Raw genomic sequence first — 57671 nt, forward strand, 5'->3', positions numbered from 1 at the left:
GTCGGCCGCCCCCCTAGGGGGGCATCTTGATTCTGATGGGGAATTTTCAACTGATTATTTTGAGGAATTTTCATTTGGTGTTGACATGGACTGGGGAGAGTCCTGTTGCAGTTGCTGCTTGAGCAACTGCTCGGGCATCCGTAACTGTTAATGAATAGGTGTCCATTCCGACTGAGGCTCTAAATGCAGCCGTTGTATAAGGTATAGGTTCTAGGACAAACACGCCTCCACCCCACCCATTATTAGGTGCTGCTGAAAAGTGTTTATAGTTATTTGGGTATGCAATTACTCTGGTTGCTGACAAAGATTTAGTGGATGATATCCTATATGTTTGCCCTTCATATACACCAATATTATTAGCAATCGCAGTTTCGGCAGATAAATAACTATAAACAAACCCACCTACCATAACAGCTCCACTAACTAGTGCAATAAAATCTCCAACAGGTAATGGTCCATCAACAGTTGCGACTAAACCTAAAGCTGCCAATCGAGTTGCTAGTCCACTTTCAGTAAAGGCTAACCCCATTCCTTTTAAAACAGTTACTGATGAAGCAAGACTCGCGGTTTGCATGCTTTCCTGAGGATAATAACCATGTTCTTGATGGTAATCATAGTAATATTGTGCTAGTCGATCAACCCTTTGGAGTTGTTCTTCATCTTCTTGTGTATAGCTAACTCGTGTAATTGATTCATTCTTTTCGAGTCTTGAATTCATATGATTCGTATAAGACTCTCTTTCATGTAATTGTGAATTAAGTGCAGTAAAACTTATGTCTTTTGAGTCATTAACAATTTCTTTCATATCTACTAATACATCAAGAAGATAGGGATTATCTGTAAGTTCTTGATCTGTTAATGAAGCAGCCATCTCTTCAATTAGAGTTGGGGTTACTGTGAAATCTTCTTTGATGTTTTTTGAAGAGCTAGTAGCAAAAGCGGAGTTAAAGCTAGAAATCAAAATCACAAATGAAAGCATTAACGATAATGAAACTTTTTTTGTAATTCCAGCAAGCATATTTCCTTTGATTTTCAAATCAATTGCTCCTTCAACCATTAAATTTACCTCATCTCAAATTTCTATCCATCCAGTATTTATATAGAATAGAAAAAAAGGTTAGGTATGTTAAAAACAATATCATTTATATAACTTACAAGTAATAGCCACAAAGTACGCAAATTAAATATTGATTATATCGAAATGTGTCGATTTATCGAGTTTATTTATCGGTAAATTCATTGGGATTAGTACATTTGAATCGAGAGATCTTAAGACTGGGGACAAAAAAATGGTAAGGAAGCATACGCTTCCTCTTGAATTAAGCTTGGTTGAAAAGGTGGGAAGGCCTTACGTAGTTGCGTAATCCGGTAAACGTTGTACGATCAGGCAAGGTTTCTGACTTTGCAATCTTGAATAAATAACAGTACAGCATCGTTCCAATCCGAGTTTAATATAAGGCTTTCCTTGTTTGGCACTTCGAATTTCCTCCTATGGAGTTTTGCGTACCAAAGCAGATATGCGAAGGAAGGGGACGGGATTCGTATAACAATCAGTTATACACTTTCGTATGACTTGCACGAAAAACCGGGTTATTTGAAGGATATTCGCGTTCCTCTAAAATCGCCGGAATACATAGGGGTTTTTAAGTATATTGGAGGTCAGAAAATTTTGCCGAGTGGCTCGTATAATACCATATTACCGTTTCATCAAATAAATCGAAAATGACTTCGTTTTGTCCACAACGTCAAAAAGTTCGACAATACCGGCGAAGATTTGGAGGATTTAATTAGTATCGGCACAATCGGGCTTATCAAAGCGATCGAAAGCTTCCAAACCGAAGACACAAAGCTTGACCTTGAAAAAGGTGGCGCTTCTTTTATGGAATAAAACGAATGCGTTTTTCGTAAATTATATATTGAATATATTGATTGAAGTGTGGTGATTCGAATGAACGCATCGGAAAGAATACCTATGTATCAGATGGTTCAAAAGTACTTACGCGACTTGATAACGTCGCAAGTATTGAAGGTTGGAGATCGTATACCTTCGGAAAAGGAGCTCATGGAGCGTTTCGGAGTAAGCAAGATTACAGTCGTTAATGCCCTGTCAGGTTTGGTTAACGAAAGAATTATAACTAGGGTGCCTGGGAAGGGGACTTTTGTATGCGATCCTGAATATGAAGTTCCGACGACATCTCCTAAACGTGCCGTAAAGCCTGTCAATAAAACTAGCGGTGATAGGCGGACGCGGATGATAGGCCTAATTATACCCAGCATTTATGATTATTTTACCATTAGACTTATACATGGTATTCAGCAAGCACTAAATGAGAACGATTACCGTTGCGTTATCTATTTATCGGAGGGCAACATCGATAAGGAAAAAGAGGCTATCAAGACATGTAGTAAAATCGGAGCGGAAGGGTTACTGATATTCCCGGTTGACGAGGAATTATTCAACGAAGAAATATTAAGCATGAAATTTGCGGGTTATCCGTTCGTTCTCATCGACCGTTATCTACCAGGGGTTGAAACTCATTATATCGCATCAGACGGCAGGCTTGGCGTTAACATGGCTGTAAATTACCTGTGGGAGCTGGGGCATCGTGAAATCGCCATATGCTCGGATTCGCCCATACAAACCGTTACCGTTCAAGAGCGGATCGATGGATATATGAATGCTTTCAAGGAAAAGGGATCGCTAATTAACCCTGCCCACATCGTAACCGGTTTTGAAATCGGAAGTCTTGAGCAAGCTGAAACACATCCTTTGTACCGCTATATCCAAAATCGAATGGCAACGGCCTATATTACGCTAAATGGAAGTCTTGGAGTGAAAATCTATCAAATTGCGCGTCAAGCAGGATTGAAGGTGCCTGAGGATATATCCATCATCAGTTTTGACGATCCGACTTCAATAATCGAAGGATACAACACTTTCACACATGTTAAACAGTTTGAACAAGACATGGGCTACCGCGCGGCTTACACGCTGCTTGAGGTCATTAACAGCGATGACGGGCAACACGGAAAATTTTTTAAAACCCTAGTGGAGCCGGAATTGGTGATTGGCGAGACGACGGGAAAAAACGTTTTCTCCCCTTCATGATATCAACACTCGCATCTCCCTATATATAAACCTAATAACGAGTCAGACTCGCTTTCTGCTCGAACCTGACACCCCAATCTTTTTAAACAATTCCATTTGAATATATTGAATATGTACACTTATTAAGGAATAAAACACACCATATTGAATATATTTAAGCCAAAGAATGTAACCGATTGCAATTAGAGAGGGGGAAGCTGCGGGTGGTTTCGTTTTACAGGTAAAGTGCCCAAGGAAGCGACAGGCAAGAAAGTCGTGTTGGGTTCTCGCTCCTATGCCGCCAGAAGATAGCTATATAATCCCCCAGCCGCACCTCGAAACGGCTAAGCTGCCGGAGGACGGCGAAGATATCATCATTTACCGACGATGATGTAGGAGGTGTTCGGAGAAATGGTACCAAAGGGTGTGGTTATCCCTGGACTTGAGCGATTAAAAAAGAACAAGAAACTAACGAAGATTTGGTATTTCAGGCATGTCTATTTATTTTTGCTTCCTGCCATCATATGGTTTCTGGTTTTTGCTTACTATCCGATGTACGGCATTATAATAGCGTTCAAAGATTTCAAATTCAATTTGGGGATATTGGGGAGTCCTTGGGCTGGCTTTACATATTTCGAACAGTTTTTAAACGATTCCAGTTTTTACGATGTACTCCGAAATACGTTATCCATTAGTGTTCTTAAACTTATTATCGGATTTCCAGCTCCATTGATTCTAGCCTTAATGCTCAATGCAGTCATGCACAAAAAAATCAAAAGAGTGTTTCAAACGATCTCCTATCTGCCGCACTTCGTTTCGTGGGTCGTTGTCGTTACCTTGCTTCAAAAAATCTTGTCTCCGAACGTAGGGCTAATCAATGACATTCGGTATCAAATGGGTTTGGATCCTATCTTTTTTATGGGAAAGCCGGAATTGTTCTATCCATTGGTACTCATTTCCGACATTTGGAAAGGTATAGGCTGGGGTTCGATCATTTATTTAGCCGCGTTAACGAATATCGATCCGCACTTGTATGAAGCTGCGGAAATCGACGGGGCAGGTCGATGGAGCAAGCTATTTAAGATCACGCTTCCATGCCTTATTCCAACGATAGGCATATTGCTGATCTTCTCCCTCAGCGGAATACTGAACGCCGGTTTTGATCAAATTTGGCTGATGCAGTCCCCGGCAACATTAAGCGTCTCGGAAATTTTGGACACTTATGTCTTAAAAACAGGCCTCCAGCAGGGGCAATTAGCCTATTCCACGGCAATTGGTTTATTCAAGTCCGCGATCTCGCTGATTCTCATCGTTGCCGTAAATCATATATCCAGACGCGTGAGCGATGTATCGTTATGGTAATAAGCGAGCACGGAAGATGAGGAGGTGTATGTATGGGTGCGAGAAGGCTGACGCCGGCAGATAAAATGTACATGACGCTTAACTATTCGGTGCTCTTTTTATTCTGCGCGACGGCACTCTATCCATTTATCTACTTTCTTGCCCTATCCTTCAATGACGGTTACGATGCGATGAAGGGCGGAATCTATTATTTTCCTAGAGTGTTTACATTAGAAAACTATGCCAAAGCTTTTAGCAACCATTTGATCCTGAATTCGTTTTATATTTCCATTGCCCGAACCTTTGTGGTAACGGTTGCCTCCGTAATATTGACGGCCTTATTAGCTTACGCGCTTTCGCGGAAAGGCTTGCCCGGAAGAAAATATATTGTCTTCTTTTTTTTCTTTACCACGTTGTTCAGCGGAGGACTTATTCCGACGTTTATTCTGTACCGGCAATTACATATCCTGGATACGTTTTGGGTGTTGGTGTTACCGTCCCTATATAGTTTTTTCAATGCGATTATCATGAAAACTTTCTTTGACGGGATCCCAGACGGTCTGTCGGAATCGGCCCGAATAGACGGTGCAAGCGAGTTGTCGGTATTTGCAAGAATCATACTGCCCCTTTCGATGCCGGTGCTTGCTACCATTGCTTTGTTTGTCGGGGTGGGGGTGTGGAATGACTGGTTTACAGGTCAGTTTTTCATTCAGAATGAAAATCTGCAGCCTGCAGCTACGTTCCTTAACAAGATGATCAGCGAAGCGTCTTTCCAGTCGATGACGTCGTCGTCGGGAAATAGCGGATCTGCTATTCAGAACATGACCGAGACTCAAATGGAGCTCCGAGGCGTAACACCGGAAGCCTTGAGGATGACTTTCGTCATTATAATAACGACCCCGATCATCTGCGTGTATCCATTTCTTCAGAAATATTTCGTAAAAGGCGTATTGGTAGGTTCTCTTAAGGAGTAGTTGGTATAAAAGGCCATGCCTTTTATATAAAAACTTCCATTGGAAGGGGATTGTAGTATGCTGAAGAACAAGCGTAGGAGCTTTCTTGGCATGACGCTAGTCGTGTTGCTGCTTTTAGTGACAATGACGGCATGTATGGGAAAAGACAGAGAAGAGAATGCAGGCACGGTTGACACAGGCCCGAATGATTCAGGCACTGAAGAAATGAAGCCGGTAACCTTGACTTTCCTCAGTGCTTGGAACGGTGGCGGAGCCGGTTTCCCGCAGGACCAAAAGAATAATCCGGTAGCCCAAAAAATTAGGGAGAAAACCGGGGTAACGTTAGACCTGGAATCCATCACGACAAGTGAAGTGGAAAAACTAAACACCATGTTCGCTTCCGGTACGGTTCCCGATATTGTTAACGCCCCTTTCTGGTCAACTACGGGAGGAGAAGGACAAGTCATCAAGAAGGCGGCCATGGAAGGACAGCTTCTGGATTTAACCCCTTATCTCGATAAATACCCGAATATTAAAAGACTTGCGACGACCGGGATTGCGAAGGATTTTGCCGAGTTCGATCTCAATAGTCCCGAATTTGAAGGCAAGACGTATCTCATTCCTACGGAGACCCCGGACGGAACCCCTGAGAGCATTCATAATTGGAATTACGGCCTTTTTGCCAGGGGAGATATCCTGAAAGCTTTAAACGTAAAAGCGGAGGATATCGATACTCAAGATGAATTATATGATCTATTGGTTAAGATAAAAAATGGCGGTTTCAAGGATATTGGCGGGAAGCCGGTCATCCCGGCCGGAACCATGTGGAATGGATGGGATTACGGTCAATTCCTTGCCGGATGGACGGATTACACGATTTCGGATTTCCGTGAAGTAGATGGAAAGCTGATCCACTGGACGCAATCCAAGGATCATGAAGCTAGGTTGTTATACATGAGAAAGTTATTAACGGAAGGTTTGTTTGATCTTGAAGCCTTCAGCAATACGAGTACAACAGCGAATGAAAAGCTTACGACGGGAAAAGTTGCCGTATTCGGAGCCCAACCTATGCTAGGTGATTTACAAAAAACGCTTTATAAGACGAACCCGGAAATGAAATATGAACTATTGGGTCCGATGAAGAATAAGAGCGGAAACATTCGAACGCAAGTGGAAAAACCCGGCCGTTCCGGTTTCCCTGTTCTTTTCTTAAGCGCTAGCATCAAAGATCCCGATGCGGCATTACGGTACATTGATTATGTCAACAGCGAAGAAGGCCGACTGCTTGCGTATTTCGGGATCGAAGGAACGCACTACACCATGGAAAACGGGCTGCCCCAATGGAATCCCGATGTGAAAAAGCAATTCGATGAAAACCCGGATCTGAAAAGAGACGCAGGGCTCAATTATCTTCCGGGAAGGTTCATAGGGGCGTTCTCCTCTGAAGTCACTTGGCCTACGCCCGAAGATCAAAAAACGGAGTGGCAAAAGTTGGAGGAGAGTTTCTCGGCAAAAATGCCTATCCAAATCATAGACAAAGTAAGCGCCAGCTATCTTGCAAGAGATTGGCCCCAATATGAGCAATTTAGAGATAAAACCAGCAGTTTGAATTTCGATGAGGAATTTAAGAAAGCATTGTTTGCGGCGTCTGATGAAGAGGCTATAGATATGCTTCATAATGTTCAAGAAAAATTTAGAGATGCCGGCGTGGAAGAAATGTCAGAGTTCGTGGCCCAAAAAGCTGCAGAAAGAGAGGATGTAGGGTTCTAGAAGCGGGATCTGATGAAGCTAGCACGCTACAAAAAAAACCGCCTCCACGGGCGGTTTTTTCGCATATTCTGAAAGCACGATAATCACATCGATGAAGATAACAACGAGGGACGAACCATATTAACGAAAAGTGCCTTCTACTCGTTGGGAGCTAACAGGATTCGCGAAATAAGGTGTCCTTATTATGCTATTTTAAGACCATAAAATCGAGGTATCCTTGTCATTCTTGAACTATAATGCTAAATGAATGCGTACGGCAAAGGAGTAATATGTGATCGCTTCCGATATCCCGGCGGCAGGGTTTTATTACCATGTATGTGACACGGATCGGCGTCCGCTCGCATCGGATGCCCATTTTGACTGGTTCCGGGTAGCAAGTATCCGAGTAGATAGCTGATTTTGGAATTAGTATAATTTATAGTAAGTTCGAGGAGCGTGCGAAAATGAAAACCGAAAAGACCTACCTTTATTGGAATCCCGATATTCCTCTTGAGGAGCGAGTGAACGACCTGATCGCTCAATTGACACTGGATGAGAAAATCGGGCTTATGCCACAGTACCAGATCGCAATCGATCGTCTGGGCGTGCAGGCGTACAAGCATGGTACGGAGGCGGCACACGGGATGGCTTGGCTGGGGGAAGCGACGAGTTATCCTCAGCCGATCGGTCTCGCTTGTACTTGGGATAGCGATTTGCTTAAGAGAATCGGCTGCGCGATTGGGGACGAAGCTCGCGGCTTTTACAAGCGGAATCCGATCCTTAACGGTTTGACGTTGTGGGCGCCGACGGTTGACTTGGAGCGGGACCCTCGGTGGGGCCGGACGGAAGAAGCGTATGGCGAGGATCCGGTTCTGGCCGGCAAACTAGCCGCCGCACTCACGCAAGGCATTCAGGGGGACCATCCTTTTTACTTGAAGGCCGTTGCCACGCTGAAGCATTTTATTGGCAACAATAATGAGGCAGGAAGAGGCGATACATCTGTCAGCCTTGATCCACGCAACCTGCGCGAATATTACTTGAAGGCATTCGAGATCCCCTTCAAAGAAGGCGGAGCCCAGTCGATGATGACGGCATACAATGCGATCAACGGAGTGCCGGCGAACCTCAGCCAGCTCGTAATCGACGTCGTTAAACGCGAATGGGGAATGAACGGCTTTGTCGTCAGCGATGCCTTCGACGTAACGGGCACGGTGCGGGATCATCATTATGTAGAGACGCTTAAGGAAGCGGTGGCCCGGTCGATCCGGGAAGGCGGAATCGACAGTATTACGGACGAAGCGGCTGTAGTAACGGAGGCGATCCGCGAAGCGTTAGCGGACGGGCTATTAACAGAAAATGATCTGGATGCCGCTCTTCGGAATACGTTTCGCGTTCGTTTCCGGCTCGGGGAGTTCGACCCGTCGGAACGAAATCCGTATGCTGCGATCGACGAATCGGCGATCCTCCACCCAGATCACGCGGAGCTTGCGAGGGAGGCGGTGCAGAAAGCTGTTGTACTGCTCAAGAACGAAGGGAAGACGCTGCCGCTGCAGGCTGACAAGCTGAACAAGGTTGCTGTCATCGGACCTCTTGCCGATATCGTTTATCGCGACTGGTACAGCGGCACATTGCCTTATGCGGTTACTCCGCTGCAGGGAATCATAGAAAGGCTGGCGGCTGAGGGGAAAGGCGCCGAAACATCGTACTCCGCCGGCACTGATCGCGTGCGCATTAAGGCTGTTCGCAGCGGACGGTATGTCCAGCTCAGCGACGATTCAAAGGCTCCTCTTGCCGCTCGCGCGGAGAGGCCGGAAGAAGGCGACATTTTCGAAATATCGGACTGGGGCTTCGGTAGCCATACATTAGTTGCGTTGCGCAATAACCTCTATGTGACAACGGATGACAAGAACCTTCAAGCGTCTGCGCATCGGATTTGGGAGTGGTTTACGAAAGAAGTGTTCCAGATACGACCTGTAGCTCAGGACCGTTCGCTAGTTACCGCCTCGACCTGGAACGGAACGCCTGTAACGGTTGATAGTGAGACAGGTGTACTGCTTGTCGGAGACGGGCTGGCGGCTGAAACCGCGAACGATATTAACGTCGGAGGCGCTGCGGAGGCAGGGAGTTCGGTTGTTGGAACGCATGCCGACACGTTCGAGTTTGAACGTGTGTCGAGCGGCGTGGACGCGGCTGTCGAATCGGCTCGCGGCGCCGATGCGGCGATCGTGTTCGTCGGCAATCATCCACTGATCAACGGCAAGGAGACGATGGATCGGCCCGATATCACGCTGTCGGAATCGCAGGAAAAGCTGGCGCTTGCGGTAATTGAGGAGAACCCGAACACGATTGTTGTGGTCGTCGGCAGCTACCCGTTCGCCTTGAACGCTTTACAGGAGAAGGCGAAGGCAATCATCTACACGTCCCATGCGGGTCAGGAGCTCGGCCGTGCTGTTGCGGACGTTCTGTTCGGCGACGTCAATCCCGCAGGCCGAGTGAACATGACATGGTACAAGTCCGTTGATCAGCTTCCGCCATTCATGGACTACGATATCATCCGTGGCGGCCGAACGTATCAATATTTTGAAGGCGAACCGCTGTATCCGTTCGGACACGGCCTTTCGTACAGCGAATTCCGTTACGAAGCTTTGCATTTGTCGCCGAACAGCGCTGAAGCCGGGACAGACACGGCAGTCCGGGTTTCCTGCCGTGTGACGAACATAAGCGACTGTGCGGGTGAAGAGGTCGTGCAGCTTTATGTTCGTGCAAATAAATCCCGGGTCAAGCGCCCGCGCCTTCAGTTGGCGGACTTCAAACGTATCGCCCTGGCTCCGGGAGAGTCTGCGGAGGTGACGTTCCAACTGCAGCTCGAATCTCTGGCCATCTGGGACGTAACGCGCGACCGGTTCTGCGTAGAAAGTGGAACGTATACAGTCATGCTCGGCGCTTCCTCCGGCGATTTGCGGCTTGAAGGTCGCCTTACTGTCGACGGCGAGACGATACCACCGCGTGACCTTACGAAGGTGACTCGGGCCGCAAACTACGATGCGTATCAAGGCATTCATCTCGGTGAATGCATCGAAGGCGGAAGCGCCGCAGCCGTAAACGGCGATAAAGGCTGGCTTGCATGCCACGATGCAGAACTCGGTGCGGGGATCTTCTCGATCGAGCTGCGGGCCGCCGCCACTGAGGATGCTGTGGTTGAAGTTCGGTTGGATGGACCGGACGGTCCAATTGCAGGTAAGTGCAGGGTTCCGGCTGGCGGAGAACAGGACTGGCGGAGCCTCACTTGCGGGCTGACAGGCGCCTCGGGCAGGCGCGACGTGTACCTGGTCTTGGATGGTCCAGTGTCCCTCGCTTGGTTCCGGATGATGGCCGAAACGTGCATTTAAACTAAATATTCCAGTTGAGCCTAAATGGGCGCCCCGGTATATGTTTTATTGACATGTACCGGGGCGCCCATTTATTTTGTAACCCAAACCTAATAAAAAAAATCACTGATTCAGTCTAAAGGCTTTGGGGGAAAGTCCATAGGCTTTGGAAAACTTACGAGTGAAATAATTGCTGTCGTTAAACCCGCATTCGTATGAAATTTTCGTGATGGGGAGTCCGCTTTGCCTGAGCAGCATACGCGCGCGCTCCAAACGAAGTCGTTGCAGGTACGAAATAGGAGTCGTTTGATAATAAGATTGAAAGATCCGATTCAGATGCCGAACCGAAATATTGGATGTAGCCGCGATTTCCTCCAGAGTAAGAGGCTCGAGATAGTGATCTTCAATATAGGAGATCGCATTCGCCAAATGCATCAGATTGCTGTCCGTGCCATTCTCCTGATTGTCATACTGTCTGGACAAATAGACGACGAGCTCCATAAACCGGGAATTGAGCATCGTCTGATAGCCCTGATGCTTGTCGTTATATTCGTTGATCATATCGGCGATAATCGATGAGACGTGTTCCAAGCTTGGAATCGACAAATTAAGCCCGCTTTGAAAAGAATGAATATTGCGATAAAGCGGCTCCAAAACAAAAAGTGCCTGATAGCCGTTGGAGGTGCTTAAATCCGGACCGGCGCTTCGAAGTATGTCGGGCCGGAACATAATATTGCAAATTTTAAATTCATGTGGATTTTGATAAGCATGGGAGGTAGAACCGTTAATGACAAATACGTTCCCCTTCTTAATAAAATAAGTTTCGGAATCGACGATATGCGTAGCGTTCCCGTTCAATACAATCACGAGTTCGGTGAAGTCGTCATGCTTATGCAGAGGCGTATCCTCGTTGTGCCCGCCATACTGAATAAAAAACGGAAATTCCTTGTCATTGGTAAACCAGTTCAAATAAACGCTATCCACGATATCGCCTTTAATTGACGTCAACTTATTCATGCAGTTCGATTTCATAGTATTTCCTCGCCCGTTTGACATCCAACAACGCCCCCTTATTCTGTGATAGATGTATGCGGTATCATTTTTATTTTAATCGTGTGAAATTGCTGATCATACAACCAAAAATGTACTAAAAATCATATTAAAAATCGTTATTTAGAACTTTCGGTTCAGATTTGCATTTACAGATATGGCTATTTGATATCACGGATTCAGGATAACCGGAAAATGACTAAATCATGCTATACCCATGTCTAGAAAATGAAGGTTTGCATTAATTTTTTACAATATGATTTTAAAGGAGCAGCGAGGAACACGATGTGGATTTCGTTCCATGCGCGATGTGCTTTGGGTTTGATACCGCTTTCAACTGCATTCAGTGAAGATGAAGAGGCCAGGAGGTGATAGGTGCGGAATGGATGGCAGCACATGCGGAATGGCTTAGTTGGTTCGACTTTAAACCGTATCATTACCATTGCATCAAAGTGATAGCGATTACATTACAATTTCAGGGGGATGAAAATGAACAAAAAACTGGTTATGTTGCTTGTTAGTCTGATGTTGATCTTTTCCTTAGCGGCTTGCAGCAGCGGAAACGGCAGCACAAACAATCCAGCAAGCACCAATACTGCAACCGATGAAGCGTCAAACGATCCGGCGGCGACGAATGCTTCCGGGGAGGGAGATTCTGAGCAGGAGATGGATTTCGATATGGGCGGCAGAACAATTAAGATCGTAAACTTCTGGAGTTTGGAAATCCCGGAAGACAATCCGGATAATATCCAAAGGAAGAAAAACCTTGAAGCTCTGATGAAGAAACATAATTTCAAAGTTGAATACGTTGTCATCGATTTCGCCGAGTACCAGAACAAGGTTACAGCCTCGCTGCTTGCCGGCGAACCGGTAGGCGACATCATCTCCATAGCCAGATCCTACACCATTCCAACGCTGGTAAGTCAAGATCTGTTGTGGCCGGTTGACGAATTTACGAAAAATGAGAAAGTGTTCGATCCGAAAGTAACGAACGAGATTATGCAGTACAACGGGAGAGGGTATGGTTTTGGCGGGTACCCGGGCGGAGCAAACGGAATTTTCTACAACCGCACGTTGATGAACAATCTCGGCATGAAGTCGATACAAGAATATGTGGATGAAGATAACTGGAATTGGGAAACGTTCACACAAGTGATCAAAGACGCTAATAAAGATACGAACAACGATGGAAAGCTTGATACATGGGGATTGGCAGGCGGCGGCTTTATGGATTCAGCGCTTGCCTCCAACGAGACAGCTCTGGTGAAGGGGGATAAGCAGAACCTGGATGATCCTAAAACCGTCGAAGCTTTGAATTTCCTATCCAAACTGAATACCGAAAAACTCGTCAGACCTTCCGAGGGCGGCGATTGGACGGAGCCAAGTCAATTTTTCCGTCAAGGCAACACGTTGTTGTTTGCAGGCGGAGCTTATGAGGCGACTGGTTTGAGAACCGACATGAAGGATTTCGATATCGGCTTTGTTCCTTTCCCTAAAGGACCGAATGGAACTGCCTACAATACACCTGATAGCAATCCGTGGGCAATGGTCATTCCGAAGGCAGTAGAGAATCCGGAGCAGCTCGTTTATATCTGGGAGAAAATAGAGGATTACGAGTCCGTTTATGACTATCCCCTCCAGTCTTGGTACGAGACGATGTTTGACAACGAAGTTGATATCAATAATGTTAAAGTAGCGTCTAACAGATTCTATCTCGACAGTTTAGCTACGTTCCCGAGCATGCCATATTATGAGTTTGGTGACGAGATTGCGAAAGGCCAATCCGTATCCACGGTCATCGAGACATATAAAGCGCCTTTCCAGGCGGCAATCGATGAAGTCTATAAGAAATAACGATTGAAGTGATCAAACAGTCCGCATCTCTTCTAACAATGTGGACTGTTTGAAATTCACTCTTGCCGCGGGAGGGGAGCAGAATTGAGCGTCAGAAGCCAGAAATTAGTGAAATGGATATTTATATTTTTTGTTTTAGGTTTGTCCATATGGGCTGTCTACTCATCTAGTCAAAAAGGCAACGGCGATGTTCAAGCATTTAGCGAGTTTGCAGCGGTAACGGATTCGGATGCAAAAGCCGGATATGGCGCCTATATGAAACGCTACTCGAGCGCAGACAGACCGGCGGCGGAAATCCGAATCGAAGGCGAGCAGTATGCCGCACTCGAAGGGGACGGCTTTGAGCTTGCGGATGGATTTCAAGGACTGAAGGGTCAAGCTGTGTTGACGCCCGAGACGGGCTCGATTAGTTGGAAGGTTCAGGTTGATCAACCGGGTCTATATCATGTTCGGATTCATTATTTTCCTATTGAGGGGAAAAGCTCCGCTATCGAGAGGGAGCTCTCGATCAATCGGGAAGTGCCTTTTCAAGAAGCGGAAATCTTGTTGTTCGATCGATATTGGGGCAATCGCGAAGACGAAATCGAGCGGGACGATCGCGGCAACGATTTGCGCCCGAGGCAGATAGAGAAGCCGGCATGGCAAATCGCGTCCTTTAAGGACAACGAAGGTTACAATGACGAGCCCTATTTGTTTTATTTCGGCGAAGGGGTTCAGACCGTTTCTTTGACTTCCTTGAGGGAACCGATGGCTATCGACTATATCGAGTTATACCAGGAGCCGGTGTCAAAAACCTATGAAGAGCGGAAAGCCGAATATGAAGCTGCAGGAGCTGCAGCCGCTAAGGGTCAATTCATAATGATTCAAGCTGAGGATGCGGCCCTAAAATCTTCTCCAACGCTTTATCCGCTATCCGATCGGTCAAGCCCTGCGGTCACGCCGTACAGCGCTTCCAAAATTCGGATCAACGCGATTGGGGGCCTGAACTGGAAGCTGCCGGGACAGTGGATGGAATGGGAATTCGAAGTGGAAGAGGATGGGTTGTACCAGATTGCGCTAAAGCGCAAACAGGATCAGCTGCGGGGCGTCTATGCGACGCGCAGCATCATGATCGATGGCAAATATCCATTCCATGAAATGAAACGTATGCGATTCAGCTTCAATATGGATTGGCAAACTGATGTGCTGGGTGGAAATGAGCCTTACCTGTTCCATCTGACGAAAGGGAAACATACCATTCGCATGGCGGTTTCGCTCGGCGAGCTCGCTCCGCTTATTGAGACGATCGAATCGAGCGTGCTGAAGCTTAACGAAATGTATCGAAAAATATTGCTAATAACCTCGAATACGCCGGACCCTAACCGCGATTATCAATTGGAGAAGCGTATTCCCGGCATGATCGATGTTTTCCGGGAACAAGCTGGCCATATCCAGGCCGTGGCGGATTATCTCGAGCAATCGACGGGGGAGAGGAGCGATAAAGTCGCCGTTCTTCATACGATGGTAAGGCAGTTGAACGAAATGGCGGAGAAGCCGGAAACGATTGCGAACCGTCTGAACTCCTTTAAGGTGAATGTCGGCGGTCTTGGCACGTGGATGCTGACCGTGCGCGAACAGCCGCTTACGCTCGATTATCTGATCGTCGCGTCTCCGGACAGCAAGCTTCCGAGAGCGAAAGCGACATTGCTCGAGAAAATGAAGCACGAGCTGGGCGCTTACGTCGCCTCTTATACCGAAGACTACGATAGTATCGGCAGTACAGAAGAAAGCGGGCGTTCCGTCACGGTTTGGGTAACGACGGGAAGAGACCAGGCGCAAGTGTTGAAAGCGATGATAGACGACACCTTTACGCCCGAGACGAACATATCGGTAAATTTAAGGCTCGTTCCGGGCGGCATCCTGCTTCCGGCTGTCCTGGCTGGCGAAGGGCCTGATGTTGCCTTGCAGGCCGGCGAGGATCTCCCTGTCAATTATGCGATGAGGAAAGCCGCAGCCGATTTGACTGCTTTCCCGGATTTTGAAGAAGTCGCTGCAAGGTTCCGCGAAAGCGCAATAACTCCTTATAAATATGACGAAGGGGTATATGCGCTGCCGGAGCAGCAGACCTTCCCGATGATGTTCTACCGCAAGGATATTCTCAAAGAGCTGGACTTGGAGCCTCCGAAGACATGGCAGGATGTGTATAACATGATTTCGGTGCTGCAGAAGCACAACATGGAGTTTTATCTGCCGATCGAATCGGCTACGAACAATGCGACTCTCGTTCCGAATGCGGCGTTCGCCATGCTTCTCTACCAGAACGGCGGCGAGTTCTACCAGGACAATGGCATGAAGAGCGCACTCGACTCCGAGATTTCCATGCAGGTTTTCAAGCGCTGGTCGCAATTTTATACGAACTACAAATTTCCGCTGCAAGCGGATTTCGCGAATCGGTTCCGGACTGGCGAGATGCCGATCGGTATTGCCGATTATACAACGTACAATATGCTGACGGTTATGGCGCCGGAGATCAAAGGGTTGTGGGACTTTACCATCGTGCCTGGCACCGAGCGCAAGGACGGATCTGTAAGACATGAGGTCGCCAGCCATACGACCGCGGTCATGATGCTGGATAATGCCGACGACAAGGACGCGGCATGGTCATTCATGAAGTGGTGGACCGACAAGGATACTCAAATCGCTTACGGACGAGAGCTGGAAGGGTTGCTCGGCGAGGCCGCGCGATATCCGACAGCCAACATCGAAGCGCTTGCGCAGCTGCCGTGGCCAATCAAGGATTTCAACAATCTTGAACGCCAATGGCAATGGGTAAGGGGCATCCCTCAAGTGCCGGGCGGGTATTTCACCGGCAGGCATCTGGATAACGCTTTCCGGCGTGTCGTGAACCAGAGCGAGAATCCGCGCGAAGCTCTTTCGGATTATATTTTGTATATTAATGACGAAATCGCACTCAAGCGGCAGGAATTCAATCTGCAGAATTAGTTAGGGGGTGGAAGCCGATGCAAGCAGAAGTAAACCGTCATGCCGCGTCGAGCCTCATCCAGGCAAAGAAGCCGTCACGACTCGCCAATGTTGCCCGAGAGCTTCGGAAAAACAAGCACTACTACTTGCTGATGAGTCCGTACATGCTGATCTTCTTCGCTTTTACGGTCATTCCAGTCGTCATCTCGCTGGCACTCAGTTTCTTTTACTTTAACATGCTGGAGTTTCCGAGATTCGTAGGCTGGCAGAATTACTCCCGGTTGTTCCTGGGCGACGATGTGTTCATGATCGCCCTGAAGAATACGTTCATGTTCGCAGTCGTGACCGGTCCAGTCAGCTATATCGCATGTTTTCTCTTTGCCTGGATTATCAATGAACTGTCGCCCAAGGTCAGAGCGGTTATGACCCTTGTGTTTTATGCGCCGTCCATTTCGGGGAACGTATTCTTTATTTGGCTGATCGTATTTTCCGGAGACAGCTACGGTTATTTGAACGGGTTCCTTATGAGATTCGGTTTTATTCTCGAACCGATTCAATGGCTTTCGAAGGAGCAATATATACTGCCTATTATTATCATCGTCCAGTTGTGGCTTAGTCTGGGCACCAGCTTTCTGGCCTTCATCGCCGGTCTTCAGACGATCGACCGATCGCTGATCGAAGCGGGAGCCGTAGATGGCATCAAGAACCGCTGGCAGGAGCTTTGGTTTATCACGCTGCCGTCCATGCGGCCGCAGCTGATGTTCGGGGCCGTTATGCAGATTACAGGCTCGCTTGCGGTCGCCGATATATCGATCGCGCTAGCCGGATTTCCAAGCGTTAACTACGCGGGGCATACCATCGTAACGCACTTGATGGACTTCGGGACGATCCGCTTCGAGATGGGTTACGCATCTACTATCGCGACAGTGCTCTTCTGCGTGATGATCGGCGCCAATAAGTTGACGCAAAAACTGTTGCGAAAGGTAGGTGAATAAAATTGGTCATGAGGATGCTAGCTGTATTCCGGACCCCCAGGCGGTTGAACCGATCTTTTGCCGTCAGTTTTTTACTCTTCGCGCTTCTTGCCGTTTTCGGCGCGTTTATGGCGCTCCCGCTCATCTATGCGGTCAACAACGCATTCAAGCCGCTTGACGAACTGTTCATATTCCCGCCGCGGTTTCTGGTCAACAATCCGACGCTGGACAATTTCTTCGACCTGTTCGCCCTGATGGGGAGCTCGTGGGTGCCGCTGTCCCGCTATATCGCCAATACTTTGTTTATTACGATCGTCGGGACGGCTGGACATATTCTGCTGGCGTCTGCGGCGGCCTATCCTCTGGCGAAATACCGGTTTTGGGGTTCGGGGACACTATTCTCTATCGTTATTTTGTCGCTGATGTTCTCGGGACATGTTACCGCCATTCCGAACTATATGGTCATGTCCTGGCTCGGCTGGATCAACACGCACGCCTCGGTTATCGTGCCGTCTCTCGCCTTCCCGCTCGGACTGTTCCTCATGAAGCAATTCATGGAACAGATTCCGGATGCGCTGCTGGAAGCGGCCAAGATCGACGGAGCGAACGAATACCGGATTTATTGGAGCATCGTCATGCCGAACGTAAAGCCCGCATGGCTGACGCTTATGATTTTGCAGTTCCCCGCATTGTGGGGGACAGACGGAGGCAACTTCATATATAGCGAGAACCTGAAGACGCTCCATTACACGCTTGGCCAAATCTCTGCAGGCGGCATCGCCCGCGCAGGCGTCGGAGCGGCGGTCGCCCTTCTCTTGATGATCGTTCCGATTACGCTCTTTATCATCTCGCAGAGCAGCGTCATGCAGACGATGGCGACCTCCGGGATGAAAGAGTAGAAAGGATGAGACGCGATGTTGAGCAGCCTATATAAAGCAAGGACATTTGTCCTCACGACGCTCATCTGTTTGCTAAGCATTGGAATGGGAAGCGCGATCGTACATGCCGATGAAACTCCCGCATCCTATAATTATTCCTACTGGGGAGATCCTGTCGCCTCGCCTGCCGCCTATAGGGCAACGGCCATCTTGAATGGCGACATTCTGGGAGCCGGACCATTTAAGGAACCGAACGATATACACGTTACGGCAGACAAGCAAATTTATGTGCTGGACTCGGGGAATAATCGAATCGTGGTAATGGATGCGAGCTTCAAGCCGGTTCGCATCATCGATTCCTTCGATGGGAAGGAGGGGCCAGATAAATTTATGAGCCCGCAGGGCCTGTTTGTAACCGAAGACAAGCATATATACGTCGCTGATACGGGCAATAAAAGAATTGTTCATCTCGATCCGAATGGCGAGCTTGTGAAGGTGATCGAGAATCCTGAGTCCGAGCTATTTCAGGAGAAGTTCCAGTTCCAACCCGCTCGAGTTGTTGTCGATAAGGCCCAGCGGATTTATGTCATGGCTGCCGGCGTATTTGACGGATTTATGGAATTTAACGCTAATGGCGATTTTTCTACGTTCATAGGCGCGAACCGCGTAAGGGTCGACCCGGCAGAGTTGCTATGGAAACGGCTGTCGACCCGCGCCCAGCGGAGTCAGATGGCCATGTTTACGCCAACGGAATTTACGAACCTGGATATTAACGAGGAAGGATTTATTTATGCGACGAACGGCGACAGGTCTGGCGATACGATTAAGAAATTAAATGCCCAGGGGAACGATATTTTGAGGCGAACGGGGTATTTCAGCCCGCGCGGCGACATCGCTGCCATGTCTCAGACGGTCGCTTCGAGACTGATTGACATCGATGTCGCGGACAGCGAAATCTATTCAGTGCTTGATTCCAGGCGCGGACGAATATTCACCTACAACGGCGATGGACATTTCATGTATGTATTCGGCGGTCTGGGCAATCAGCTGGGCGAATTCAATGCGCCTTCAGCCATCGAGCGTGTAGGGGATCAATTTCTCGTCCTGGATAAGGCACTCGGGGAAATTACATTATTCGAGACAACAGAATATGGCCGGACCTTGAACGAAGCCGTGCGAAGCTACTACAGAGGCGATGAAGAGGCGGCCTTCGCCTTATTCCAGAAGTCGATCCATATGAACGCCAACCTGGAATTCGCCTATGCCGGAATTGGCAAAGCGCTGCTTCGGCAAGGGAAATACGCTGAGGCGATGAAATATTTTAAGCAAAGCAAGGATCAGCCGAACTATTCGAAGGCATTCCTGCTCCATCGCAAGGAAGTGCTGCGCGAATACTTTCCAGCGATCATGACCGGCATTGTCTTGATTGCGCTCGGCACAATCGCGTTCAGGAAGCTAAGGCAATGGAAAGGGGGAAGGAAGCGTGCCGCAATTGAACAGTGAACTTCTTAAACATCCATTTTATTTGATTCTGCACCCATTTAACGGCTATTGGGATTTGAAGTATGAATGGAACAAAAAAACGAATTTGATTGTTTCCTTCTCCATCTTGTTCCTCTTGGCCGTAACCAATATTATGAGCAGCCAGTATAGCGGATTCCTCGTCAATATATACAATCCCGCTAACATGAACAGCTTGATGGAGGTTCTGTATGTCCTGCTCCCGGTGTTGTTCTGGTGCGTGGCCAATTGGTCGCTCACGACCTTGATGGACGGAGAAGGGAAGTTTGTCGAAATTTTCACGTCGACCTGCTTTGCTTTCATTCCAATGGTGATCATCCCATTCCCATGGATTTGGTTAAGTAACGTCATCTCGATCCAGGAGACGGGCTTCTATTATTTCTCGCACAGCATCGCCCTTATCTGGTCATTGTATTTGTTGTTCGTCGGGAATATGACGGTTCATCAATTTACACCATCAAAGACGATAGGCACCCTTTTGTTATCGGTTGTCGCCATGGGGTTTCTGGCGTTCCTGTGCTTGCTTTTCTTTAGCCTGATTCAGCAAATCTCATCATTTGCTACAACTATTTACCAGGAAATTGACCTGAGAAGCTAAGGAAGGAGGCATGCGCAGCCATGAATTTGAAAAGATATGCCTTGCTGACTTCGTTGTTCCTCTTCGGAATAATGACTGCTGGTTGTGCGGGCTCCGGTTCTGACAAACAAACGGAGGCAAATCGCTCTGCTGCAGCGGAATTTGTTAAGGGAACGGCTTTGGCCGTTTCCTTCACGGATCCTCGAGTCGCGGATATGAAAGGCGTTGCAGAGAGCAATCGTCTGCAATTATTCGCAGACGATCAGTCGGGAGTTATTGCCGTTCTCGATAAAATAAGCGGAGAAGTATGGTACAGCAACCCGCCGGAGCGAGAATCCGATAAACTCGCGACAGGAATTAACAAGGATTTATTATCCGCACAATTGAAGCTCGATTTCCATAACGCGTTCGGCCAGCTCAGCTCGGTCAACTCCTATACGGATAGCGTCATTCATAAGCAAGTCAGCTTCGAAAACATTCCTAACGGCATCAGAGTGACTTATCAATTCGGAACGGAAGAGAAAACGGTTGACGATATTCCAAGCAAGCTGACGAAAGAACGCTTGGAGGAGCTTAAGGGTAAAGTGGATAAAACGGGCCAGCGCGCGCTGATGATTGCCTACAGAGAGGATACAGACCCTTCTGTGTATGTGCGAAATGATTCTCTGGCCGGGATTCAGCTGAAACGGACTCTCCAGGCACTCGAAGATGCCGGCTATACGGATGAAGATTTCCGGAAGGATCTCGAGGCGCTTCAGCTGGAGCATACCAAACCCGAACCGCGAGTATTCCTTGCCTCGATCGAGTATACCTTGGATGGCGATAGTCTTGTGGTCAAAGTGCCGGCATCCGGCATTCATTATTCAGAAGAGTATCCGATCCACACGATATCGGTTCTTGGTTTCTTCGGCGCAGAAGGAGAGGAGTCAGAAGGCTCCTTATTTGTACCGGACGGATCGGGGGCGCTTATCCATTTCAACAATGGCAAAACCAAGTATCCATCATACGAACAAAGGATCTATGGATCCGATCTAACGATGGAAAGTGTCAAAGACGGCGCCTTGGAAGAAAAAGCCAGAATGCCGGTATTTGGAATGATTCGCAAGGATGGAGCCTTTCTCGGCATTATTGAAGAAGGCGATTCCGTTGCAAGCGTTCATGCAGATGTAAGCGGCAGGTTGCATAGCTATAACTATATTTATCCAAGCTTTTATGTGATCAATAAGGACCAGGTCTCCCTGGACGCGAACGGTCAGGAACGTTCCTTGCCCAGGTATCAAGAGAAACCGACAAAATCGGACTTTACGATCCGTTACGCTTTTCTGAGCGGGGATGAAGCCAATTATTCCGGAATGGCGAAGTACTATCAACAGTATTTGATTAAAAGGCAGGGACTTCCCGAACGGAAGCCGGCAAGCGATTCAAATTCCGGGGATGTGCCGTTTTATTTGCAGCTGATCGGAAGCGTCGGGAAAAATAAGCATACGGTGGGAATCCCTTATAAGGCGCTGGAACCTCTGACAACCTTTAAACAAGCAGAGGATATCGTAAATCAGATGCAGGTGCGCAATATTCGCAATATTAAGCTTCAGTATTCGGGTTGGTTTAATAAAGGACTTGATCATCAGGTTCCGGATCATGTTGCGGTCGATGGAGCTGTAGGAGGGAGCAAAGCGCTTCGGGAATTCATCTCCTTCGCTCGGGACAAGGACCTTTCCTTTTTCCCGGACGTCTACATCGCAGAGGCGCGTACAAGCGATGGCTTCGATGTAACCAAGGAAGCTTCCAGAACATTAAGAGGAGATCCTGCCGCGATCTATCCGATTGAACCGGTCTTGAATCAGCGCGACCGCAGCAAAGCTCCGTCCTATGTTGTATCGCCGCGCTATATTTTGAAAGTTGTGGATTCCATGCTGAAAGATCTTGACGACTATCGTCTTGAAGGGATGTCGCTGCAGGATTTGGGCAGCCGGTTGAATACCGACTATCGGACAAGCCAACAGATCGACCGAACGGAATCCGAAACGATATCGAAAGAGGCGCTGACCAAGATTCGCGATCGGTATCTCGAGATTATAGCCGATGGCGGCAACGCTTATGCGTTTCCGTATATTACGGATATTACGAATGCGCCAATGACGAACAGCGGGTTCAAGATTGAAGACGAAGAAATACCATTCTATCAAATGGTCGTTCGCGGATATATCGACTATACGGGCAAGCCTTATAATCTGTCGACCTTCACCGACATGAACCAGTATGTAATGAAGTCTCTAGAATATGGCTCCGGCGTTTACTTCAAATGGATTCATGAATCGAATGATAAAGTAAAGGATACGGACTACAACGGCTTGTACGCCGTTCATTACGAGCAATGGCTGGAGCAGGCTGCGCAGATCTATGAGAATGTGAATGAAGTTTTGGGCAAAGTGCAGAACCAGATGATGATTTCGCACGAGAAGTTAAGCGAAGGCGTCTTCAAAACCGTTTATGAGAACGGTATCTATGTCATTGTGAACTACAATCGATCAATGGTACAGGCGGATGGCCTAAACGTCGAAGCCGGAGGCTATGTAATGGGTGGTGTGCAAAAATGAAATCCATACTAAAATCTCGCCTGTTGAAAAAGACTTACTCAGAAAAAAAGGCACTATGGGGTTTTCTTTACGTTTTGCCATGGCTGCTTGGATTTATTTTCTTTTTCTTTGTTCCTTTGCTGAGTTCATTGCAATTCAGCTTCAGCAAGATAACGGCCAATTCGGAAGGGATCACGGTTAAATACATCGGATTCGAAAACTACGTGGAAGCCTTGACGGTAAACACAAGCTTCAACCGCGTTCTGACCGAATCAATCGTGAATATCGTGGTCAATATTCCGCTGATCGTCATTTTCAGTTTATTCCTGGCGGTGCTGCTGAACCAGAAATTCATCGGAAGATCCGCTGCCCGGGCGATCTTCTTCCTTCCCGTTATTCTGGCATCCGGCGTTATTATGAATCTGGAGAGCACAAGCCTGGTGCAAGCGATAAGCGATGCAAGCTCAGGGGCAAAGGTCGTTAATTCCTTACAAAGCTTTGAGTTGGAGAAGATGATGCTGCAAGCCGGGGTTAGCGAATGGATCGTCAATTACCTCACAGGTTCCGTTGACCGTATCTATCAGATTGTCAGCCAATCGGGCGTTCAGATTCTGATCTTCCTCGCGGGAATCCAGACCATCTCACCGCAGTTGTACGAAGCCTCCAAGATGGAAGGGGCAACCGGCTACGAGGCCTTCTGGAAGATAACGTTCCCAATGGTCAGTCCGCTTATTCTGGTCAATGTGATTTATACCATTGTTGATTCGGTCTCCACCAACGAAATAACGGACTTGATTCTGGACACCGGTTTTTCTGCCTTTAATTTCGGTCTCAGCTCGGCGATGGCAACGATCTACTTTGTGGCCGTTGCTCTAATCTTGCTGATAAGCACCTATCTGATATCGAGGAAAGTTTTTTATTATGATTAGGGGGGCTGTACGAGTGCGCAATTCCCGACTGCTATCGGTAGAATCCTGGAAAAGGTGGATTTGGTCATTCGTCCGTCTTGTTTTGATTGCAGGGCTGTCGTTTTTGATTTTGTATCCGATTTTGCAAAAAATTTCGACAGCGATTAAAGATAAAGAGGATCTATATTCGCCGATCGTGGTGTGGGTTCCCATCCATTATACTTGGGATAATTTTAAGCAAGCGATCATGATTATGGATTACTGGGAAACATTAGTCAATACCTTTGCGCTGTCGATCTCTACTACAATCCTTACTGCGATATCTTGCGCTTTGGCTGGATATGGATTTGCACGGCTGAAATTCAAAGGAAGCAATCTGTTGTTTGCCGGAGTCATTCTGACCATATTGGTTCCGCCTTCGACGATTCTTATTCCCCTTTATCTCAACCTGAAGGATTTTACGCTGCTAGGGATAGTACCATTGCTTACGGGCAAATCGGCTAATCTGCTGAATACCTACTGGCCATTCATACTGACAGCCTTGACAGCCAATTCGCTGAAGGCGGGACTTTATATTTTTATATTCAGACAATTTTTCCGGGGAATCCCCAAAGAGGTCGAGGAAGCCGCATACATCGATGGCGCAGGGGTCGGGAGGACGTTTTCCCGAATTATGCTCCCGAACGCAATCCCGGCGATTATTACCGTGCTGCTCTTCTCGTTCGTGTGGCAATGGAACGACAGCTTCTTTACGACAACGTATCTGTCATCAGGCAAGGTCATGTCTGTGCAGCTGTCTGCTTTGCCATACAACCTAAATAATATTGTTAGCGGGGGTTCCTCCCAGGCAGATCCTTTCTATCTGAGCATGGTGCAGGATACAGGCATTCTGCTCGCTATCCTGCCGCTTATTATCATTTATTTCTTTGTGCAGCGGTACTTCGTTGAAGGGATCGAGCGCACTGGAATTGTCGGCTAGCCATATCGATAACGCATGACTAGGAGGAAAACCGACAAACTTATCCATTCTAATGTGGCAAAACAAAGTCCGTGGGCTTATTGCGCCCACGGACATTGTTCTTTACGCAGCTCTTTCCTCGACCCTTACTTTTTCAAGGTTGCCCCCCCGTTTACATGGGATATATTGTTTTTTTTATAAGAGTGTTGATGAGGTATAATTTTGATAGGAAAATAATTTCGACTCATCGTAAGAATCTTGATGTAAGCGCCGTCAAAGAAGTACCAAGCATCCGAAAGGAGACCTGGAATGGGAAGCAAGATCCTCGCCGCGGTAAGGAAAACGAACAATATTCGGCTAAAAAACAAGATGATTATTTCCATCGTGGTCGTGGTATTCATCCCGGTACTGCTCGTGGGCAGTATCTTGACGGTTTCCTACCGTCAGAATGTACTAGATCAGGCTACACAGCAAACCATGAACAACGTGGATAAGATCAAGAAGCAAGTAACGGACATTCTTCGGATGCCGATTGAAATATCGAACAAATTACAAGTAGACGACAGGCTATCCAATTTGGTCAATTCCCGCTATGAGACCAAATTCGACATGGTTACAGCCTATTGGGATTTTCGCTATTTCCGGGATTACGTGCAGCTATACAAGGAAATTCATAACATCCGCTTCTATACAGATCCGCCGATGAAGATTAGCAACTGGGACTTTCTAAGCGCAGATGAGTCTGTCAAAAACTCGGAATGGTATCTGGAGGCGTTGGACAAATCCAGTTCGTCCATCAGTTGGCGTTATATCCCTGACGAGACGAAGGACAATCGCCCTTACCTCAGCCTTGTTCGCAGAATTGATTTTCCGCTGTACCGTTCCTACGGAGTGCTGGTCATTGATTTGGATCAGGATGAACTCAATAGAATTCTAAGCCAGGAACCGTTCGATACGATGATTTTCGATTCTAAAGGCTTAATTGTCGCGGCCAAACAACCGCAGTGGGTCGGCCGGAATATCGACAGCATGGATTTCGCCAAGGATCTAAGCGATAAACCGGCTGGCGCTTACGAGTTTGATTATGAAGGGAAGACATCGAAGATTGTGGTGGAGGAGGTGGTTCCGCCATATAGCCGGAACGGGCTCAAAGTCGTTTCGGTCTTTACGATCGACAGCATCGTGAGCGACGCAAACCGGGTCGGCAGGCTGGGATTCAGCATCATTGCGGCCAGCTTGTCCATCGCGCTCGTCCTAGTCTACTTCACCTCCTCTTTTTTGTCCCACAGGCTGCTGCTGCTTAATAGGGTATTGAACAAAGTCTCCATAGGCAATCTGAACGTGAAGTCGGATGTGGATGGAAACGATGAGATTGGCGCGTTATCCAGACAGTTCAACCATATGCTTGCCAGCATCCGGAGCCTGATGGAAGAAGTGAGAGAGTCCCAACTGCAGAAAAACTTGCTGGAGCTGCGGCAGCGCGACATTAAGCTGAAGATGATGGCGAGCCAAATGAACCCGCACTTTCTGTTCAATGCGCTGGAGTCCATCCGAATGAAAGCGTTTGTAAAGGGAGATACGGAGATTTCCAATGTCGTGCATCTCTTGGGGAAACTGATGAGGCGCAGCATTGAAATCGGTGACCGCAAGATCACGCTCAAGGAAGAACTTGATATCGTGCGATGCTATTTGGAACTTCAGCAATTCCGTTTCGACGACGAACGTTTGACCTACAAGCTCCATCTGGATCATTCGGCAAAGAATGTGGAGATTCCCCCGCTCATTATTCAACCTCTAGTAGAAAATGCTGTGATACACGGGCTGGAGGAGATTGAAGAAAGGGGCATCGTAATTATCGATACTCGTGTGGAGTCGGATCGGGTAGTGATTACGGTAGAGGATAACGGGTGCGGCATACCGGAAAACAAATTGCGGGAAATTGAGCATTCATTTCAGGACATCGAAGATGCCGAGGAGCATCGGATAGGACTCCGCAACGTGCATCAGCGCCTTATTCTGACTTACGGAGAAGGATTCGGGCTAAAACTGGAAAGCCCGCCGGGATCCGGTACGCACATAACATTTTCCATACCGTTGGGAGGGAATTTGCATGTATAAAGTACTAGTGGCCGATGACGAACCGGCAATCCGGCAAGGGCTTCTGAAAATTGTCGATTGGGGAGCGCTTGGCTTCTGCGTGGTGGGAGACGTCTCAAACGGAAGAAAAGCGGTTGCCCTCCATCAGGAGCTTTCTCCCGAACTGATCGTCATCGATATCCGGATGCCGCGCATGGATGGTCTTCAAGCGATCCGCGAAATTCGCAAGACGGATAGGGATTGCCAATTTCTTATCCTGAGCGGATACGCCGACTTTGCCTACGCCAAGCAAGCCATCGAGATGGATGTGAGCGGCTATGTGCTCAAGCCGATCGATGTAGAGGAGCTAAGGGAGGAACTGCTGCGCATCCGAGCGAAACTGGATCAGTTGTCAGGTCGCGCAAAATTATCCGAATTCCATGCCGATGCGCTGCGGGAGGAACTTATCCTCAAGTTGATCGCGGCTGATCCGGCAGACGCCCAGCAGCTGGAATGCGAACTGGTACCCTTAACCAGCTTCGCAGGGAAATCCAAGCAAATTCTGTTGGTTGAGGCGGAGGACTTCTCTCAAGCGGGACCTGGATATCTGGAGTCGATTAAGATGAGATGGCTTGAAGCCGCGGAGTCGGAGGGGCTCGGGTACGGGTTTCTGACCGGCATGTATACCGGTTTCCTACTGAAGGAAGACTTGAACCGGCAAGGCGCCAAAAGCAAATGGACCCGGCTTCTGCAAGACGCCTGCGAGCCTGGGCGGGGCTTCACGGCCGCCGCTGGTCGGATTGTCTATGATCTCGCGGATATCCGTCAATCGTACGAGGGCGCCTTGGGATTGTTGAAAGATCGTTTCCTGCTCGACGAAGGACAGATCCACTTGGCGACGGAACACGTCTTGAGCCATTTGGTTGCGGAAACGAACGGGCATGCTCCCCCGGATTTGGAGGCGTTCGCTACCAAGCTGTTCTATATGCTGGATCTCGGCAGATGCGAGGGGGTGGCGGAGACGCTGAAGGAAGCGGGTAAGGCGCTAGCGGCTTACAATTCTTCCGAAACCGCGATCAAGACTAGCCTGGCCCAAGTGTTGTCCGTTGCGCTGAGCAAGCTGGCGGCTCTTCATCCAAGCATCAATATCCAGGATTATGCGCCTCTGCTTGCCGAGCTATATCAGCACACTCATTACGATAAGCTGATGCATGCCGCTCATTCCCAGCTCGCCGAACTGGCGAGAAGGCTGGGTGGGGACGGAAGCCTGCCCGTGGTCAAGCAAGTGATGGATTTTATCCAGCGGCATTATTATGAAAATCTAAAGCTGGAGACGATGGCTGAGATGTACAATTACAACAAAGGCTATTTGGGCAGAATGTTCAAGCAGCATACGGGAGATTCGTTCCATACCTTCTTGGACAAGGTCCGTATTCAGCAAGCGAGCCGGTTACTCAGGGAAGGTAACAAGGTCTACGAGGTTTCGGAGCTCGTAGGTTACCCCAATGTGGGTTATTTCCATAGCAAATTCAAGAAATATGTAGGAGCTTCCCCATCTTCGATCAAAGGGGCTCCTCCCAAGGCTGAGGCAGTTTCATTGGAAACATCATAGTTTTAAAGCGGGGGGCGGCATCTCATGAAAGCCAGAAATATAAAAGCGGCAATCCTTTTAATGATCGGAGCGCTTCTTGCAGCCACTGGCTGCGGCAACGGATCGGACTCCGATAGCTTCAGCAGTCCTGACACATCGTCGAACAAAGAACGCACACCCATGACAATCACTTTAGCATCTGGCGACCTCAACACTTTATGGGACGACATGCAAAGCGAAGTCGGCAAGCTCATAACGGAAAAAACCGGCATTTCGATCAAAGCGCAATTCCCGATAAACATCACTGACACGGATATGTTCGAGTTAATGGTGGCAAGAAACGAGTATCCGGACATGGTTTTGGCCAAAGTCAGCGCGGGCAAGCTGAAGGATGCCGGAGCATTGATCGATTTGACGCCGCTCATTGAAGAGCATGCGCCGAACATCAAGAAGGTCTATGGCGAATACATGAAACGTTTGCGCTGGAGCAATGACGACCATGGTATATACGTCCTGCCGACAGCACCTGTAAACCAAACCTACTTCAAGGCAGGAGGCGGCTTCAGGCTGCAGCATGCCGTGTTGAAGGAGCTGAACTATCCACAGATCAAGACGGTGAAGGATTTCGAGAATGCTCTCAAAGCTTATTATGACAAACACAAGACCACGGCCGACGGTCAACCGAACATTCCCTTGACCCTGAACGGAGGAGAATGGCAGTTTTTGATTAGCGTAACCAACCCGGCCGCCGCAGCGACTGGCGAGCCGGATGAAGGCGAATTTTATATCGACCCGAATACTTATGAGGCGAAACTCCATTATCTGCGTCCGGAAGAGAAAGAATACTTCCGTTGGCTGAACCATATGCACGACATCGGCTTGCTGGAACCGGAGAGCTTCGTTCAGAAGTATGATCAGTACAAGGCGAAGATTGCCAGCGGACGCGTTCTGGGACTCATCGATATGGATTGGGATTTCGCCGGAGAAGAAGCGGAATTGAGGAAGGAAGGCAAGTTCGACCAAACCTACGCCAACTTCCCGGTTACCTTGAATGAAACCTACAAAAGGCATGACTTCCAGAGCTACGGATATTTGGCGGGGATCGGCATCTCCATCACGAAGAGCGCCAAAGACCCGGTTCGCATCATCAAGTTTCTCGATTTTCTGGCGTCCGATGAAGGACAAGTATTGCTCAACTGGGGAATCGAAGACAAGCATTACAAGGTAGAAAACGGCAAACGCATCATTCCTGAAGATATTTTGAATAGGAGAGTCAATGATAATTGGAACTTTAGAAAAACGACAGGTATCGATATGTACCGATTTGGACCGAGCTACGGCGACGGCGTGAAGGACCCAACGGGCAACTATTATACCACTGTCTTCCCGGAACAAATCGAGAAGGAATACACCCAGGCGGATAGGGAGACACTGGCTGCTTACCATATCAAAAGTTACAAAGATCTGTGGCCGTCCGAGGAAGAATTCCCGGTTAGACCGTGGGGAGCGGCATGGAACATCAACATGGAGACCGGCTCTGAAGCGAATGTCATCTTCCAAAAGTGTCAGGACATTATGAAGAGGCGCATTACCCAAGCGATTCTGGCAGAGCCGGAACAATTCGACGCCATATGGGACGATTTCATGAAGGAGCTGAAGGAAGCGGGCGTCGAGAAGCTGAACGAGGAATTTACCAAGCTGGTGAAGGAACGCGTGAAGCTTTGGAATGAATAAGCTGCATCTACTTGGCGACTGGGCGGAGCAGAGACTTCTCAATGAAACGGATTATCCTGTCAACAGTTCAAATAGCATCGGGATACGTTTCCGTGTGTTTTTGAACAGGTTCAAAAACCATCAATTCGGCATTTTGATAAAACGTGAACTTGAGCAGCCCTAAATATGCTATTAAGATGAAGTCCTAAGCAGCCCGGGGGTGCAGCGCCGGAAGTGATCTATTTTCGGGCCCATGGCATTCAGTTTCGAAAGTAACGAAGGGACGGTTCTGAGCGAGCTGGGGGACTGGTCGGTTTCCCAGGTCGTTCTCCCAATAGATACATCGAGGGGGATAGCCAAATGAAGGTAGAACGTGCAGGGGGAAGGCTAAAACGCCTCTATAGAAGAAATACTTTATTGATAAAAATCTTATCCTCCTATTTAGTTATTGTTATCGTGCTATTATCCGTTTTTTCCTTTGTCATCTTTCGTACCTACAGCAATAAAAGTATAGAGCAAGTCAGTCAAACCTCTGAAAATTTTATATCGCAATCTTATTATATTACAGATTTAATGCTCATAAATGTTTATTATAACTTTTATCATTTATTTAATGATAGTCTGGATAGTGATCTTAATTATGGTTTGTATGTTGATAAAATAGATGCATTTGCCGATCAAGATGTATTAAAGAAATTAAGGCAATATGTGAAGTCAAATCCGCTTATTCGCTCCATTTATATTTATAATTCAAAGGCTGACAGGGTAATATTCAATATATCCGAGGTTGGAGAAGGGATTCTGTCGACAACTGATTTTTTGGATCAAGATATAATCCATATTCTGAAGAATTCAGAACGTAACGTTTCTGATGAATATTTCACAAGAAAAGTGGACTATGTAATAAATAATAGGGAAATAAGCGAAAATTTCTTAACCATGGTTCTTTCGAACACTTCAAATCATGGTGAAGTTGAATCGTCATTGGTCATTAATTTAAATGAAAGAATACTACAAGAAATGGTTACGAGTGGAAGTGCCGGAGATCTTAATCAAGTATTGATCATGTATAAAGATGGTAATGTATTATCTCATGATGACACTTCTATGATCAATAAAAATCTTGCCAATGAAAGCTTTGCGAAACAAATCATGTTGTCAAACCATGAAAAAGGAAGTTTTAAAACGAAGATTAATGATAGGGAGTCACTTGTCAGCTATGTAAAAGCAAAACATTTAGGCTTGATATTTATAGGCATAGGCGAATATAGCAAGCTATTATCGTCGGCCTATTCGATGCAAAAGACATTATTGATTGTAACGATTATTTTCATACTCGCAGGGATCATTTTAGCTGTATTCTTTACCTCAAGCATCTATAATCCCTTTAGAAAATTGCTTCATAAATACAGACTGGACTCATACCGTTTGTTGAATGATAAGAAGAAGACATTTTTGGTGAAATTAGTTGATGGGGAAATGGATGAAAAAATCTACGACAATGATTATAGGACGGAGTGCGGGGTAAGCTTTGACGACGCTCCATTCTATTTGACCCTTGTACTTAAAATGGATGCACTTGAAGATGTTCTTTCAGGTAAATGGTCGAAAGACGTAAAATTAGTGAAATTTGCAATTCTAAACATTGCAATTGAATTCTTTAGGGAAAAACGATTTAAGGTAGAGGGCATTGATAACGGACACGATTATGTAAGTATTATTTTAAATGTAAATAATAGAAGTGACGAGATTGTGCGTAAACTAATCGATACGACAACGGAAATACAAGATCAAGTAGAAAAATATTTGAAGATTTCGGTATCTGCGGGAATAGGAGATATTGTTGAAGGAGTTGAAGGGATAAGTAAATCCTTTCAGAATGCACTGGCAGCCTCGAATTATCGAATTATTTTCGGCAGAAAAGCAGTCATAGAATATGGCGATATAGCTGAGCGAAATAATAAGGGTCTCCATGAATATCCTTATGATATTGAGAAGAGAATGATCGAAGCCATAAAGGAACGCAATTTAAGAAAAATGGACATAAGCCTCAATGAGTTTTTTGAAAGGCTTGTTTTATCTAGTGCGGATGAAATACAAATAACGGTGCTGCAGTTAGCCGTGTTGCTTACAAGGACACTAAGCGGTATAGCCAAGACTAGTATAGAGAATGGAGAGTACAGCATAAAGGTGCTTATTGCTGAGATCCAAGCCTGCGAAACGTTGGAGGAAATAAAAACGTATCTCTATTCACTTTGCTCCAAGGTTATAGAGACAAAAGGCAATGATGCAAAAGAAAATGTAAAAACCATTATGGCGAATAAAATTAAAGATTATGTCGGAAAACATTATGATAATATGAATATTTCAACGGATACGGTAGCAAAGCATGTCGAGTTGTCTCCTAATTATGTCAGGTCTATATTCAAAGAGATAACGGGCATATCATTGTCGGATTATATTACGCAATGCAGGATGTCAGAAGCGCAGAGACTTCTAATCGAAACGGATGATCCTGTCAGCAGGATTGCTGAATTGGTTGGGTATCCAGAGAATAGCAAGCACTTCTTTACCGTATTTAAAAAACACTTTGGCAAAACCCCGGAGAATTATAGAATGAGTATCCATGATAACGGGAGTCAAAGCAAACGAATTTCGAATGAGTAAAATGAAGCAGATAAAGAACCGACAGCGGAATTGACTATGTCGAAGTAGTCATCTAAGCTGTCGGTTCTTTTTCTTGTAAACCGCCTGAGTTCAAATAGAATCAGGATACGTTGCAGTGTGTTTTTGAACAGGTTCAAAAACCATCAAATCGGCATTTTGGCAAAACGAGAACTTGAACAGCCATAAATGTGGTATTAGAGTCAAAAGGGAAAAGGCTTTCAGTGTTCCCACGACGCGAGCCATGAGATTTGCTTAGCATATAGGGAGGATGATCAGTATGAGTGTGGCATTGAGCAGTAACAAAGCGGACCGCGTAGTGATGAAGAAGAAAAAAAAGAGCTTCCTATCGGATGTGAAACAAAATTTCTATTTGTACTTATTGGTTTTACCAGGCGTTTTATTTTTTGTGATTTTCTCATACCTGCCGATGGTAGGAATCATCGTAGCTTTTCAAGACTTTAATGTGATGAAAGGACTTTTTGGAAGTGAATTTGTAGGTCTGAAAAATTTCGAGTATTTCTTCTCCTCAAAGGATTGGTTGGTAGTAACCTGGAACACCGTGTATTTAAACATATTGTTTCTTTTTACCGGGTTGTTTTTTGCGATCCTGATTGCCATTGTTTTATCGGAAATCAGATCCAAACATTATAAGAAAGTGACACAATCGGTTGTCATTCTGCCGCATTTTATTTCCTGGACATTAGTGTCGATGTTTGTTTTTGCAATATTGTCGACGGATGTAGGATTTATTAATGCCATTTTAAAAACGTTTGGATTGATTCAGGAAGGACAGGAAATCAATTTTTATTCTAATCCGAATATATGGGTCGGCATACTGGTTGTATTGAAAATATGGAAAGATGCGGGTTTCGGCTCCGTTATCTATTTGGCTGCTATAGCAGGCATGGACCAGAGTATGTATGAAGCTGCCAAAATTGACGGAGCCAGCCGGTTGCAGTGTATTACAAAGATTACGTTGCCGCAGCTTAGATCAACAGCCGTTCTATTGACCTTATTTGGCATCGGAGGCATATTCCACGGAGATCTGGGTATGATTTATGCGATTGTAGGCGACAACCCTAGTTTGTATGAGGCGACCGATGTCATTGATACTTATGTATTCAGAATGCTCAGGCAAATGAATGAAATGAGCATGACAGCCGCGATCGGATTTTATCAATCCCTTGTAGGTTTAGTCATCGTATTTGTAGCGAATTATTTTGCCAAGAAATATGATTCGGATTCTGCCATTTTTTAAAGGAAGGAGATTGAAAATGAAAAGCAGCTTGGAGAATAAAGCAATAGATCTATTTTCTTATGTTTTCATGGCCCTATTTTCAATATTTTGCATTGTGCCTTTTATCCTTATTATATCAAGCTCCCTGTCGGGCGAAAAAGCTGTACAATTAACCGGTTTTTCTCTTATTCCAAAAGATTTCTCGTTATTTGCTTACGAGGTCATATTTCAGGATAACACCATATTCACCGCTTACAAGACAACGATCATTATCACGGTTGTGGGTACATTCCTTTGCCTGATCCTTACCAGCGCCATGGCTTATGCCCTTTCCGTCAAAACGTTTACTCACAGAAATAAAATTGCTTTTTTCGTCTTTTTTACGATGTTGTTTAACGGAGGTTTGATACCTTCGTACCTCCTCATCTCCAAATATTTAGGTTTAAGCGATAATATCCTGGTTTATATTGTACCGGCGTTGATTAATCCGTTTAATATGTTTCTGTTAAGAAATTTCTTCAATCAAATACCGGATTCGCTGGCGGAGTCCGCCAAAATAGACGGAGCGAATGACATCTATATTTTATTTAAAATCATCCTTCCATTGGCAAAGCCTGCACTGGCAACAATCGGATTGTTTTATGGACTCGGTTTCTGGAACAAATGGTTTGAAGCCACCCTTTATATTAACGATAAAGATCTGTACACCTTGCAATATCTGATCATGAAGGTATTGAGAGAAGTGGACTTTATGTATCAAATGGATTACATGCAAGGAGCTGTGCTTAATTATGTTGCCCCAAAAAATACGGTCAAAATGGCTACAGCCGTAGTCACTACAGGTCCTATTATATTTGTTTATCCATTTGTGCAGAAGTACTTTGTTAAGGGGTTAGTAGTTGGAGCTGTTAAGGGCTAAACCCGCAAAAAGCGGTTTAGTATAGATGATCGTATAATAAAAGGGAGGAAGTAACATGAAGAAAAAGTTTTTTGTAGTGCTGCTTGCTGTCACGATGCTTGCTGCTTTATTCGCGGCATGCAGCAAGCAAACAAACGAGCCTTCTGGAAGCACGGCGCCAACCGGCAGTTCGACAGAAGGTACGGATCCTGCAGCAAAGAAGGAGCCGGTTACGCTTAATATTCGTTTCTTCGGGAATGAGAACGGGCATTATCGCGATGTCGATTCCGCCTTTAGAGAGTTTGAGAAACGGACGCAGGATACGCTTAATACGAAATTAAATGTTGTATGGACACCGCCTGCCGACTATGGAACAAAGCATCAATTATGGATGACATCGGGAGAAGACGTCGACCTCTTTGTTCCGTGGGAGTTGACTAAATTCGCCAAAGACGGCGTATTGGCAGATTTAAGCGAATACTTTAACAACCCGAAATATCCCGGACTTCAACAGGCTTTCTCAGAAGAGTATATCAATGATAATAAGATCTTTGGCAAAACCTACGCTATTCCGATTACAAACTCTTTCATGGATATGGAAGGCGTATGGTACAGAAAAGATTTGTTAACGAAGTATGGAATGGACGAGATCAGCAGTTATGACGATTTGTATAACTTCCTTGAAAAAGTGAAAGAAAACGAAAAAGACATGATCCCGTTTGGAAACTATGGAAATACCGCGTTCTTTAAATTATTTACCGATATCAATGCACAACAGCTGGAGGGAAAAGTATTTCCGTTTACCGGCCAAGGAAATCCGAAGAAAAATTTCGTTTACGTTCAAATCGCCGATGACGGGAAATCCGTTGCGGGTGTGGCGGCTTATGGCGACCCGGCATCCGAATGGGCTAACTTTCATCCCGAATACGGTCTGAATTATCTGATGAACCAGTTTAATCAAGCGAAGCGGTTTAACCCATTTATTCCGGCAGATACGTTGACAAACACGACCGGAACAGGTAAGCCTGAAGCTGCAGGATACATGACTGTAGGCGGTTTCAAGGGGAAAGAAGCCGAGCAAAAGGCAAAAGACCCGAATGCGGAGATCGGTTTCTGGCCGATTATGAAGAACAATCAGGAGATGGCGCCTGGAACGCAATCTACGGATGGCAAGGCATGGAACTTCATCGCAATACCTGCTAATTCCAAGAAAATTGACAGAACGATGGAATTCCTGGATTGGGTTTTCTCCAGCCAGGAGAACAATGACCTATTCACTTACGGAATCGAAGGTAAAAACTGGGAAGCTGTAGGGGATAAAGAGTGGAAGATTCCGGATGGAGTCGATCCGGCGAAAAATTACTCGTTCCCTGGTTACCAGATGACCTGGAATCCGACATTAACCAGAATTCCTGCAGAATTGCCGGAGCAGATTCGACAATATACGGAATATCAATATATGCCGGATACGTATCAGAAACATGTATTGGCAGGATTTACATTTGATCCAGAGCCTGTAAAAAATGAAATGGCCAAATGCAACACCGTTATGGATAAGTACCTTCCATTCTTATTGTCCGGTTTCGGCGAAGTTGAAGATAATTTGGCGAAGATGAATAAGGATTTGAGGGATTCGGGCGTAGAAAAGATTAAAGATGAATTGAAAAAGCAAATCAACGCCTTCCTCGCTCAAAAGAATTAAAATATTGGAATTTACATCACGATAAATTAGGAGCACCTAGAGATTTAGCTAAATCAAATCTTTAGGTGTTCTTGATTATAAAATAATTTACGTAAGGAGAGGACATTATTTATGGTTTTGCATAACAAGAAATCAGCCTGGGCGGTGCGCGCCCTGGCCGTCTGTCTGGCGGCAGTCATGCTGGTGTCATTGTTCGTCCCCGCGGCGAACAATCGTGTATTCGCGGCTAATGAAGAAACGCAGCCTGAACCTGCACAGTCTGAATCTGCTAACGGTATTTTGGACAAGATCGATTTCGGCAATCCTAATTCCGAAAGCGCTCACAATTTCAGGGGCGACTTTACGAGCGTGATCACCGGTTTTTTGGGGGAAACAGCCAGGATATCTGAGCCTCTTATTCCTGCTTCAGTTACAGGTGGTTTTTTAACCTTTTCCATGAAGGTGGATCCGTATCTGCAAAATTACTTTACGGTGAAGTTTGCAGGAGATGAGACGATGCCTTCACGAGCACAAATTGTGATCAATGGCGAACAGATCGGGTATTTCAAAGGGGGGGATTATTCTCCTCTGTTAGGTGGCGAACGAGCACCGAATCAATTTATATACAGCACCATTGTGCTTCCTCTGGAGTCGACGAGAGGGAAGGAAATCGTTGAAATCACAATCAATACAACGATTCCTTGGGGGAAGGTAGAACAACCGTCAAGAGGGTACTATACCGGTTATACCCATACCCAGGCTTATATTGATGTAGAGGATGAAGTGCAGGGGTATAAATTTAAAGAAGGTCAGGGACCGGGGACCGTAGTGCGACCTGAAGAAACGACTGAGCAAATTGAAGCAAAGATTGCACAGTTAAGCCAAGAACCCATTACCACCTTTATGAATCATTATAACCATCTCGGCAATAATCCGAACAACACGTTAAATATCGCGAAATACACAAATGCTCTTCGGTATTATGCCTTGGTCTTGAAAGACGACATATCTCCAATGAAAACCCCGGAAGCGAAACGTGAAGCGTTAATGCGTATGTTTCAAGCCATTGACGTTCATACGAAAAACTATTATGGAAATACAAGACTGGTGCTTCGCGGAGGACACCAGGGGGATTGGGGCGGCTTTTATGGCGAATTAGGCGAGGCTTTATATCTTGCGGAAAACCTGATCTCTGACGAAGAAGTGTTAGGGGAAGAAGCCTACAATGCCTTTCTGGATCAACCCTTTGCTACAGGAACGGTTGAAGGAGAATTTTCCCTTGCGAGCGCAGGGTGGAACGGTGAACCATTAACCCGAAGAATGGCTTGGGAACGGGTGCTGAAAGCGAATTTTGATTTCGCCCGTTCCAGACAATCGTATATTACGAATCAGGTGTTCTATACGTACGAAGGCGCATGGAAGGCTCATGAAGGGCTCAGGATGGTAGGGTCGGAATTCTATGAAGGGAAAGAGCGCAGTCATCAAATTTTATATGAAATATTTGGAATAAGACCCTGGTTAGGAGAAGAAGTACTGGTAGGTCCTAATGGGGAAGAACTAGATCTCTATCATTCTTTGTTTGCTCATGATGGTTCAGCTGTCTTTACCGATGATTATGTACATATTGTCGGCAAAGGGCTTGCAAAAAGCAAATTGGATGAAGAGGGTCATGTTGTACGACGCAAGCCTTATGGAGATCAGCATACAAATTTCACCCAAGGCGGATTGGGAAGAGAAAATCACTATGTAGGTATTTATGGGGAAGTGGCCAATTATATTTTGGAATACTTCTATCGAACCTTGGATCAGCCTGGGGATGAAGAAGTCAATGATGAACTTCTGAAACAAGCTCTTAACAGCTTTTATGGTCGTTTATGGACTCGAATCCAAGACCTGGATGATGAGGGCAAAAGACTCTTCGCGATGAATGCCCCTCTAGATGAACGGAATGGGGGTATGCCTTCCAGAACTCCTGCTTATGGCGCCAGAATGCTCGGATATGGCACGTCCTATGCGTACTTGGAAAAATATATGGCGGATCATGAGGAACGTTATAGCGGTCCGGAATGGGAGAAGTATTGGGACTATGCCAGATATACGGTAGGGGCCGTACAGCAGATGAAGATGGATAATCGCATATTGGGCGATTTGAATTCGAGGGATTTCAATCTGCGTGAAACCTATGACTATATTTTCAACACCCGGAAGGACTATGCAAGGTTTAATGATGTTAAGGCCGGGGTTGTCCTTCCTCAGACCGATTTTGACTATTATACAGAACAAGAGATTGACGCATTAGGTGTCAATCCGGAGGATTATGAGCAGTTTGCATGGATCGATGTAGATAATAATTTCATCTCCATGCGGGATGGGGACTTTAGAATGTTCGGGTCCCTATCAAGGAATAATATGGGATTCCCGGGAACTGGAAATCTTCATATTGTCACACCTGAGTATGTGCGATTGGTGCAGATTGCTCACAATAATCAATTGCAATATGAAGATTACTACATCAGATCGCATGATATGGATGTCTATTTCCAGCGAGGAGAACCGCCAGTCAAAGGATTCGCGCCTCAAGCCCTGGCAGGTGAAATATTGCCCATTGCGTATCAGCCGGGCGTTGGTAAAGTGGTGCGTGACAATTTTGAAGTCGATCACCCCTATGGAGCTTTGACGGATTTAATGGCGGCAAGATATGGAGAGTATTTCATCATCATGAATACGACTCGTCCTGAATACAAGAATGAAAGTACCTTTGAGGTGGAGCTGCCTTCCGATTATACAGGAAATGAGATTTTCGATTTTGTTTCAAAATCCAATATTCCGGTAACCAATGGAAAAGTAACCATTGGACCTGAAAAAGGAATGGTTTTAAAATTATCGTCCAAATTTGATCCGGCTCCAAAGCCAAATCATGTGGATTTTGCCAAAGCGGTTGAAGGCAATGGATTTGTAGATGTGATATGGAAAACGACTGCCGGAGGACAAACGTATACTCTCAAACGTTCTGAAACCGAACAGGGTCCGTATGCCGTGATTGCGGAAGGGTTAACGGGCAATCACTATAAAGATACCGATGTGGTGGGCGGGAAAGAATATTACTATAAAGTGGCAGCCGTGAATGAACATGGATCAGGCTGGGAGTCATGGCGCGCAAAAGCTGATCTGAGTGATGCCGGATCCAAAAATCTTGCTTCTCCATGGCAGCAGGACTTCATTGGCACCACGCAAGGAAGCGCAACGGTTAACGGTGATGCGATTACAATCCAGAATGTGGATGGGAAAGGCCTGGGAGAAGGGGACGATTTTAATATCTATAGAAGAGATATTAAGGACTCCTTCCACTATGTCCATCAGGTCGCAGTTGGAAACAGCTCGATCAGTGCCAGGATCGATCAGAATAGCGGCGCTCTGAGCGGTATTATGTTAAGGGAAGAGCTTTCTGATAATTCCCGTTATCTGTATTTTGGCGCGGATGACCAAGGGAACCTGGTCTTGCAAGATCGTAATCGAGTATCCTTTGTGGTATGGAATGGCGGTAAAGCTGTAAGTCCGTTCAATCATGGACTTAAAGGGTATCATGTCAATGACTATCCTTATATCAAGCTGTTGTGGCATCATAATTCGCAGATCGCCCATGCTTTTGTATCGAAAGATGGAGTCGATTGGGAATACGTCGCGAAGACGGAAAGTTTATTCCCATATGCCTATTATACAGGACTCGTATCGACTCAAGAGGCGGCATTCAGCGAAGTAACCGTATCGGCTATGCCGAGAGAAAGTCTGATTCCGTTTGTTGAGAAAGATAAAGATCAGATCACTTTGCATTGGACGAAACCGAAGCAAGCCTCCTGGTTCAACATATACCGCACCTATGATGAAGAGGCGAGCTTGACCGATCCGGTATTCAAGGCAGGCACGACCGAGCTGGAAGACGGCTCCCCTTGGGAGGAGGTTCTCACAGGTACAAGAGCGAAGCCATTCCAGGACTCATTACGGTATGGCAGTGCGTATTATAAGGTGCTGCCCGTTCATGACGACGGCTCTCCGCAACCGTTCTCGGCCACGGTCTCCGCTGATGCGGATCCGATTTCGGTCGTGCTGGAGGATGCGGAAAGCTTGCCGGCTTATGATTATACGAAGGCGAGCTTCTACCTGTACCATAAAGAATTGAATCGTATTAAAGCGGAGATGATGAAACCTGAATTTGACGAGGCGCAGCTGATTGACGAAATCTACGATGCGAAGAAGCTGCTCGTTTCGGTTCGGACGCTGCTGACGAAAATTCAGATGGATCCATCGATGGCCAGAGCCTCCGAGAAGTTCTGGCAGAATGATAACATCTCCGAGGAACAGAACGCATGGTATTTATTTGATGAAAATCCAAACACGATTGCCCACACCAGGTCTAAAGAAAGCTGGGTTGATGTGGACTTTGGCGCAGAAAACGAAAAAGTGGTGGATACGTTCCGCTACCTGCCGAGAAGAACACATGTAGGCCGTGTCAATGGCACCGTCTTCAAGGGCTCGAATGACGGAGTCAATTGGACGGATATGTACAAGATTCCGAATGCGTCGATTTATGAATGGTATTCCGGCCTTAATCCGGACAAGACGCCATATCGTTATATCCGCATCTATGACGATCATAATGGCTTCGTAAACTTTGAAGAAATCGAGTTACTAGAGATCGGCATTGACAAGACGCTGCTCGAGCATTTACTGGCTAATGCGGCTGAAATTGTAGCCGAATATTACACAACCGAAAGCTTCGAAGCTTTCCAAGCGGCGCATACGAATGCCGAGTCGGTGGCAGGTAATGCCGATACTGCCCAGGAGGAGATCGATGCGGCCGCGGCGAGTCTGCTGGAAGCGCTCGAAGGGCTGGAGTTTATCGAAGGGCTGCCGGTGCTTGCTCCGATCGGCGACAAACTCGTCGTTGCGGAGCAGCAGCTGACCTTTACAGTTGAAGAAATGAACGGCATGGAAGGTGTCGAATACGGAGCGGCCGATCTGCCTGAAGGAGCTTCCTTCAACGCGGAAACGCGCACATTCTCGTGGACGCCGGGCAAAGAACAGGGCGGCGTTCATCCGGTGACTTTTACCGTCAAATCCGGAGAACTGTCTACTTCCAGAACCGTTAAGATTACGGTGAAAGGATTGCCTGTAATCACGGCTGAGCCGGTTGTGGAAGTGACGGCGAAGGAGCTGCTCACCTATCAGGTGCCTGTAGCCGATCCTTCAGGGGCGGAACTGACTTATCAAGCTGAAAATCTGCCTGCGGGCGCATCCTTCGACTCAGCGGCCGGCGTGCTCTCCTGGACACCGGGACAGGCCGATTACGGCAGCCATCCGGTAACCTTTAAGGTGAGTAACGGAAGCTTCGAGGCCAGCCAAACCGTAGATTTCAAGGTTAAGCTGAATGTAATTACGCCAGAAGGTTATACGCAGGGCAGCCACTACATGTACATGAAGGAAGCGGCGCGGATCGAAGCGGAAATGGCGAAGCCGGAAGCAGACAAGGCGAAGCTTGCTGCCGAGCTTGAACAGGCGGAAGCTTTACTTGTTCAAGTGCCGTTGTCGCTCTATTGGTTCGAGGGCAACGTGGAGAATGCATTCGGCAAACATGACGGAACGGCTCATGGAAACGTTGGTTACTCCGAGGGCAAGACTGGCCAAGCTGTCAACTTGAATGGTACGGACAGCTACTTGACATTGCCGGCGGAACACGCCCTATCCGGTTACAGTGAAATCACTTTGGCAACCTGGGTCAATTGGAGAGGCGGCGGCAACTGGCAACGAATATTCGACTTCGGTAACAACACGAATCAGTTTATGTTCCTCTCGCCAAGCTCCGGCAACAATACGCTGCGATTCGCGATCAAGAACGGCGGCGGCGAGCAGATCGTCCAAACCTCGAAGCTCGCAAGCAACCAATGGGTGCATGTGGCGGTTACGCTTGGGGACAAAACGGCGAAGCTTTATGTGAACGGCGAACTAAAGGCAACGAACAACAATGTTACAATCAAGCCGAGCGATTTCAAGCCGGGCGCAAATTACATCGGCAAAAGCCAGTTTAACGATCCGTTGTTCAATGGGATGATCGACGAATTCAGCGCCTACAACTACGTCCTGAGCGCGGACGAGATCAAAGCCGTCATGAATAACACGGTGAACTGGATTGACAAAACGTTAATTCCGGTCCTGCTGGAAGAAGCGACTGCCGTAAACGCCGAGCATTATACGGCGGAAAGCTATGCGGCGCTTCAGACGGAGGTTTCGGAGGCGCAAGCGGTGTACAACAATACCGCTGCAGCACAGGCCGAGGTCGATGCGGCAGCCGCAAGCCTGCTGGAGGCTCTGGAGGGATTGGAGCTCAAGATCACGGCATCGCTCGATCCTTCCGAACCGAACGGCCAGAACGGGTGGTACACGGCGCCGGTAACGGTGACGCTGTCGGCTCACGGGAACGTGCAGTACAGTCTGGACGGCGGCACCAGCTGGAGTGTCTACGACGCGTCAGTTGTCCTCGGCCAGGAAGGGCCGAACCAGATGCTCTATCGTCCTGTAACTGTAACCGGTTCGGTCTACCCGAAATCGACGGAGGCGAAGATCGACCTGACCGCGCCTCAACTCGCGATCACCGGAGAAGCGTCCTATACGATCGATCAGACGGTCAACATCACATGCGAAGCGGTGGACACCGTCTCCGGCGTGACCTACTCGCCGTGCGATGCACCGCTCGTGGATGTCAAGGCGTATACGCTGCAGCCGGGCGTTCATAAGGTGACGGCGGAAGCGGAGGATGCCGCCGGGCACCGCTCATCGGCGGAACATTCGTACAGCGTAACTGCGACGTTCGACAGCCTGTCTGCGCTGACCGGCACGTTCGCGACTGAAACAGGGGGAGCGGGTGCGCAGCAAGTTGCGGCATCGCTTCAGCAGAAGCTGGCAGCGGCCAAAGCGAAAGCGGCTGAAAGGAAAGGCGCGGAGGCTCGCAAACTGCTGCAAGCGTACATCCAGGAAGTGAACAAGCAAAGCGGCAAAGTGTTCACGGCTGATCAAGCGGCCGTGCTGGTCCGCTGGGCGCAGTGGCTGCACGATGTGACGCCGCTTGCGAGCGGCGCTCCGGGCAAACCGGTCCTGTCCGACAACAACGGGCATGACACAGGGCTGAAGGACGGCAGCTACACGGTCACGATGAACCTGTGGTGGGGCAACAACGGCACCGAGTTCAAGCTGTACGAGAACGGTGAGTTGATCCATACGCAGGCGCTGTCGGACAACTCGCCGAAGGCGCAAACCGTAAAAACGGATATCGCAGGCAAAGCGAACGGAACGTATACGTACACCTGCGAACTGACGAACGTCTTCGGCACCACGGCCTGTGATCCGCTTGTCGTGAACGTCACCGACGCCGCTCCGGGCAAACCGGTCCTGTCCCATAACAACTGGGACGGCGACGGCAATTACAATGTGACGATGAACATGTGGTGGGGAACGAACGGTTCCGAATACCGCCTGTACGAGAACGGGACATTGATCGATTCGCAGACGCTGACCGAAGCGACGCCGAAGGCCCAAAAGGCGGCAACGAGCATTACCGGCAGAGCGCCGGGCGTATACGAGTACCGCGCGTTATTGGTCAATGCGGCGGGCGAGACGTCCAGCGAGACGATAACGATTACCGTCAAGGAGCAAGAAGATTGATAGACGAGTTAACCAGCAATTAATCATCGAAGCCCCCAATCGATTCTGCGTTCTAAATTGGGGGCTTCTCTTCTTGAAAATGGAAAAAGAAAGAGTGGGGATAGACACCGATATGCTGCAGCAGTAACGATGAGGAATAAGAAGGAGGTTAAAAATGGATTTCAGCAAATGGAGAAAGCGTTACCAACGTTGTATTGTCTATATTCTTTGTTTTACATTAGCGATCACCTTTACAGGCTTTGGAGGGAAGGAAACAGCGGAAGCGGCTGTTTCTCCGCTGATTACTTCTTACAAACCGCAGGCGGTAAACGCCGATACGAATGCTTCCTATACGGATGCAAACGGGAATACGATATCGGCGACGATCCATCACCCTGGCATTGCCATGTCGCTGGCAGATCTGGACAATATGCGCGATCATGTAAGAGCGGGAGACGAGCCTTGGAATACGGCGTTCGAGGCGTTTGCCGCCGACCCGCAATCCAGACCGAACCCAAGAATCTTATATGAAGCCGGAAATGATCTTTTCGTTAATATCCGCGGGCCGTGGGCCTTCACTGATGCGAACGGAAAATATTGGGCGAACCCAAGCGATTATGTGGGGACGCGCGCGAATACGGATGCTTTGGTCGCTTTTAAACAAGCGGTTATGTGGTATATTACCGGCGATGAGACGTACCGTTCCAGTGCGATGTCTATCATCAGAGCTTATTCCGGTATCCAGTCCGTTGCAACTCATACGAGCTTCCGTTTTGCGACGATGACTTACTTGCTCGCGGCGGCTGCCGAGATTATGCGATATTCCGATACCGAGGCGGAAAGTTTGAAATGGACGGAAACCGATACTCAGAATTTTACCAATATGATGGAGCTTTGCTCGGTCACTTATAACCCTCATTCTTTTTTCATGAACCAGCATCAGTTTACGGTTATGGGAACGATGGCGCGGGCGATCTTTACCAATGACCTGGAGCTGTATGCGGAGGCCGTAGAAGCAGCAATGGTTAACGCCGCAGGCGATGATGGAGGAAGAAACGGTTCGATCAAGCATGAAATGCGATGGATGACGACGAATGAAATGACAGGAGAACCGCTCGACCCGTCGGATTATCATGTGCAGTTAATGGAAATGGGCCGCGATGTGGGACATGCTTACGCCAATATCGCCGGATTGTCTACTTTGGCCCAGACCATCTACGCCCAGGGGACGAAGGTTGACCCGGTAGACGGAACCATGTCCACGGCCGCTAATGCGGTGAATCCATTCAACTTCCTTGATGACCGACTGTTGGCAGGAACAACCTATGCACTGAGGTACCATTTGGGATATGATGTGCTATGGACACCTGCTGTCGCAAACCAAAGCTATGCCGGTCAGATTTTTGACCAGATTAACCCGCATCTAAGAGGTAGGATCGATCCGTTCCTAAGTGTTTTATATAACTATTATAAATATATCGAAGGGCAGGATATGACCCAGGAAAAATTCAAATACCTGGCCTATGCCTATGAAACCAGAATGCCGGAGGTTGCAGGAAAGGATTATCCGCTGGCGTCGCTGCTGTACACGCCCGATGCAGCCGAGGCCGATGGGGTGAGCAATCGGATCATTCTGGGTAATATCACGGGATTGACAGCAACGAGGGCAGGTTCGGATACGATCAACATAAGATGGACGGCTGTACCGGACGCGCTCGGTTACAACATCTTTAGATCCACAGAAGAGAATGGAACGTATACCCAGATTAACAGTGCGCCAATTACAACAACGTCTTATAGCGATACAAGCTTGACTCCCAATACGATTTACTATTATAAGGTCAGCGTATCTGGAGGATCAACGTCGGCGGCTATATCGGAAACAACGGGAGGAACCGGCGTTCCGGTTTTCGATGCAAGCAGTTATTCTCTTCATGTCAATCATACGCATCAATCCGTATTAAGGGTCATTCACTCGGACCGAAGCATTCAGGTTCTTAACAGCCAAGCGAGCTTTACTTCATCAGATCCGACTGTAGCAGCCGTCGATTCGACAGGTTTGGTGACCGGGAACAGTGCGGGTACGGCTACGATTACCGCGACCTATAACGGGCAAGCTTATCAGGCAACCGTAAAAGTCATCGCCGACGCCTCTCTAAAAGCCTGGTACAAATTTGACGAAACGAGCGGAGCTTCAGCCGCGGACGCATCCGGATATGGCAATACCGGGACAGTAAATGGCGGCGCGGCCTGGACAACCGGGCAAACAGGCAACGCGGTCGTTCTTGACGGGACAAACGACTATATTGCGCTTCCTGCCAGCGTTGTCTCCGAGGCCGACGCGATCACGGTTGCGGCATGGGTCAATCTCGATACCGCGAGCAACTGGATGCGTATTTTCGATTTCGGTTCCGGAACCTCCACCTATATGTATCTTTCACCGAAAAACGGAGCCAATGGCAAAATCCGCTTTGCGATCAAAAACAATAATTCGAGTGAGCAAATCATTGAAGGCCAATCGGCGCTGCCTACGGGAGGCTGGCATCATGTGGCCGTCACGTTAAACGGTTCGACCGGTACGCTCTATGTCGACGGCGTTCAAGCGGGGAGCCATACGTCGATGACCATTAAGCCGTCCGATCTGGGCGAAACGACGCAGAATTGGATCGGACGCTCCCAATTCTCCGATCCGTATCTCGACGGACGGGTGGACGATTTCAGAATCTATAACCGCGCGATAAGTTCATCTGAAGTTACGAGCGTGATGAACGGACAAACCTTGGAAACCGTAACGGCAGCACCGACAGGAGTGACGGCTGCGACAGCAGACCACAGATCGATTAACGTAAGCTGGCCGGCAGTAGCGGGAGCAACGGGTTATAACGTTTACTTCTCCGATTCTCTGGCGGAGAATGCCGTCTATACAAAGATTAATAGTCAGTTGATAACGGGAACATCGTTTGCCAGCCAGGGATTGAAGCCGATAACTGCCTACCATTACAAGGTAACGGCTGTGAATGCAATAGGAGAATCGGACATGTCGGCCATTGCATCCGCAACAACCGATGGTATGCCGGTCGCGGGCCTCCTATCATGGTATAAGCTTGACGAAACAACCGGAGCTTCAGCCGCAGACGCATCCGGAAACGGCAATCATGGGACGTTGAATGGCGGTACAGCCTGGGCGACAGGTAAAATCGGAGGCGCTGCGGATCTTGCCGGACCGAACGGCTATATGGCTCTTCCTGGCGGTATTGTCTCCGGGACCGACGCGATTACCATTGCCGCTTGGGTGAATCTGGATACGGCGAGCAATTGGACGCGAATTTTCGATTTCGGTTCCGGAACTTCGACCAGTATGTTCCTGACGCCGAAAAATGGAGCAAATGGAAAAATCCGCTTTGCGATCAAGAACAATGGTTCAAGCGAACAAATCATTGACGGGCAGTCAGCGCTGCCGACTGGAGGCTGGCATCATGTGGCCGTCACCTTAAACGGTTCGACCGGCACTCTCTATGTTGATGGAGCTGGGGTGGGAAGCAATACGTCGATGACCCTTAAACCGTCCGATCTTGGCGCCACCACTCAGAATTGGATCGGCCGCTCCCAGTACCCGGATCCCTATCTCGACGGACGGGTGGATGACTTCCGGATTTATGACCAAGCGCTTCCTGCCGACGAGATCGCCGCGCTTGCCGCACCCGGCATGATCGCCTGGTACAAATTTGACCAAACCGGCGGGATCACAGTTGCAGACTCGTCAGGAGATTTCAATCATGGAACGATGAATGGCGGCGCAGCCTGGACGACAGGCAAAGTCGGCCATGCAGTGGAGCTTAACGGAACAAACGGCTATATTGCCCTCCCTTCCGGTATTGTCTCCGGAACCGACAAGATCACCATTGCGGCGTGGGTGAGAATGGATACCGTGAGCAACTGGACGCGTGTTTTCGATTTCGGCTCCGGAACTACGACTAATATGTTCCTTACGCCGAAAGCAGGGTCAAATGGAAAAATTCGCTTTGCAATCAAGAACAATGGTTCGAGCGAACAAATCATTAATGGGCAGTCGGCGCTGCAGGCGGGAGGCTGGCATCATGTCGCCGTCACATTAAATGGTTCGACCGGCAAGCTCTATGTCGACGGCCTTGAAGTGGGGAGCAATACGTCGATGACCATTAAACCGTCCGATCTTGGCGCCACCACTCAGAATTGGATCGGCCGTTCCCAATATACCTCCGATCCGTACCTTGACGGGCGAGTGGATGACTTCCGGATTTATAACCAAGCTCTCTCTGCCGGCGAGATCGCCGCGCTTGCAGGATTGTAACAGGCGGGAGAGAAGCACAACGATCAGAAGCCTGTAGACCCTGCTTCATTAGAAGCAGCAGAGTCTACAGGCTTTTACAATTACGAAGGCCGTTCAGCGCTTTGTATTCTGAGTTCAGAAAGCATCAGGATACCACCTTGCAGTGATAGTTTGAAAAAGGTTCAAAAACCATCAAATCGGCATTTTGACAAAATGAGAACTTGAACATTCATAATGTTGGTATTAAAGTCAAGCAAGGAAAAAACTTTCATACTGGAAAGGATGAGTCTGATTGGAGGATAACTATAATCTGTTATCAAAGAAGGGAGCTTGGGGAGATCAGGGAGACGGTACCTATGTCAATCCTATCTTGCCTGGAGATTATAGCGATCCGGATGCCATTCAGGTCGGGGATGATTATTACGCCATCTCCTCTACCTTGCATTGCTCTCCGGGGATGGCGGTGCTGCATTCCAAGGATCTTGTGAATTGGAGCATGATCGGACATGTTGTTCCAGATTTGACAAGCATCGGCCCGGAATACAATTACGATCGCATGAATCGTTACGGCAGAGGCGTCTGGGCCGGCGCCATCCGATTCCATAAGAATAAATATTGGGTGTATTTTTTTACGCCCGATGAAGGCTTGTTTATGAGCACGGCATCCGATCCGGCGGGACCTTGGGAGCCGCTTCATCAGGTTTGGGAGGTCAGCGGCTGGGACGATTGCTGTCCATTCTGGGACGATGACGGACAAGGCTACCTGGTTGCTACTCATTTTGCCGATAACTACAATATTCATTTAATTAAACTTAGTGAAGACGGCAAAGAGCTGCTGCATGACAGCGATAGGATTATCCATCAATACAAAGGGAGCGAAGCCAATAAGCTCTACAAAATAAATGGAACCTACTATTTCTTCCACAGCGAAGTGCGCGCTCAGGAAGGCTTCGAAGCCCGGGTTGTCATGATGTTAAGGGCAGAGCATATATATGGTCCTTATGAGGAAAAGGAAATTATCCATACACACGGAAAGGAAATAGACCGGGAGCCGAATCAGGGCGGACTTGTCCAGACGGTTTCCGGAGATTGGTACTTCATAAGCCATCAAGGATCGGGCGCGCACGAAGGCAGACCATTGCACTTGCTTCCCGTAACATGGGTGGACGGATGGCCGATTATCGGAGAAGATACGGACGGCGACGGAGTCGGAGAGATGGTATGGGGAGGCAGGAAGCCGATTAACGGGTATCCCGCAACGGTTCTTTCCACATACGACGATTTTGACAGAGCCGATCTTGCGCCGTATTGGGAATGGAACCATCAGCCAAGAGCCGATAAGTGGTCGTTAACGGCCCGGCCCGGCTATTTGCGTCTGCACACATGTCAGCCTATCGACAAGGACAATTTTTTCACCGTATGCAACGTCCTTTCACAAAGAGCGTTTAGAACCGTTCACAATGAGGCAACAGCAAAAATAGAGATCGGCAGCATGGCGGATGGACAAGAAGCAGGCCTTTGCCATTTTGCGAAAACCTATTGCACGATTGGCGTTCAACAACTGAACGGGACAAGGGTCCTGAAGTTCAACAGCTCGGGAACGATTGTATGGGGTCCAAAAATAACTGGCAGCGCCCTGTGGTTAAGGTCTGTATGGAACATAGACGGAATCAGCCGCTTCGAATACAGTGTCGATGGGGTACAATTCACGAGCTTTGGAGACGCGTATCAGCTCGGATGGGGCAATTACAGGGGAGACCGGATCGGGTTATACAGCTATAACTGCGAAAGTGAACAGGGTTATATCGATGTAGACCAGTTTTGTTATGAGGTCGCAGGAGCAAAGTGAGAGGATGATCTCGTTGAAAGCACGAACCAGCCCCACCCCTTTAAAGCATTTCGAGCTTGATCAAGTGCAATTACGGGATGATATTCATACGAATGCATTCAAGAAAGAATGGAGTTATTTGACCAGTTACGAAGTCGACCGCCTTCTTGCCGGCTTCCGTGAAACGAAGGGCTTGCAGCTGAAAGCGGATAAATACCCGGGGTGGGAGAACACCGAAATTCGAGGCCATACGTTAGGCCACTATTTGACTGCTGTCTCCCAAGCTTATTCGCAAACGAAAGATCAGGATCTGCTCGCGAGAATCGAATACCTTGTTGCAGAATTGGCCGAATGCCAACAGGACAGCGGTTATTTATCGGCTTAAGGATACTCGGCCGCCATGGAGCAGCAACTATACATTAAATATTAATGCGCAAATGAACTATTGGCTTGCGGAAACTTGTCAATTGGCGGAATGCCATGAGCCATTGCTCGACTTTATCAGCGGGTTGGCAAGGACCGGTGCAGAAACCGCAAAAATCAATTACGGGGCGAGAGGCTGGGTGGCCCATCACAATAGCGACATATGGCGCCAGTCAACACCGGTTGGAGACTATGGTGCGGGAGATCCGGTCTGGGCAAGCTGGTTTATGGCCGCTCCATGGCTCTGTCAGCATCTGTATGAGCATTACTTGTATGGAGGGGACAAGCAATTCCTACGGAAAACACCGGGGTATATCCGGGTCATCAGCTAACGCCGGAGGCTAGAAACGGAAATCGTGCATTCGATTTGAGGGGGAGACTCACGGAAGCGAGGATCCGTTCACGATTAGGCGGAACTTGCAGATGTAGAACAGATTGTCCGATTCGGATCGAAACGAATGGAACACCGGTTCCTTTTGATTTGGATTCGAGCGGTACGTTCGTCTTTGTTACAGAAAAAGGTTGCGAGTATACAATCTTTCCTATAAATGCGGGGCGGTTGGTCGGGATGATTTCGAGGTAAGCGTGCGCATCCCGGGACAGAATTGAGAGCCGTAAGTGAACCAGAGTAAGTCCGGAACATGAACGGCGTGTTCCGGACTTGTCGTTGTTATCGACAAGACATGGATGGAAATGGCGCAAATATACAAAGGGGCGAAGAAATAGGTGATGCGAATCTTGGACCTCTTTCGAAAGATGAGCCTGATGAGGCAGATCTTGTTTCTGATTCTGATGATGCTGATTATTTTGTTGATCTCCTTCATTATATCGAACACGATTGCCGGGGGGATCATCGAAAGGAAGGTCACCGTATCCGTGGACAAGATTCTGCAGCAGGTTATGGAAAAAATGGAGAGCTTCTACTCGGATATGGGCGGGATTTCGACCTCGCTTTTATACGGCCCGACAATCGAGAACTTCCTGGATTCGGATGATCTTACTAGGATTCTGATGAACAACGAAGTCAATTCCGTGTTCGCCAATACGATCAATCTGAAGGAGAACATAAGAGGCATCCATTTGTACGACAAGGATGGTAAGCTGGTCGCAGGCATCGGGGCGGGAACCGGCGATGCCGTCAAGTCTCCCGCCGCCAGGATCGAGTATTCCGGCATATTGTCGCAACCAAACACGAACGTTACATTGACTTATTATTCCATCGCCTTTCCGATTTACAATTTCAAAAGTGAATTACTGCGGGATTACAAAGGAACAAGCGTCTTCGTCATGAATACCGAGAATTTCAACCACATTTTGAAAAACGCTAAAATGACAGCTCATTCCCGATTCCTTTTGCTCGATCAAAACAATAAGATCATGGCAAGTGAAGGAGATACGCGCCGTTTCGATACGTTTGACCCGTCGGTATGGAAAAATGACAAGCGGTACATCTACCAGTCGGCCGTGCTTCCCCGTACCGGCTGGAAGCTAATCAGCATCATACCGAAAAACGAGCTGCTGCAGGATCTGGATGTCATTCAGAGACTTAATATCGTCACCTACCTGATCATGTTCGGCATGCTGTGTTTGTTCCTGTTTCTGTTTTTTACCCGCATTATGAAGCCGATCAAGGCTTTGATGGACTTTATAAAATCTTATCCGAAAAAGGGCGGGGAGCACCGTTTTAACGTCGTCGTTCATAACGAGATCGGCATGCTTGCTGTCAATCTGAACAAGATGCTTGATAAAATTGATTCACTGGGCAACGAGATCCAGCTTGCGCAAAGGCAAATGTATGAAATCGAAATTGCCAAAAAACAGGCGGAAATATCGGCATTCCGCAATCAGATCAATCCGCACTTTTTGTACAATACGCTGGAATGTATCCGTGCTTTAGCCTTATACAATAAGGGCGAGGAGATTGCGGACATATCGGCTTCCTTATCCAATATGTTCCGATATTCGGTGAAAGGAAACGACTTCGTGACGATCCGGGATGAAATTTCGCATGTCAAGGAGTATGCAAATATTATCGAGCTCCGCTTTATGAGGAGGATCCGGGTGGAAATCGAAGCCGAAGAAGGCCTGCTCGGCAAGAAGATGCTGAAAATGCTGCTGCAGCCGATTGTCGAGAATGCCGTCTTTCACGGCTTGGAGAAAAAAAGAGGCAAAGGCATCGTCCAGCTAACAGTACATTCGCTCTCAGACAACCGGATTCGATATACCGTCCAGGATAACGGTTGCGGCATGGATGAGAGACTCGTGCAAGAGCTGCTGCAACGTTTGAGGAATTCCGATGCGCTCGTCCCTGCGGTGAAGGATGACATGCAAGGAATCGGACTTCCCAATATTTACCGAAGAATCAAGCTGTTCTACGGCGATGCAGCGGAGATGGACATTCAAAGTCAGTTAAATAGCGGAACGATGATCAGCATTTCCATTCCGGTGCATGAAAATGCGGAGCATGAGGTGGGAACGAATCGTGGATAGCGTATTGATTGTTGACGATGAGCCTTGGGTTGCAAAAGGATTGAATGTATTGATCGACTGGGAGAGCCTGGGTTACACCGTAATTGGTGAAGCTTACGACGGAATTGATGCTATGGAAGCGATTGAGAAACAGAAACCCGATGTCGTGATCTCGGACATCCGCATGCCCGGATTGAACGGGATCGAGTTGCTCGAAAGCATTCGCCTTCAGGGGCTGCAAACGAAAGTTATCCTGGTCAGCGGCTTTGCGGAGTTCGACTATGCGCAAAAAGCGCTCCAGCTCGGCGCCTTCGATTATTTGCTCAAGCAGGTCGACAGAAACACGTTGACCGAGACCTTGCTGCGGTTAAAGATGGAGCTGGAGAAGAGGCATATAGGGAAGCGAGAACCGGAATTGCACCTCGAGGATCTGTTCGAATTGCTCGAGCCCGACAACAATATCAAAATCAGCAATTTTATGATCAATCGAGAAATGGAATTCGAGTTTCCCCACTACCGATTCATCAGCTGTTTATATCTACATTCGTCTGCTTCGGATGCCGTCATCGAGCAAGCGACGCAGAACGGTATCCAATGGATTCGCTTTCGCACGGGGCAGAATAAAACGTCGTATCTGGTCAATTACGACGAACAAAAAAGCCCGGCCGACTTGCTCGATTTCATCTCGGGAAGCCTTGACAGCGCTCATTACATGGGAATCAGCGGCATCGGGCTTTACTCGACGCCAATCGGCAAGCTGTATCAGGAATCGGATATCGCCCTGTCCAGCTCCTCCTTTCTGCAGGCGCAGAGGATGACCGAATATAAATCGACAGACCACATAGCAGAGCTGTCCAAGCTGGTGCTTAAAATCGAGCTGGCCATTAAAGGATATAAACGAGACATTATTCGGCAAGGGCTGAACGAGCTAAGCGAGGAATGCGAAAAGCGCAGCATGCTGATCGACCAAATTTCCGCGGTTTACAACCAGATCGTCTTGTTCGTATACAAATATTACGGCAACAGCGATTTTGCTCAAGGCCTTGAGTACTTGACGTATTCCCAAATCGTCCGATCCTGCGAGTCGGTGCGGCAGCTCTTTGAAAGGATCGGCGTCATCTTCGCACAGCAGTCAGATGAAGAGATGCTCCTTTCCAAAGAGACGGTGAAGAAAATCATCGACAAAATCGATTCCAGCTATACGGAGGATATTTCGCTCAGCATGTTATCAAGGCAATTCAATGTCAGTCTCGGTTACTTAAGCGCCTTGATCAAGAAGGAGACGGGAACCAACTATACAGATTACGTGGTCGCCATGAGATTGAATCTGGCTAAGGAGCTGCTGAGCGATGAATCTCTGTCGATACAGGATATCGTAGAACGGGTAGGGTATAAAGATTATTTTCATTTCAACAAGCTGTTCAAAAAACATTTCGGCATCACACCGAGCAAACACCGTAAAATATGATGCAACAAAAATCTACACCAAACCAAAAACAAAACTGAAGCATATGGCAAGCCCGAGATTCAGGCTAAGATAAGGATGTCTCAACCATTATACAATACTGGGGTGATCAGCAAGTATGAAAAAGTTGAAAGTGCTTACAGTATTAACCTTGGCGAGCGCCTTAGCTCTGACAGGCTGCAGCTCCGCAAAAAACGAAGAAAGCAGCAATAACGCACCGCCGAAGGAATCAGCAACCGCAACGAATTCGTCAGAGCCGGTAAGTCCTGAGAAGCTGACATGGTTCTCCGACGCGAGTTATTGGAACCCGCCATCGCCATGGAATACGGATCCTGACTCGGTGCAAGGTGCGATTACCGAAATAACCGGTCTGGTGTTTGATTTCAACATTCCGGCGTCAGATGCCGGCACGAAGCTGAACCTGATGTTGGTTTCGTCCGATCCGCTTCCGGACATCCTCACGCTGACGGACGGCATATTGATGAAGAAGCTGATTCAGGCGGATAAGGTGTGGAATCTGGAAGAGTTCTTGAAGAAATACGATCCTTCCTCGCCGCTGTTGACCAATTTCCCGGAGGACTTGAAGAAGGGACTGATCGAGCGGGATGGCGGATGGTACGCTTACCCAAGTCATATAGATACGAAGGAAGCGAGGAAAATGTATCCCCCATCCAGCGAGTTTTATTCCGACGGGGCCAAGTACCGCAACAATGGCGCGGTCATGTTCAATGAACAGATTATGAATGATGCCGGCATTTCCATTGACGAGCTCAAAACCGAGGATGGCGTGCTTGCCGCTCTCAAAAAAGTGAAGGACATGAACCTGAAGGTTGACGGCACGCCGGTTATCCCGCTTCAGATTGACGGTAAGGCATATCAAAACGGGGCGCTCAATACGCTTAAGGGGCATTTCGGCGCAATGCCTGTCGATAAGGATGGCAACTACCGGGACATGATTTTTGCGCCGGAAACGAAGCATGCGCTCGACTTCCTGTTCAAGACAGCGCAAGAAGGCTATTTCGATCCGGGGCAAATGACGCTGGACGCTCCGGCCGTGGACGCAGCCGTCAATTCCGGACGCGTATTCTGCTATATCGGGGGTACGGCCGGCAAAACCAATTCGGGCATCCCTTGGGTATCGCCCGGCCCGATCCTGTCGAATCAGAACACGAAGCCCGTGTATGGAAAGTCGATGAAAGCGCCAACAGGCTGGATGCAGACATTCATTTCCAAGACGGCCTCGAATCCGGAGAAAATCGCCAAATGGCTTGATTTTATGACCAGCCATGAAGGGCTTTTGCTCAATTATTACGGGTTTGAGGGCAAACATTATACACTTGAGAACGGTCTTGTCGTCTTGAATGAGCAGGGGCAAAAGGCCCAGAACGATTATTCGACAACCGGCGTATTTGCGTTATGGCCGTTCCACAATATTGCCTGGCATGATCACGCAACCGCAGCTCCTACCACGAAGGTCGGTACGGACGGACTCATGGCCATGCAAGTGCAGACGGCAGCCGCCAAGGCTTCGGTCATATACGATAGCTCGCCGCTCGCCATGCCGAACGATTTCATTCCGGCCAGCAGTAAAATGGCGAACGATAAAGCGCAAATCGCGACTTATTTGCAGTCCCAAATCTCCAAGATCATCCTCGCGAAGTCTGAGGAACAGAAAGAGAAGTACTACAACGAGATGATCGCCAAGGTGAAACAAATGGGACAATCCGAGATCGACGCGAAAATCAACGAGCAGTTCCATAAACAGGAGCAGGCTTTTGGCGTGAAGGTTGTAGGGATCAATTCGTAATCGAACGACCGTTTGTGAGCCGTGCCAAAGCGCCCAGCGCTTTGGCACGATCAATGTTGGCCTGAGAGGAGGAACGACAGGATGAAACTTTCAAGAAGAAAAGGCTATTCGCTCGGATACGATTTCCGGACCCAGCTGGAGCTCAATATCATGATCTGGCCGGCCATTATCCTGATTTGCGTCTTTAGCTTCTTCCCGTTTTTCGGGCTGCTGATGGCGTTCAAGAGCTATGATCCGATCACAGGGATCAAAGGGATCTTTACGAGCCCATGGAACCATTTTCAACACTTTACGCTCATCTTTGACAACTTTCAGTTCTGGCCGATGATCAAAAATACGATCGGCATCAATCTCTTAGGCTCGCTTGTCGGACTGCCGGCTACGCTTCTGTTCGCTTTGTTGCTGAACGAGATTACGAGCGCGAAATTCAAATCGTTTATTCAAACCGTGACTTATTTGCCGCACTTTTTGTCCTGGGTTATTTATGGCGGCTTGTTTATCACCCTCCTGAACCCCGAGGGCGGCATCGTAAACTATTTGCTCATGCAACTGCATCTGGTGGGCAAGCCGGTTCAATTTTTGGCGGATCCGGACTACTTTTGGGGGATTACGATCGTAACGGGATTGCTCAAAGACATCGGCTGGGGAGCGATCTTATACCTGGCGGCGATTGCTGGCGTCGATCAGTCGTTGTACGAGGCGGCTGCGATCGACGGCGCCGGGCGGTTCAAGAGAATGCTGCACGTTACGATCCCAAGCATCATGCCGACGGTCATGATTCTGATCATCTTCGCGGTCAGCGGCATGTTTAACAATAACTTCACGCAAATCTTCGTTCTGCAAAATTCGCTAAACCTGCCGGCAAGCCAGGTTATCGATACGTACATCTATCAAACGGGTCTGCTGCAATTCCAATTTGCCGCTGCGACGGCAATCGGGCTTATGAAATCGGTGCTTGCGCTTGTCCTGTTGATCGGAGCAAATTTTGCATCGCAGAGATTGACGAAATCGGGTCTGTTCTAGGAGGTGAACGATATGGTCGGAGGCAAGTCTTCGGGG

Annotated in this window: 32 protein-coding genes and 2 pseudogenes; 32 read left to right on the forward strand and 2 right to left on the reverse strand. The window is 47.8% G+C overall.

Translation table 11 applies throughout. The features are described 5' to 3' along the window. Nucleotides 1–70: 70 nt before the first annotated feature. Nucleotides 71–1057, reverse strand: a complete 987-nt coding sequence (locus tag IDH41_RS20715) for a hypothetical protein (protein ID WP_190864426.1) — start codon at nucleotides 1055–1057, stop codon at nucleotides 71–73. Between the two features lie 669 nt (nucleotides 1058–1726). Here IDH41_RS20715 and IDH41_RS20720 point away from each other — a divergent pair. The 6 genes and pseudogenes from IDH41_RS20720 to IDH41_RS20745 all read left to right on the forward strand — a co-directional run. Then, nucleotides 1727–1852: pseudogene (locus IDH41_RS20720) on the forward strand (sigma factor); the annotation flags it as partial. 120 nt (nucleotides 1853–1972) lie between these two features. Beyond that, nucleotides 1973–3109: a GntR family transcriptional regulator gene (locus tag IDH41_RS20725; protein WP_223829906.1), complete on the forward strand. Its 1137-nt coding sequence runs from the start codon at nucleotides 1973–1975 to the stop codon at nucleotides 3107–3109. Between the two features lie 390 nt (nucleotides 3110–3499). Then, on the forward strand, nucleotides 3500–4450 hold the full coding sequence (locus IDH41_RS20730) for an ABC transporter permease (protein ID WP_190864429.1): 951 nt from the start codon (nucleotides 3500–3502) through the stop codon (nucleotides 4448–4450). Between the two features lie 32 nt (nucleotides 4451–4482). After that, on the forward strand, nucleotides 4483–5403 hold the full coding sequence (locus IDH41_RS20735) for a carbohydrate ABC transporter permease (protein ID WP_190864431.1): 921 nt from the start codon (nucleotides 4483–4485) through the stop codon (nucleotides 5401–5403). A 90-nt stretch (nucleotides 5404–5493) separates the two neighbouring features. Then, nucleotides 5494–7152: an extracellular solute-binding protein gene (locus IDH41_RS20740; protein ID WP_190864433.1), complete on the forward strand. Its 1659-nt coding sequence runs from the start codon at nucleotides 5494–5496 to the stop codon at nucleotides 7150–7152. A gap of 443 nt (nucleotides 7153–7595) precedes the next feature. Beyond that, a complete protein-coding gene (locus IDH41_RS20745; RefSeq protein WP_190864435.1) occupies nucleotides 7596–10520 on the forward strand; it encodes a glycoside hydrolase family 3 protein in 2925 nt (974 codons plus the stop codon). Between the two features lie 102 nt (nucleotides 10521–10622). Here IDH41_RS20745 and IDH41_RS20750 read toward each other — a convergent pair whose 3' ends face one another. Continuing rightward, complete coding sequence (locus IDH41_RS20750; protein WP_190864550.1) at nucleotides 10623–11483, reverse strand: helix-turn-helix domain-containing protein; 861 nt, start codon at nucleotides 11481–11483, stop codon at nucleotides 10623–10625. Nucleotides 11484–12038: 555 nt separating this feature from the next. Between IDH41_RS20750 and IDH41_RS20755 the strand changes: the two genes are divergently transcribed. The 26 genes and pseudogenes from IDH41_RS20755 to IDH41_RS20870 all read left to right on the forward strand — a co-directional run bounded on the left by IDH41_RS20755 (nucleotide 12039) and on the right by IDH41_RS20870 (nucleotide 57635). After that, nucleotides 12039–13403 (forward strand): ABC transporter substrate-binding protein, encoded by a 1365-nt coding sequence (locus IDH41_RS20755; RefSeq protein WP_190864437.1) that lies wholly within the window; start codon nucleotides 12039–12041, stop codon nucleotides 13401–13403. 147 nt (nucleotides 13404–13550) lie between these two features. Beyond that, nucleotides 13551–16385 carry an extracellular solute-binding protein gene (locus tag IDH41_RS20760; protein WP_317890787.1) on the forward strand — a complete coding sequence of 945 codons (2835 nt, stop codon included), beginning with the start codon at nucleotides 13551–13553 and terminating at the stop codon, nucleotides 16383–16385. A 17-nt stretch (nucleotides 16386–16402) separates the two neighbouring features. Then, a complete protein-coding gene (locus IDH41_RS20765) occupies nucleotides 16403–17359 on the forward strand; it encodes a carbohydrate ABC transporter permease (RefSeq protein ID WP_190864439.1) in 957 nt (318 codons plus the stop codon). An 8-nt stretch (nucleotides 17360–17367) separates the two neighbouring features. Continuing rightward, nucleotides 17368–18237: a carbohydrate ABC transporter permease gene (locus IDH41_RS20770; RefSeq protein WP_190864441.1), complete on the forward strand. Its 870-nt coding sequence runs from the start codon at nucleotides 17368–17370 to the stop codon at nucleotides 18235–18237. Nucleotides 18238–18252: 15 nt separating this feature from the next. Then, nucleotides 18253–19719 (forward strand): NHL repeat-containing protein, encoded by a 1467-nt coding sequence (locus IDH41_RS20775; RefSeq protein WP_190864443.1) that lies wholly within the window; start codon nucleotides 18253–18255, stop codon nucleotides 19717–19719. Next, nucleotides 19700–20335: a Yip1 family protein gene (locus IDH41_RS20780; RefSeq protein ID WP_397328328.1), complete on the forward strand. Its 636-nt coding sequence runs from the start codon at nucleotides 19700–19702 to the stop codon at nucleotides 20333–20335. Before IDH41_RS20775 ends, IDH41_RS20780 begins: the two co-directional genes overlap by 20 nt. A 20-nt stretch (nucleotides 20336–20355) precedes the next feature. Beyond that, nucleotides 20356–22911 (forward strand): DUF5696 domain-containing protein, encoded by a 2556-nt coding sequence (locus IDH41_RS20785; RefSeq protein ID WP_190864445.1) that lies wholly within the window; start codon nucleotides 20356–20358, stop codon nucleotides 22909–22911. Continuing rightward, nucleotides 22908–23819, forward strand: coding sequence for a carbohydrate ABC transporter permease (locus IDH41_RS20790; RefSeq protein WP_190864447.1), 912 nt, complete (start codon nucleotides 22908–22910; stop codon nucleotides 23817–23819). The genes IDH41_RS20785 and IDH41_RS20790 overlap by 4 nt, the downstream gene beginning before the upstream one ends. A gap of 13 nt (nucleotides 23820–23832) precedes the next feature. Continuing rightward, nucleotides 23833–24777: a carbohydrate ABC transporter permease gene (locus IDH41_RS20795; RefSeq protein WP_190864449.1), complete on the forward strand. Its 945-nt coding sequence runs from the start codon at nucleotides 23833–23835 to the stop codon at nucleotides 24775–24777. A gap of 288 nt (nucleotides 24778–25065) precedes the next feature. Continuing rightward, the gene (locus IDH41_RS20800; protein ID WP_190864451.1) at nucleotides 25066–26874 is read left to right on the forward strand and encodes a sensor histidine kinase; all 1809 of its coding nucleotides are present in this window, start codon (nucleotides 25066–25068) and stop codon (nucleotides 26872–26874) included. Further along, on the forward strand, nucleotides 26867–28444 hold the full coding sequence (locus tag IDH41_RS20805; RefSeq protein WP_190864452.1) for a response regulator: 1578 nt from the start codon (nucleotides 26867–26869) through the stop codon (nucleotides 28442–28444). The genes IDH41_RS20800 and IDH41_RS20805 overlap by 8 nt, the downstream gene beginning before the upstream one ends. Before the next feature lie 24 nt (nucleotides 28445–28468). Then, nucleotides 28469–30157 (forward strand): ABC transporter substrate-binding protein, encoded by a 1689-nt coding sequence (locus IDH41_RS20810; protein ID WP_190864454.1) that lies wholly within the window; start codon nucleotides 28469–28471, stop codon nucleotides 30155–30157. Nucleotides 30158–30496: 339 nt separating this feature from the next. Further along, on the forward strand, nucleotides 30497–32803 hold the full coding sequence (locus IDH41_RS20815) for a helix-turn-helix domain-containing protein (RefSeq protein ID WP_190864456.1): 2307 nt from the start codon (nucleotides 30497–30499) through the stop codon (nucleotides 32801–32803). Nucleotides 32804–33080: 277 nt separating this feature from the next. Further along, complete coding sequence (locus IDH41_RS20820; RefSeq protein ID WP_190864457.1) at nucleotides 33081–34061, forward strand: ABC transporter permease; 981 nt, start codon at nucleotides 33081–33083, stop codon at nucleotides 34059–34061. Between the two features lie 16 nt (nucleotides 34062–34077). Further along, nucleotides 34078–34959 (forward strand): carbohydrate ABC transporter permease, encoded by an 882-nt coding sequence (locus tag IDH41_RS20825; protein ID WP_190864459.1) that lies wholly within the window; start codon nucleotides 34078–34080, stop codon nucleotides 34957–34959. Nucleotides 34960–35014: 55 nt separating this feature from the next. Then, nucleotides 35015–36640: an ABC transporter substrate-binding protein gene (locus tag IDH41_RS20830; RefSeq protein ID WP_190864461.1), complete on the forward strand. Its 1626-nt coding sequence runs from the start codon at nucleotides 35015–35017 to the stop codon at nucleotides 36638–36640. A 111-nt stretch (nucleotides 36641–36751) separates the two neighbouring features. Next, nucleotides 36752–44332 (forward strand): LamG-like jellyroll fold domain-containing protein, encoded by a 7581-nt coding sequence (locus IDH41_RS20835; RefSeq protein WP_190864463.1) that lies wholly within the window; start codon nucleotides 36752–36754, stop codon nucleotides 44330–44332. 154 nt (nucleotides 44333–44486) lie between these two features. After that, a complete protein-coding gene (locus IDH41_RS20840; RefSeq protein ID WP_190864465.1) occupies nucleotides 44487–48641 on the forward strand; it encodes a LamG-like jellyroll fold domain-containing protein in 4155 nt (1384 codons plus the stop codon). Between the two features lie 271 nt (nucleotides 48642–48912). Continuing rightward, entirely contained in the window at nucleotides 48913–50469 is a 1557-nt protein-coding gene (locus IDH41_RS20845) for a glycoside hydrolase family 43 protein (protein ID WP_223829910.1), read from the forward strand. Between the two features lie 4 nt (nucleotides 50470–50473). After that, nucleotides 50474–50833, forward strand: a complete 360-nt coding sequence (locus IDH41_RS20850; RefSeq protein ID WP_190864467.1) for a beta-L-arabinofuranosidase domain-containing protein — start codon at nucleotides 50474–50476, stop codon at nucleotides 50831–50833. Continuing rightward, a pseudogene (locus tag IDH41_RS31500) lies at nucleotides 50832–51173 on the forward strand (glycosyl hydrolase family 95 catalytic domain-containing protein); the annotation flags it as partial. The gene IDH41_RS20850 and the pseudogene IDH41_RS31500, both read left to right, overlap by 2 nt. A gap of 65 nt (nucleotides 51174–51238) precedes the next feature. After that, nucleotides 51239–51454 carry a glycoside hydrolase family 95-like protein gene (locus IDH41_RS32200; RefSeq protein WP_397328334.1) on the forward strand — a complete coding sequence of 72 codons (216 nt, stop codon included), beginning with the start codon at nucleotides 51239–51241 and terminating at the stop codon, nucleotides 51452–51454. A gap of 146 nt (nucleotides 51455–51600) precedes the next feature. After that, nucleotides 51601–53361, forward strand: coding sequence for a cache domain-containing sensor histidine kinase (locus IDH41_RS20855; protein WP_223829917.1), 1761 nt, complete (start codon nucleotides 51601–51603; stop codon nucleotides 53359–53361). Beyond that, the gene (locus tag IDH41_RS20860; RefSeq protein ID WP_190864471.1) at nucleotides 53354–54808 is read left to right on the forward strand and encodes a response regulator transcription factor; all 1455 of its coding nucleotides are present in this window, start codon (nucleotides 53354–53356) and stop codon (nucleotides 54806–54808) included. The genes IDH41_RS20855 and IDH41_RS20860 overlap by 8 nt, the downstream gene beginning before the upstream one ends. 337 nt (nucleotides 54809–55145) lie before the next feature. Then, entirely contained in the window at nucleotides 55146–56612 is a 1467-nt protein-coding gene (locus tag IDH41_RS20865) for an extracellular solute-binding protein (protein ID WP_190864473.1), read from the forward strand. 81 nt (nucleotides 56613–56693) lie between these two features. Beyond that, entirely contained in the window at nucleotides 56694–57635 is a 942-nt protein-coding gene (locus IDH41_RS20870; protein WP_190864475.1) for an ABC transporter permease, read from the forward strand. Nucleotides 57636–57671: the final 36 nt, after the last annotated feature.

Origin of the sequence: Paenibacillus arenilitoris (assembly GCF_014705655.1) — a bacterium.
GTDB classification, from domain to species: domain Bacteria; phylum Bacillota; class Bacilli; order Paenibacillales; family Paenibacillaceae; genus Pristimantibacillus; species Pristimantibacillus arenilitoris.

What these genes read in the sequence shown, in the direction of transcription:
- IDH41_RS20730 (WP_190864429.1), top strand. Translation starts at nt 3,500, where the DNA reads ATGGTACCAAAGGGTGTGGTTATCCCTGGACTTGAGCGATTAAAAAAG.
- IDH41_RS20870 (WP_190864475.1), top strand. Translation starts at nt 56,694, where the DNA reads ATGAAACTTTCAAGAAGAAAAGGCTATTCGCTCGGATACGATTTCCGG.
- IDH41_RS20820 (WP_190864457.1), top strand. Translation starts at nt 33,081, where the DNA reads ATGAGTGTGGCATTGAGCAGTAACAAAGCGGACCGCGTAGTGATGAAG.
- IDH41_RS20735 (WP_190864431.1), top strand. Translation starts at nt 4,483, where the DNA reads ATGGGTGCGAGAAGGCTGACGCCGGCAGATAAAATGTACATGACGCTT.
- IDH41_RS20815 (WP_190864456.1), top strand. Translation starts at nt 30,497, where the DNA reads ATGAAGGTAGAACGTGCAGGGGGAAGGCTAAAACGCCTCTATAGAAGA.
- IDH41_RS20855 (WP_223829917.1), top strand. Translation starts at nt 51,601, where the DNA reads ATGCGAATCTTGGACCTCTTTCGAAAGATGAGCCTGATGAGGCAGATC.
- IDH41_RS20740 (WP_190864433.1), top strand. Translation starts at nt 5,494, where the DNA reads ATGACGCTAGTCGTGTTGCTGCTTTTAGTGACAATGACGGCATGTATG.
- IDH41_RS20790 (WP_190864447.1), top strand. Translation starts at nt 22,908, where the DNA reads ATGAAATCCATACTAAAATCTCGCCTGTTGAAAAAGACTTACTCAGAA.
- IDH41_RS20785 (WP_190864445.1), top strand. Translation starts at nt 20,356, where the DNA reads ATGAATTTGAAAAGATATGCCTTGCTGACTTCGTTGTTCCTCTTCGGA.
- IDH41_RS20770 (WP_190864441.1), top strand. Translation starts at nt 17,368, where the DNA reads ATGAGGATGCTAGCTGTATTCCGGACCCCCAGGCGGTTGAACCGATCT.
- IDH41_RS20840 (WP_190864465.1), top strand. Translation starts at nt 44,487, where the DNA reads ATGGATTTCAGCAAATGGAGAAAGCGTTACCAACGTTGTATTGTCTAT.
- IDH41_RS20810 (WP_190864454.1), top strand. Translation starts at nt 28,469, where the DNA reads ATGAAAGCCAGAAATATAAAAGCGGCAATCCTTTTAATGATCGGAGCG.
- IDH41_RS20825 (WP_190864459.1), top strand. Translation starts at nt 34,078, where the DNA reads ATGAAAAGCAGCTTGGAGAATAAAGCAATAGATCTATTTTCTTATGTT.
- IDH41_RS20850 (WP_190864467.1), top strand. Translation starts at nt 50,474, where the DNA reads ATGATCTCGTTGAAAGCACGAACCAGCCCCACCCCTTTAAAGCATTTC.
- IDH41_RS20765 (WP_190864439.1), top strand. Translation starts at nt 16,403, where the DNA reads ATGCAAGCAGAAGTAAACCGTCATGCCGCGTCGAGCCTCATCCAGGCA.
- IDH41_RS20755 (WP_190864437.1), top strand. Translation starts at nt 12,039, where the DNA reads ATGAACAAAAAACTGGTTATGTTGCTTGTTAGTCTGATGTTGATCTTT.
- IDH41_RS20800 (WP_190864451.1), top strand. Translation starts at nt 25,066, where the DNA reads ATGGGAAGCAAGATCCTCGCCGCGGTAAGGAAAACGAACAATATTCGG.
- IDH41_RS20725 (WP_223829906.1), top strand. Translation starts at nt 1,973, where the DNA reads ATGTATCAGATGGTTCAAAAGTACTTACGCGACTTGATAACGTCGCAA.
- IDH41_RS20715 (WP_190864426.1), bottom strand. Translation starts at nt 1,057, where the DNA reads ATGGTTGAAGGAGCAATTGATTTGAAAATCAAAGGAAATATGCTTGCT.
- IDH41_RS20775 (WP_190864443.1), top strand. Translation starts at nt 18,253, where the DNA reads ATGTTGAGCAGCCTATATAAAGCAAGGACATTTGTCCTCACGACGCTC.
- IDH41_RS20835 (WP_190864463.1), top strand. Translation starts at nt 36,752, where the DNA reads ATGGTTTTGCATAACAAGAAATCAGCCTGGGCGGTGCGCGCCCTGGCC.
- IDH41_RS20805 (WP_190864452.1), top strand. Translation starts at nt 26,867, where the DNA reads ATGTATAAAGTACTAGTGGCCGATGACGAACCGGCAATCCGGCAAGGG.
- IDH41_RS20830 (WP_190864461.1), top strand. Translation starts at nt 35,015, where the DNA reads ATGAAGAAAAAGTTTTTTGTAGTGCTGCTTGCTGTCACGATGCTTGCT.
- IDH41_RS20745 (WP_190864435.1), top strand. Translation starts at nt 7,596, where the DNA reads ATGAAAACCGAAAAGACCTACCTTTATTGGAATCCCGATATTCCTCTT.